Source organism: Achromobacter sp. HNDS-1, from assembly GCF_040084795.1.
Lineage (GTDB): Bacteria > Pseudomonadota > Gammaproteobacteria > Burkholderiales > Burkholderiaceae_B > Achromobacter > Achromobacter ruhlandii.
Map to the genome: position 1 here is coordinate 2,819,864 of NZ_CP157584.1, position 54,920 is coordinate 2,874,783.

Sequence of the window (54,920 nt, forward strand, 5' to 3'; positions counted from 1 at the left end):
TTCATGTCGGCCTTCCTGCCGCAGTTCATCAACACCCAGGCGCCCCTGCTGCCCCAATACGCCACCGTGGCCGGCGTGCTGGCGTTGATGAACATCCTGACCATGCTGGCCTACGCCACCCTGGGCGCGCAGTTGGTGCGCGCCTTCCAGAGCTCGGGACTGCGCTGGCTGAACCGGGTCTGCGGCTCGCTCATGATCGGGCTGGCTGGCACCCTGGCGCTGTACCGCCGCAGCGGCGGCTGATAACCGGCGCTTTCCTGACGAATATTGGGGACGCATATCAGCGGAATGGGATTGCGGCAACCCGCTAAAATAACGGCCCCCCGCCCTGCCGCGCTAAAATTGCGCAATATTTGATCATTGGCGCCGGCTCGCGCCCACCGAGGTATTCCATGTCTTCCCCCAAAGTCGGCTTTGTCAGCCTGGGCTGTCCCAAAGCCCTGGTCGACTCCGAACGCATCCTGACCCAATTGCGCACCGAAGGGTACCAAGTCACGCCCGAGTACAACGACGCGGACGTCGTGGTGGTCAACACCTGTGGTTTCATCGACAGCGCCAAGGCCGAGTCGCTGGAAGCCATCGGCGAGGCGCTGGCCGAGAACGGCAAGGTCATCGTCACCGGCTGCATGGGCGTCGAGGAATCGGTGATCCGCAACGTGCACCCCAGCGTGCTGGCCGTGACCGGCCCGCAGCAATACGAGGAAGTGGTGCGCGCCGTGCACGACGCCGCGCCACCCAAGAAGGACCACAATCCCTACCTCGACCTGGTGCCGCCGCAGGGCGTCAAGTTGACCCCGCGCCACTACGCCTACCTGAAGATCTCGGAAGGCTGCAATCACCGCTGCAGCTTCTGCATCATCCCGTCGATGCGCGGCGACCTGGTCAGCCGCCCGGTGGGCGACGTGCTCAGCGAAGCCGAGCGCCTGGTCAAGGCCGGCGTCAAGGAACTGCTGGTGATCTCGCAGGACACCAGCGCCTACGGCGTCGACGTCAAGTACCGCAGCGGCTTCTGGAACGGCCGCCCGGTGCGCACCCGCATGACCGAACTCTGTACGGCCTTGTCCGAAATGGGCGTCTGGACGCGCCTGCACTACGTGTATCCGTATCCGCACGTGGACGAAGTGATTCCGCTGATGGCCGAGGGCAAGATCCTGCCCTACCTGGACATCCCGTTCCAGCACGCCAGCCCGCGCATCCTCAAGGCCATGAAGCGTCCGGCATTCGAGGACAAGACGCTGGCGCGCATCAAGCAGTGGCGCGAGATCTGCCCCGACCTGACCATCCGCTCGACCTTCATCGTCGGCTTCCCCGGCGAAACCGAGGAAGACTTCCAGTACCTGCTGGACTGGATGCAGGAAGCCCAGCTCGACCGCGTCGGCTGTTTCCAGTATTCGCCGGTGGAAGGCGCGCCCGCCAACCTGCTCGACAATCCGGTGCCGGACGAGGTCAAGCAGGAACGCTGGGAACGCTTCATGGAACTGCAGCAATCGATTTCCACCGCGCGCCTGGCGCGCAAGGTCGGCCGCGAGATCGATGTGCTGATCGACGAGGTGGATGAAGACGGCGCCGTGGGCCGCAGCGCCGGCGATGCGCCGGAAATCGACGGTTGCGTCTACGTCAGTTCGGACCGCGTCCTCAAGGCCGGCGACATGGTGCGCGTGCGCGTCACCGACTCCGACGAATACGACCTCTGGGCCGACACGATCTAAGCATCCTGCCTGCCGGCGGCGACCGCCGCCGGCTGCCTTCAGGCTTCCAGCAGTTTCAGCCCCGCCACGCCGCCCACGATCAGCGCGATGCACGCCAGGCGCGCGGCGGACGGCGAATCCCCGAACAGCACGATCCCCAGCACCGTGATGCCCACGGAACCGATGCCGGTCCACACCGCGTAGGCAGTGCCAGCGGGCAAGTGCCGCATCGCCAGCGTCAGCAGGAAGATGCTGCCCAGGGCCGCGGCGATGCCGATGGCGCTGGGCCAGAACCGCGTCCAGCCGTCCGCGTACTTCAACGCCAGCGCCATCACGATTTCCACGCCGCTCGCGGCCAACAGGATCCACCAGGCCATCGCGGCCTCCTTCGATTATGGGAACGCGGCCAGCTTAGGGCCTATAGTTACCCCGACACAAGTACGCACCTTTTGGTAACTATGAAGGACTCACCATGGCTGTCGCTTCCTCCGCTGCCGCCGACGTATTCGACGCCGCCTGCCCGTCGCGCCGCGCGCTCGAGCTGATCTCGGGCAAGTGGGTGCCGCTGGTGCTGCCCGCGCTGGCGCGCGGTCCGCTGCGCAACAATGAGCTGCTGCGCAGGCTGGACGGCATCTCGCAGAAGATGATGACGCAGACCCTGCGCGAGCTGGAGCGCCACGGGCTGGTGCGGCGCGAAGACATGCGCACGGTGCCGCCGCACGTGCGCTATCACCTGACAGAACTGGGGGAATCGTTGAATGTGGCGCTGGTGGCGCTGGATCGCTGGGCCGAGACGCACCATGCGCAACTGGACGCGGCGGCGCGCCGCCACGATGCGGCTGCCGCGCGCCGCGCGTGACCGCCGCCGGCCGGCATGCCACGGCAAGCCGGCCCGGCGACAGGCTGGCGCCACCCGCGCCCGTGCCCCGCAACGGGCGGCGCGGGCCGGCAACGCTTCAGTGCTTGGCCAGGAAATCCGACATGTCGTCGGCGTGCTCTTCCTCGACCGCCAGGATCTCTTCCAGCAGGCGGCGCGTGGTGGAGTCCTGTTCGCCGATGTACTCGATCATCTGCCGGTAGCTGTCGATGGCGATGCGCTCGGCGATCAGGTTTTCCTTGATCATCTCCTCGAGCGTGGCGCCCTCGATGTACTCGGAGTGGCTGCGCTCGAGCAGGCCCTTGGGCGACAGGTTCGGCTCGCCGCCCAGTTGCACGATGCGTTCGGCCAGCTTGTCGGCGTGATCCTGCTCCTGGGCCGCGTGCTCGGCGAATTCCGCGGCCACCGGCTCGGCATTCAGGCCGCGGGCCATGAAGAAGTGGCGCTTGTAGCGCAGCACACAGACGATCTCGGTGGCCAACGCCTCGTTCAGCAGCTTGAGCACGGTCTTGCGGTCGGCGCGATAAGTATCGGTGACGGCGCCGGACTCGATGTCCTGGCGCGCCTTGGCGCGGATCGCCTTCACATCCATGTCGAAGGGGCGGCTTGCCTGTTCGCGGTTACGGGTCGTGTTTTCCATATCGTTAGCTCCTTTTGGGTTGGCAATACGACGCTGGACTTCCAGTCGTTCCGAACAACCCAGTCTACCGGCCACGCAAAAAGATGCTGTGTCCAAACATTGCCCATGGCGCCGGATCTGACCTTCCCGCGACGCGCCAGAAACCCGCCCGGCGCTTCTCGTAAACTATCGGCTTCCCGGACGGTCCGTGACGCAATCTGTAACGGGCCCGACAATAAGTAGCTTCATATGACCCTGAAGAACATCTGCGTTTATTGCGGCTCCAATCCCGGCGCGCGCCCCGAATACCTGGAACAGGCCCGCGTGCTGGCCCGTGAACTGGTCAAGCGCGACCTCGGCCTGGTCTATGGCGGCTCGGTCGTCGGCATCATGGGCGTCATCGCCAACGAGGTGCTGGCCGGCGGCGGCCGCGTGATCGGCGTGATCCCGGAACTGCTGCAGAAAAAGGAACAGGCCCATCGCGGCCTGACCGAACTGCACCTGGTGCAGAACATGCACGAGCGCAAGGCCATGATGATGGAAAAGGCCGACGGCTTCATCGCGCTGCCAGGCGGCGCCGGCACGCTCGAGGAATTCTTCGAGGTCTGGACCTGGGCCCAGCTCAGCATGCACAGCAAACCCTGCGGCCTGCTCAATATCGCCGGCTACTACGATGCGCTGATGCAGTTCGTCGACCACGCCGTCGAGGAAGCCTTCATGCGCCCCCAGCACCGCGACATGCTGGTGGTGGAAAGCGATCCCGCCACGCTGCTGGACCGCTACGCCATCTATGAGCCGCCCAACGTCTCCAAGTGGTTCGAGCCGGTCAAACCCGAGCATCGCGCCCCCTAACCGCCCCCAAGGAAAGCCCGCAATGTCCACCGGTTCGTCGTTTCCCGCCAGCACCGAGTCCGTATTGCGCGATTACTTTCACGCCAAGGACGAAAACCGCCCGCATTACATGGCGCGCGCCTTCGCGCCGCAGGCCGTCCTGAAGATGGCGCTGCGCACGCAGGCCATCGCGTTTCCGCCCGAGTCACACGGTCTGGCCGCGATCACCGACACGCTGGTGCGCAAGTTCGGCCAGACCTACGAAAACGTCTACACCTTCTACCTGGCGCGGCCCGAGGCAGATACGCATCTGTCTGATTATTCCTGTGACTGGATCGTCGGCATGACCGAAAAGGCCACGGGCAACGTGCGCGTGGGCTGCGGCCGCTACGCTTGGACCTTCCAGCCGGAACCGTATCGCGCCACCCAGCTGACCATCACCATCGAGACCATGGTGACGCTGCCGCCCTCGGACACCGACGCCGTCTTCGGCTGGTTGCTGGCGCTGGATTACCCCTGGACCAACGCGCGGCGCGTGGTCGCCGGCGCCCCGCCGCTTGAAGACCTGGCGCCGGTGGTGCAGTATCTGCTTCACCCCTTGTAGCCCGGCATCGGATTGTTTACTTGAAATACGACATAGCAGCTTTCGACTTCGACGGAACCCTGGCGGACACCATGCCCTGGTTCAACTCCATCCTGAACACGGTGGCCGACAAGTACGGCTTTCGCAAGATCGATGCCGCCGAGCGCGATCAACTGCGCCATCGCGACGCCGGCGAGATCCTCAAATTCCTCGGCATTCCGCTGTGGAAGCTGCCTGCGATCATGGCGCACGTGCGCACGCTGATGCAGGAAATCGATCCCAGCGTGCACCTGTTCGACGGCATTCCCGACGCGCTGGCCCGCTTGAAGGCCGCCGGCATGCGGCTGGCGGTGGTCAGCTCGAACTCCCTTGAAAACGTGCAACGCGTGCTGGGGCCCGACACCACGGCCCTGTTCGATGACTACGAATGCGGCACCGACCTGTTCGGCAAGGCCGCCAAGATCGACCGGCTGCTGCAGCGCCACGGCACCCCGCCCGAGCGCTTCGTGCTGGTGGGCGATGAAATGCGCGACATCGACGCGGCCCGCAAGGCCGGCGTGCGCGTGGGCTCGGTGGCCTGGGGCTACAACCACGTGGATGCGCTGCGCGAGCGCGGCCCCGACGAACTGATCCTGCAGGTCGCCGACCTACCCGCCGCGCTCGCCTGAGCGGCCCCACCAAGGAAGCGAGATGGCACGCAATGTCGAGATCAAGGCGCGCGTCGCCAGTCTGGCCGCCCTGGAACCCCTGGCGGCGGCGTTGTCGGGCGCCGCGCCCGTGAGCATCGCCCAGGACGACACCTTCTTCGCCTGCGCCAGCGGCCGCCTCAAGCTGCGCGACTTCGGCGACGGCTCCGGTGAACTGATCTTCTACCGCCGCGCCGACGCTACCGGGCCCAAGGAGAGCTTCTACGTCATCTCGCCGACCGCATCGCCCGACACCTTGCGCGAAGCGCTGGCGCTGGCCCACGGCGTGATTGGCCGCGTGCGCAAGCAGCGCCTGCTATTCATGGCGGGGCGCACCCGCATCCATCTGGACAGGGTCGAGGGGCTGGGGGAATTCCTGGAACTGGAAGTGGTGCTGCGCGACGGCGAAAGCGTCGACGCCGGCATGGCCGAAGCCCACGAACTGCTGGCCAGCCTGCAAGTCGCGCCGGATCAGCTGCTTTCGGGCGCCTACCTGGACCTGCTGGCCCAACGCCCCTGAGAACGGGCCGGCCGCCATCACGGCGGGGCCCGTTGCCGCGACGCGGCGGCAGCCGACCTCAGGCCGGCTGCCAGCCCCGCACGAACACGTCCACCGGCTGGCGCTTGCCACCAGCTTTCTGCAACTCCAGCAAGCGCAGCGCGCCGTCGCCGGTAGCGATGTCGATGCCTTCGGCATCCGCGCGCAGCACGCTGCCGGGCGCCGCCGCGGCTGGCTGCGGCAAGGCCTGCGCGCGCCACACCTTCACGGGATCGGCCAGCCCGGGCAGACGGATGCTGGCGCCCGGCACCGGATTGAAGGCGCGCACGCGGCGCGCCAGCAGTTCGGCCGGTTGGCTGCAGTCGAGCGCGGCCTCGGCCTTGTCCAGCTTGGCGGCGTAGGTCACGCCGTCCTGCGGCTGGGGGGTCGGCGCCAGGCCGCCCTGGGCCAACGCGGCCAGGGCCGCCACGATAGCCTCGCCGCCCGCCTGCGCCAACGCATCGTGCAATTGCGCGGCATTGGTATCGGCGCCGATCGGCACGATGCGTTCCAGCAGCATGTCGCCGGTGTCCAGGCCCGCATCCATCTGCATGATGGTGACCCCGGTACGCGCATCGCCCGCCTCGATGGCGCGCTGGATCGGCGCGGCGCCGCGCCAGCGCGGCAGCAGGCTCGCATGGATGTTCAGGCAACCCAGCCGCGGCAGGTCGAGCACCCACTGCGGCAGAATCAGGCCATAGGCGGCCACCACCATGACATCGGGCGCCACACGTTCGAGCAGGGCCCGCGCCTCGGCGGCTTCATCGGGATACCGGCCGTCCAGCCGCAGGCTGCGCGGCTGGGCCACCTGGATACCGGCGTCCAGCGCCGCCTGCTTGACCGGGCTGGGCGTCAACTTGAGCCCGCGTCCGGCCGGACGGTCGGGCTGGGTCATGACCAGGGGAATGTCGTGCCCCGCCGCCCGCAGGGCGTCGAAGGCAATACGGGCGAATTCCGGCGTGCCGGCAAAGACTAGGCGCATGGGGTCGGACCGGGAGAAAGGAAACGGGCTCAGGCGCGCAGCGCTTCGCGCTCGGCCTTTTTCAGCTTGGTCTTGATGCGATTCTGCTTCAGGTTGGACAGGTATTCGACGAACACCTTGCCTTCCAGATGGTCGAGCTCGTGCTGCACGCACACGGCCAGCAGGCCGTCGGCGTCGAACTCGAAGGGCTTGCCATCGATGTCCAGCGCCTTGCAGCGGATGCGCGAGGCGCGCTCGACTTCGTCGTAGATGCCGGGAACCGACAGGCAGCCTTCCTCGTAGATCTTGTAATCGTCGCTGCGCCAGGTGATCTCGGGATTGATCAGCACCAGCAGTTGGTTGCTTTCTTCGGACACGTCGATGACGACCACGCGCTCGTGCACGTCGACCTGCGTCGCGGCCAGGCCCACGCCCGGCGCGTCGTACATGGTTTCGGCCATGTCGCGCACCAGTTGGCGGATGCGGTCATCGACCTCGGCGACCGGCTTGGCCTTTTTGTGCAAGCGCGGATCCGGGTAGCGAAGAATAGGAAGTAAAGCCATTGAAAAGGGATCGTCGGTAATTGGTGTCTGACCAACAGTTTAATTCATTAGATTCTTGATTTCTAATAGTTTTCGGCTAAGCCAGGGATTATCGGCGGCCGTCCCGGCCCCGATTTTGGCCGCTGCCGGCCGGGACGATTCGATCCGCTCCGCGCGGCCGCGCCCGGTCGCCGTGCGACACTCTCGGACGTCCGGCACGCCCACGCGCGCCCCGCCCCATGCTTTTGCCGCGCCGGCCCGCCCGGCGCCCCTTGCCCATGCCGCTCACCCACACCGCCGCTGAATTGTCCGCCTGGCTGCGCCTGTCCCTGGAACCGGGCATCGGTTCCGCCACCGCCTGCACGCTCCTGGGCGCCCTGGGGCTGCCCGAACAGATCTACGCCCAGCGCGCCACCGCCCTGGCGCGCCAACTGCCGGAGCCGCTGGCACGCCAGCTGGCCGCGCCCATGCCGGCCGACATGGCGGCCCAGGTCGACAGCGCCCTGCAATGGGTCGAGGCGCCCGGCCACCACATCCTGACGCTGTCCGACCCGGAGTACCCGCAAAGCCTGCTCACCATTGCCGACCCGCCCATCCTGCTCTATGTGAACGGCGATCCGGCCTATCTGCAAGGCCCCGCTCTGGCGGTGGTGGGCGCGCGCAATGCCACGCCCGGCGGCCAGGAAAACGCCCGCGCCTTCGCTCGCCACCTGGCCGCCAACGGCTGGCGCGTGGTCAGCGGACTGGCGCTGGGCATCGACGCCGCGGCCCACGAAGGCGCCCTGGACGCCGGCCCCGACAGCGCCGGCACCGTCGCCGTAATGGGCACCGGCATCGACCGCATCTATCCGGCCCGGCACCGCGACCTGGCTCACCGCATCGCGGCGCGCGGCGCGCTGGTGTCGGAACTGCCGCTGGGCACCGGCGCCCTGCCGCACCACTTTCCCAAGCGCAACCGCATCGTGGCCGGGCTGGCGCGCGGCGTGCTGGTGGTCGAGGCGGCCAGGCAGAGCGGATCGTTGATCACCGCGCGGCTGGCCGGTGAAAGCGGGCGCGAGGTATTCGCCATTCCCGGCTCGATCCATTCGCCACTGTCGCGAGGCTGCCATGCGCTGATCCGCCAGGGCGCCAAGCTGGTGGAAACCGCCGCCGACATCACCGACGAACTCGGCGGCGCGCCGCAGCCGGGGGCCCGTCAATCGGCCGCCCCGGCCGAAGAGGCGGCGCCGGACCATCCGGTACTCGAAGCCCTGGGGTTCGACCCTCTGCATCTGGATGCGCTGCAGGCGCGCTGCGGCCTGGACACCGCCACGCTGCAAGCGCAATTGCTCGAACTCGAACTGGCCGCGCGCGTCGCGCGCCTGGACGATGGCCGCTTCCAGCGCCTGAAATAACGGCGCCGCCCGAGGCCAGATGGCGCCATGACCGGCGCACGGACGCGCGCTAGTCGGGCCGCGCCCGGGGCCGGATGCGATGGCGCTAATATTGTCCCTGGCACCGGGCCGCCACCGCGGCCGCCCCCGATACCGATACAGGAAGAGACATGGCATTGCCCACACGCGTCAAGATCGTCGAGGTTTCGCCCCGCGACGGCCTGCAGAATGAAAAGGAATTCGTGCCCACCGACATCAAGGTGGAACTGATCGACCGCCTCGCGGCCGCCGGCTTTCCCAACGTCGAGGCGGCCTCGTTCGTGTCGCCCAAATGGGTGCCGCAGATGGCCGATGGCGCCGACGTCATGGCGCGTATCCAGCGCCGGCCGGGCACGATCTACTCGGTGCTGACGCCCAACATGAAGGGCTTCGAGGGGGCGCTGGCGGCCCGCGCGGACGAGATCGTCATCTTCGGCGCGGCCAGCGAGGCCTTCTCGCAGAAAAACATCAATTGCTCGATCGCCGAATCCATCGCGCGCTTCGAACCCGTGGTGCAGGCCGCCCGCGAGGCCGGCATCCGCGTGCGCGGCAGCATCAGCTGCGCGCTGGGCTGTCCCTACCAGGGCGAAGTGCCGATCGAATCCGTGGTGGACGTGGCCCAGCGCTATCTGGCCATGCAGGTCGACGAGATCGACGTGGCCGACACCATCGGCGTGGGCACGCCGCGGCGCGTGCGCGACGTGATGGCCGCGGTCACCCGCGTGGTGGACCCGGCGCGCGTCTCGGGCCATTTCCATGACACCTACGGCCAGGCGCTGGCCAACATCCTGGCGTCGCTGGAAACCGGCATCTCGATCTTCCACGCCTCGGTGGCCGGCCTGGGCGGCTGCCCCTACGCCAAGGGCGCGACCGGCAACGTCGCCACGGAAGACGTGCTGTACATGCTGCGCGGCCTGGACATCGATACCGGCGTGGATTTCGACGCGGTGGTCGATATCGGCCAATGGATGTCGGCCAACCTGAACCGCAAGGGTTCCAGCCGTGCCGGCAATGCGATTGCCGCCAAGCGGGCCGCCTGAAGCGAAAACCCGTAGAATGGCTGCGCGCGTTTCGCGTGAGCGTCGGGGCCACCCGGCGCACGTCTTCTCGCAACGCTATCGGAATTCCGCAGCCGCATGACTTCCCCCGCCCAGCCGCCCTCGCCCGAGGAACACGCCGCCCTGCTGCGCGCCATCGGCCCGCTGCCCCTGTCCGGGCAGGCCTGGCCCGATTGGGTGCGCATTCTCACCTGGGTCATCCTGGCCGTGCTGGGCGTGCAGGTGGTCACCACCGCCATCCGCGCCCCGGGACAGGCGCTGGACGGCATGATGGCCATCGTGGTGGGCCTGTGCTTCATCGGCCTGCTGTTCGTGTCCTGGCACATGCAGACATCCATCACCACCATCGACGAACGCGGCCTGCGCCAGACCTGGTTCGCGCGCCGCGAGGTCGCCTGGGAAGACGTGCGCGAAGTCCGCTTCGTGCCGATGATCTTTTCCAAGCGGCTGGTGGTGTTCACCCACCGCGGCCGACCCGTGATTTTCCAGGGCGGCACGCGCGAACTGCGCGCGGCGTTCACCCGGATCGCGCAGGTGTACCGGCGCCGCTGACGCGCCGCGCAACGCGCCGCAGGCGCCACTGCCCCTCAAAGAAAAACCGATGCCGCGGCATCGGTTTTTCTTTGACCGAAACCGGCGCGCGGGCCGGTCCAAGCCACGCTCAGCGAATCGGCAGCGCGTACATCAGGCCGCCCTGCGTCCATTGCGCATTCAGGCCGCGCTTGATCTTCAGCGGACTACCCTGGCCGACGTTGCGCTCGAAGCTCTCGCCGTAGTTGCCGACCTGCTTGACGATGTTGTAGGCCCACTTCTCGTCCAGCCCCAGGTTGGCGCCGCCGCCGGGCGTCACGCCCAGGATGCGCTTGATGTTGGGGTTGTTGCTCTTGACCTGCTCGTCGACGTTCTTGGAAGTCACGCCGTATTCCTCGGCCTCGATCATGGCCGACAGCGACCACCGCACGATGTTCAGCCAGGCATCATCGCCCTGGCGCACGAACGGGCCCAGCGGCTCCTTCGAGATGATCTCGGGCAGCACCACGTAGTCATCGGGGTTCTGCAGCTTGGAGATGCGGATCGAGGCCAGGCCCGAGGCGTCGGTGGAGAACACGTCGCAGCGGCCCGCGGCAAAGGCGTTGACCACTTCGTTGAAGGTCTCGATCACCACCGGCTTGTAGGTGACGTTGTTGGCGCGCGCCCAGTCGGCCAGCGTGTTCTCGTTGGAGGTGCCGGTCTGCAGGCAGATCGTGGCGCCGTTGATTTCCTTGGCGCTCTTGACGCCAAGCGACTTGGGCACCAGGAAGCCCTGACCGTCGTAGAAGTTGATGCCGGCGTGGATGATGCCCAGCGCCGTATCGCGCTGCTGCGTCACGGTGGTATTGCGGGTCAGCACGTCGACTTCGCCGGACTGCAGCGCGGTAAAGCGCTGCTGCGAATTCAGCGGCACCACCTTGATCTTGTTGGCATCGCCGAACACGGCCGCGGCGATCGCGCGGCACAGGTCCACGTCCAGGCCCTGCCACTTGCCCTGCGCGTCGGGCGCGGAAAAGCCGGCGAAGCCCGTGGTGGTGCCGCAGGCGACCGCCCCGCGCTGGCGCACGACGTCCAGCGTGGCCGCCTGCGCCCCTTGTGCCACGGCGAACAACAACGCCGCGCCTGCCAACCCTTTTGCAATGTTCATGACTTGTTTTCCTGTGGTTCCAGGACGCGCGAGCGCCCCATTGAAGCGGGGCCCGCAAGCGCGCCGAGGCGAGAAGCTTATCGGCATGAAGCGCCCGCGCCAAATAACAAGCGCTTATTTGGGTATATCACGCCGCGAGCGAAATAGACACCGGCAGGTTGGCCTCGCAGGCGTCCAGGGCGCGGCTCAGGCGCTCCATGCCCTGCGCGATCTGGCTTTCGTTCATGGTGGCGAACGACATGCGCATGGCGTGCAGGTCGGCCTGCGCCGGGTCGGCGTAGAACGCCTTGCCCGGCACGTAGACCACTTCGTGCTCGATGGCATAGGGCAGCAGGCGGGTGGCGTCGACCTCGCCGGTCAGGCGGGCCCAGAAGAACATGCCGCCTTCGGGCTTGCTGAAGGTGATGCGGCCGTCCAGCTCGCGCGCCAGGGCCGTGGCCATGGCGTCGCAGCGCTGGCCGTAGGCGGCGCGGATGCGCGGCACGTGTTCTTCGTAGCGGCCGTTGGCCAGGTACTGTGCCACCACTTCCTGGATCCAGGCGGACGAAGCCATGTCGTCGGCAGCTTTGGCGCCGACGCAGCGGCGGCGGATCTCGGCCGGCGCCACCAGCCAGCCGATGCGCAGGGCCGGCGCCATGGTCTTGGACATGCTGGCCAGGTAGACGGCCCAGTTGCGCGCCTCGCCTTCGGCCAGCGCCATGATGGGCGGCACCGCTTCGCCGGCGAAGCGCAGTTCGCTGTAGGGGTCGTCTTCGACGATCAGGAAGCGATGCTTGACCGCCAGTTCCAGCAGGCGCAGGCGGCGCTGGCGTGAAAGGGTGGCGCCGCAGGGGTTGGAAAACGACGCCACCACGCACACGACCTTGGGCTTGACGCGGGTGGCCAGCTCGTCGAGCGCGTCGATGTCGATGCCATCCGGGCCCGACGACACGGTGTGCACGGTGGCGCCGGTGTAGCGCAGCGCCTGCACGGAATTGGGGAAGGCGGGCGATTCGATGATGGCGTGGTCGCCCGGTTGCAGCATCACCCGGCTCAACAGCGCCAGCGCCTGTTGCGAGCCGCCCGTGACGGCCAGTTCCGTATCCGCGTTGCATTGCAGCCCGCGCGCCGCCGAAAGCCGCGCCAGCTCATGGCGCAGGCTGGCCTGGCCATCGATGTTCGAGTACTGCAGGCAGGCGCCCAGACGCGCCAGCACCTGCGTCGAGGCGATCGACAGACCATCCACGTCGAACAGTTCCTGCGCGGGGTAGCCGCCCGCCAGCGAGATCGTGCCGGGACGCAGCGCGTAGGGCATGAGCGATCGGATCGGCGAAGCGGGGGGATTCAGGAAAGGCGTGGCAAATGCGTACTCGGGCGCGGCGCTGGACATGGCGAAGGGAAACGGCGAAAGGGAGGAGGGAATCGCGCGGTCCGCGAGGACCGCGCCGGCGGGTTTAGAACATTGAAATCTAAACAAATATCCTGAAATTCTAAGCCTGCGATTCGGACAGGGTCAACGAAGATAGCGTGGCGCGCGGCCCGGTGTGGCGAAACGGTGCGCGCGCGTCCTACACTATGGGACATTCCGTTCCCAAGAGAACCGCATGACCGATGTAGACACCATGGCCGCCCGCCTGGCCGGGATCCGACAACGCATTGCACAGGCCTGCCAGCGCGCCGGCCGCGCGCCGGACAGCGTGACCCTGCTGCCCGTCAGCAAGACCTTCGAGGTCGACGCCATCCGCGAGGCCATGGCGCTGGGCCTGACCCGCTTCGGCGAGAACAAAACCCAGGAATTGCGCCAGAAGGCCGCCGCCCTGGCCGGCCAGGGCCTGCACTGGGTACTGATCGGGCACCTGCAGACCAACAAGGCCAAGGACGCCGCGCGCGACGCCACCGAGCTGCAATCGCTGGACCGCCTGGACCTGGCCGAAGCACTGCACCGCCGCCTGCTCAACGAGGGCCGGACCCTCGACGTGCTGGTCCAGGTGAAGACCTCGACCGAGCCCAGCAAGTACGGCATGGCGCCAGACCAGGTGGCGGGCTTCCTGCGCCGCATCGTGGCGGACTTCCCCACGCTGCGCGTGCAGGGCCTGATGACGATGGCCGTGAACTCGCCCGAACCGCAGGAAGTTCGCGCCTGCTTCCGCGCCCTGCGCGAACTGCGCGACCAGTTGCGCCAAGCGGACATTGCCGGCGTGTCGCTGGAGCGGCTGTCGATGGGCATGAGCGGCGACTTCGAACTGGCGATCGAGGAAGGCTCGACCGAAGTGCGCATCGGCACCGCCCTCTTCGGCGCCCGCAGCTACCCGGATCCGCAATAAGCCGCTGAATCGGGGCCTCGAAACACACGCATATTGCCGCCGGCCCGGGGCATAATACCCTCGCAAAAAAACGAGGAGACTCCCCATGCACAAGCACGCCCGGCGCCTGTTGGCGCTTGCCGCCCTGTCGCTGGCCGCCACCGCGGCCTCGGCCCAATCCTGGCCCACCCAACCCATTCGCTGGATCGTGCCCTACCCGGCCGGCGGCGGCGCCGACGTGGTCGCGCGCACCGTGGCCAGTGGCATCGAGAAGCCGCTGGGCCAGACCATCGTGGTCGAGAACCGCCCCGGCGCGGCCACCATCATCGGCGCCACCGCGATCTCGCAGGCCGACCCCTCCGGCTACGTCATCGGCACGGCCGACTCCGGCACCCTGGCGTACAACCCGACGCTGTACGCCAAGCTGGCCTACGATCCGTCCAAGTTCACCTACGTCGGCGGCATCGCCAAGTTCCCGCTGCTGCTGGCGGTGAACGTCAATTCGCCCTACAAGACGGTCAACGACGTGATCCAGGCCGCCAAGAAGGAGCCCGGCAAGCTGACCGCCGCCTCCGCTGGCGCCGGTTCTCCGCATCACCTGGCGCTGGAATTGTTCAAGCAGCGCACCGGCGCCAACCTGCTGCACGTGCCCTACAAGGGCGCGGCGCCCGCCATCCAGGACCTGCTGGGCGGACAGGTGGACGTGATGTTCATCGACCTGGCCGCCGGCCTGCCCAACGTCAAGGCCGGCAAGCTGCGCGTGCTGGCCGCGGCCACGCCCGAGCGCGTTGCCGTGCTGCCGGACGCGCCCACCATGGCTGAACAGGGCGTGCCCGACTTCACCGCCTACGCCTGGCAGGGCCTGGTCGCCCCCGCCGGCCTGCCGGAACCGGTGGTCAAGAAGCTGTCCGCCGAACTCGATGCCGCGCTCAAATCGCCGGCCGTGTCGCAGAAGATGCTGGACATGGGCGTCATCCCGATGCCGATGTCGGCGCAGGACTTCAAGGCCTATGCCGACCAGGAACGCGCCACTTGGGCCGAGGTGATCAAGAAGGCCAACATCAAGCTCGAATGAGCCCGCCCCGCCCATGAAAAACGCGGCCCCACGGGGCCGCGTTTTTCTTTGGTGCTCCTGGCGCTGCCGGCAACGGCCCGCTGGCCGGTCACTCGCGCGGCAGCCTGACCGCCAGTCGCAGGGACTCCACGCATTGCCGGCCCTGCTCGATGGCCTGGCCGAACGCCTCCGACATGATGTCGCCATGGCTGAACCAGCTGACCTTGCGGACGCTGCGGTAGCGATACTGGTAGCCCGAGTCGGCAGGCTTGCCATCCAGGTCGACGTCGATCCAGGGCGAGCGCACCTGGCAATGCAGCGCCCGCGCATCGACCTGGCCGCCCGCCAGCGTCACCTCGTACGACGATATCTCCGGCGTGCCGAGGTAGATATCCGCCAGCTGGCCAGTCTGGCGATAGCGGGCGAAGGATTCCCAATCATCGCCCAGGTGCGACTGCGCGTGCACATACTGCCCGCCGACGCGTTCCAACGCCCGCAGGTCCACCAGCGTGGCGTCGATGCGATAGACGGCCGGCACCACGAAGTCACTGGCGGCGCGTTGCAGCCGGCAATCGCGGTTCTCGGCGGCGAAGCTGCGGCATAGCGCCTGGTCCATCGCCGTGGCGCCGTTCTGCAGGTCGCCCACGCTGACTTCCGCCGCCACCATCCGCCCGACCTCGACCGACGCGCGCACCTGTGCTTGCCCGCCTTTGCCGAATTGCTCGTTGCGTGTCACCACGACGCCCGCGGCCGGCGCTTCCAGCGCGATGTCCTCGCGCCGCATATGGCCTTGATCGTCCATGACAAACGCCCAGCGCTGCTGGATGTCGGGCATGGTGAAACCCGGCACGAACACCGGGTTGGTGGGATCCAGCCACCAGGTCGCGCCCTGCACTTGGGCACGCACGATGGCATGGTTGGGCGCCGCCAGCCCCGGCAGCAGGAGGTCGGGCGCCATGGTGCCGCGCGTCACCAGCGCGGGTTCGGCGTCGATGCCGGCCGCGCGCAACATGGCCACCAGCAACACCGCCAGATCCTTGCAGTCGCCATAGCCGCGGCGCTCGATCTCGTCCAGCGCGAACGGGATCTGGCCGCGCTCGCTACTGCGCCAGTCGCCCAGGTAGCGATAGTGTTCGTGCAGATGGCGCATCAGGCCGGCCACGGCCTTGGGCGCGGGCTGGCCGCGCTGCGCCGCGACCGCGGCGGCGGCGTTCGGTGGCAAGGCGGCCGCCAGGATCTCGTTGTAGCGCCTGGCGAACGGGCCGAAATAGTCCTGCAGCGCGTCGGAACTGCCGATCTCCAGGCGCGGCGACTGCCGCAGATAACCCTGGTCCGCCTCATTGACGTAAGCGTAGTAGTAGGGCGTGGCCTTCAGCTCCACCGTGATGTGCCTGGCATCGGGCGTCGCCTCGACGCGATAGGCGTCCATGGACCGGCCCCGCCACACCATCGGGCGGTCGGCGCTGAACTCGGCCCGGAAACGCTCCTGCCGCACGGCGCGCGGTTGCAGGTCCAGCACGTAGTGGAACTGCGTCGCCGACGGAATGCCGGCGAAGCGTTCGCGCAGGGTATAGACGATGGTGCTGCCTACCCGCAGGTTGGGAAAGGCCAGCGAGGTCTGCTTCTCCCGCAGGAACCCCTGGTCCGGATTGGGCGCCATGCGGGTATCGATCTGCGCGTCGGTCAGCGGCACGGGCTTTTCGCCCGGTTGGATCAGTTCGGCGCGCTCGACCTTGAACGTATCGTTCTCGGCGTAGCTGCGGTCGATGCGCGAGACCAGGTCGCGCCCGGCCAGCGTCAGGATGGTATAGCGGTAAGTGCTGACGCACTCGGTGCTGTTGTCCTGATCGAAGTGGCAGTGGAATTCGGTTTCACCGGAAAGGGGCGCCTCGGCAATCGGTTGGCGCGCGGCATGAGCCGGCAGGCTGGCCGTGGCTGCCAGGACGGCGGCCAGGATGGGGGCACGGGGGAAAACAGGCATGGAAAATGCGTCGCCTTAATCTACAACTGAGACGCAATGTTATTTGCAATAAAATAGCAACACAAGCTTTCCGTTGCTACGGGAGGCCACAGCAGTCCACCCAAAGCAAAACGCCCGGCGTCACCGCCGGGCGTTGCGTCCTGACGCCACAACGGCGGCGCTTACACCAGCACGCGCTCGATGCCGCCCGCGTTGGCGCGGCGCACGTAGTCTTCCATCCAGCCTTCGCCGAGAATGTGGCGCGCCATCTCGACCACGATGTAGTCGGCATCCATGCCGGTGTCGCCCTGGTAGCGCGACAGCCCCTGCAGGCACGACGGGCACGAGGTCAGCACCTTGACGTCACCCGTGAAGCCATCGCTGCGCAGCGCGGCATCGCCCTTGAGCAGCTCTTCCTGTTTGCGAAAGCGCACCTGGGTCGAGATGTCCGGCCGGCTGACCGCCAGCGTGCCCGACTCGCCACAGCAGCGGTCGCTCTTGACCGCGCCGTCGCCCACCAGCGACCGCACGGTCTTCATCGGATCCTGCAGCTTCATCGGCGTGTGGCAGGGGTCGTGATACATGTAGCGCACGCCCTTGGCGCCTTCCAGCTTGATGCCCTTTTCCAGCAGGTATTCGTGGATGTCGATCAGGCGGCAGCCCGGGAAGATCTTCTCGAACTCGTAGCCGGCCAGTTGGTCGTAGCAGGTGCCGCAGCTGACCACCACGGTCTTGATGTCCAGGTAGTTCAGCGTGTTGGCGACGCGGTGGAACAGCACCCGGTTGTCGGTGATGATCTGCTCGGCCTTGTCGGTCATGCCGTTGCCGCGCTGCGGATAACCGCAGCACAGGTAGCCCGGCGGCAGGACGGTCTGCACGCCGGCATGCCACAGCATCGCCTGCGTGGCCAGGCCGACCTGCGAGAACAGGCGTTCCGAACCGCAGCCCGGGAAATAGAACACCGCTTCCGTGTCGGCCGTGGTGGCCTTCGGATCGCGGATGATCGGCACGTAGTTCGCGTCTTCGATATCGAGCAGCTTGCGCGCGGCCTGCTTGGGCAGCCCGCCCGGCATCTTCTTGTTGACGAAGTGCACCACCTGCTCGCGCAGCGGCGGCTTGCCCACGGTCGCCGGCGGCGCCGAGGTCTGTTTCTTCACCAGGCCCGACAGCAGGTCGTGGGCGGCGCGCTGCACCTTGTAGCCCACGCCCACCATCGCCTTGCGGGTGGCGTTGATAGTGGCCGGATCCTTGGCGTTCAGGAAGAACATGGCGCTGGCCGTGCCCGGATTGAACGACTTGCGGCCCATGCGCCGCAGCACGGCGCGCATGTTCATCGACACGTCGCCGAAGTCGATGTCGACCGGACAGGGGTTGTAGCACTTGTGGCAGACGGTGCAGTGGTCGGCCACGTCCTCGAACTCTTCCCAGTGCTTCAGGCTGACGCCGCGGCGGGTCTGCTCTTCGTACAGAAAGGCCTCGACCAGCAGCGAGGTCGCCAGGATCTTGTTGCGCGGCGAGTACAGCAGGTTGGCGCGCGGCACATGGGTGGCGCACACCGGCTTGCACTTGCCGCAGCGCAGGCAGTCCTTGATCGAATCCGAGATGGCGCCGATGTCGCTCTGCTGCATGATCAGCGACTCGTGGCCCATCAGGTTGAAGCTGGGCGTCCAGGCGTGGCGCAGGTCGGCGCCCGGCATCAGCTTGCCGGCGTTGAAGTGACCATTGGGGTCGACGCGGCGCTTGTAGTCCTGGAACGGCGCCAGCTCGGCTTCCGTCAGGAACTCGTACTTGGTCAGGCCGATGCCGTGCTCGCCCGAGATCACGCCGTCCAGGTCGCGCGCGATCTGCATGATGCGCTCGACGGCCTGGTGGGCCTCCTGCAGCATGCCGTAGTCGTCCGAGTTGACCGGGATATTGGTGTGGACGTTACCGTCGCCAGCGTGCATGTGCAACGCCACGAACACGCGGCTCTTGAGCACGCGGCCGTGGATCGCCACCAGTTCGTCCAGGATCGGCTTGCGCGCCGCGCCCGAGAACGCGGCCTGCAGGCCGGCCAGCACCTCGGTCTTCCACGACACGCGAATGGTGCGGTCCTGCACCACATCGAACACGCGCGCCTGCGGCTGCGCCGCCAGGCGCTCGGTCAGCGTGGCGTGCAGATGCGACATGCCCAGGTCGTCCAGCTGCGGCATGGCGTCGGCCAACGGCAGGTCCAGATTGTCCAGCAGCCACTGCCAACGCTGGCGCGCGGCGGCCAGCAGCTCGATGGCCTGGCGCGTGCGCTCGGCCAGCACCTCGGCGCGGGTCTCGTCGTCGGCGGCGTCTTCCGCCTTGCCGACCGGCAGCGGCGTACAGAGATAGTCGTCCAGCGCGTCCAGCAGGCGCAGCTTGTTGCGGGTCGACAGCTCGATGTTGATGCGCTCGATATGGTCGGTGTACTCGCCCATGCGCGGCAGCGGGATCACCACGTCTTCGTTGATCTTGAAGGCGTTGGTGTGGCGCGCGATCGCGGCGGTGCGCGAACGGTCAAGCCAGAACTTCTTGCGGGCCTCGGCGCTCACCGCCACGAAGCCTTCGCCGTGGCGGGTGTTGGCCAGGCGCACCACTTCGCTGGCGGCCGCGGCCACGGCGTCCTCGTCGTCGCCGACGATATCGCCGATCAGCACCATCTTGGGCAGCGAGCCGCGCTTGCTCTTGGTGGCGTAGCCGACCGCGCGCAGATAGCGCTCGTCCAGATGCTCCAGGCCGGCCAGGATGGCGCCGCGGGCGCGGCCTTCGCCGTCCAGGTAGCCCTTGACCTCGACGATCGACGGAATCGCGTCCCGCGCCTGGCCGAAGAATTCCATGCAGACCGTGCGCGTATGCTTGGGCATGCGGTGCAGGACCCAGCGCGCCGACGTGATCAGGCCGTCGCAGCCTTCCTTCTGGATGCCCGGCAGGCCGGCCAGGAATTTGTCGGTGACGTCCTTGCCCAGGCCTTCCTTGCGGAACACGCGGCCGGCGATTTCCAGGGTCTCGGTCTTGAGCAGGCGCTCGCCCGGCTTGCCACGGCCGTCGAACCACTTGAGTTCGAAGCGGGCCACCTCCACGTCATGGATCTTGCCCATGTTGTGGTCCAGGCGCGTCACTTCGAGCCAGTTGCCGTCCGGATCGACCATGCGCCACCAGGCCAGGTTGTCGAGCGCGGTGCCCCACAGCACGGCCTTCTTGCCGCCGGCGTTCATGGCGATGTTGCCGCCCACGCACGAGGCCTCGGCCGAGGTCGGGTCCACGGCGAACACGAAGCCGGCCGCCTCGGCCGCTTCCGACACCCGCTTGGTCACCACGCCGGCGCCGGCATGGATGACGGCCACGGGCTCGGTGAGCCCGGGCAGGATACAGGACTCGACCTTGCCCAGCTTGTCGAATTTCTCGGTATTGATGACGGCCGACTTCCAGGTCAGCGGAATCGCGCCGCCGGTATAGCCGGTGCCGCCGCCACGCGGCACGATGGTCAGGCCCAGCTCGATACAGGCGGTGACCAGCGCGGCGATCTCGTCTTCCGAGTCCGGCGTCAGCACCACGAACGGGTATTCCACGCGCCAGTCGGTGGCGTCGGTCACGTGCGACACGCGCGACAGGCCGTCGAACTTGATGTTGTCGCGCGCGGTGATGCGGCCCAGCACCTTCTGCGCCTGCTTGCGCAGCATGGCGGTCTGGTCGAACTCGCCCTCGAAGGCGGCGATGGCCGAACGCGCCCGGCCCAGCAGGCCCAGCACCTTTTCGTCGCGATGCGGATCGTGGCCGGCCTCGGCCGGCGCGCCGGGTTCGCGGCGGCGGTCGATCTCGCCCAGCCGATGGTGCAGTGCGTCGATCAGCTGCTTGCGACGCTTGGGGTTGTCCAGCAGGTCGTCCTGCAGGTACGGATTGCGGCGCACCACCCAGATGTCGCCCAGCACCTCGTACAGCATGCGGGCGGAGCGCCCGGTGCGGCGTTCGCCGCGCAGGTCGGTCAACAGGCTCCAGGCGTCATCGCCCAGCAGCCGGCCGACGATCTCGCGATCGGAGAACGACGTGTAGTTGTAGGGAATTTCGCGCAGTCGCGCGGGTGCTGTGGGCGGCGTCGCCCCGTTCAAGATGTGGCTGGCGAGTGGGGCGTTCATGGCGGCAAGAGGGGGCCCTTAAAAAATTATTTTATGCCATTGGCCGGAACCGCCCCCGAATACCCCCTGGGAAGCGTCCAGAAACGGGACAATGGCATGTTTATGCGTCCCCAATTAAGCGGGGCGTCAGCACCTAGACCTGCCCGGGGAACAGCCACAGCAGGCTCGCCGTCATGGCCAGGTAGCGCAGGAACTTGCCGATGGCCATATAGGCCACGCAGGGCCAGAACGGCAGCCGCAGCCAGCCGGCCACGGCGCACAGCGGATCGCCCACGGCCGGCAGCCAGGACAGCAGCAGCGCCGGCGGCCCCATGCGGTGTATCCAGTCATGGGCGCGCTCGTGCCAGCGCCCGCGCATGCGGGATTGGGCCGGCGCATGGGGGTGACGCTCCTTCCAGCGCTCGACGGCCTTTTCCGCGCCCAGGCCCATGGCGTAACTGATGGCGCCGCCGATGGTGTTGCCGGCGGTCGCCACCAGGATGGCGGGCCAGAACATGTCGGGCGACAGCTTGATATAGCCGAACACCGCCGGCTCCGAGCCAAGCGGCAGCAACGTGGCCGAGATCAGCGACACGGCGAAGATGGCGGACAGGCCCACCGACGGCAGGGCCAACAGGTTCAGCAGCCAGTGGATGGCGGAGAGCAGGCTTTCTTCCATGATGGCGACGAGTGTAGCCGCGCACGGCCCCCGCGCCTGTCCGGTCCATGGCGAAAGCGCCGGAAAACCGTCGGGCATCGCGGCTTTCCCTGCAATAATCGCGCTCACGCCCCGGCGTGCGCGGCCGTCTCCGCGCGCCGACCTTTTTTCGCCCCTACCCACGCGCAGTCCATGTCCACCGATTATCTGAAACGCATCCTGACCTCCAAGGTCTACGACGTCGCGGTCGAATCGCCGCTCGAATCCGCGCCGCTGTTGTCGCAGCGCATGGCGAACACGATCCTGCTCAAGCGCGAGGACACGCAGGCCGTATTCAGCTTCAAGCTGCGCGGGGCGTACAACAAGATGGCCAACCTGACGCCGGCGGCGCGCAACCGCGGCGTGATCGCGGCCTCGGCCGGCAACCACGCCCAGGGCGTGGCGCTGGCCGCCTCCCGGCTCGGCTGCCGCGCGGTCATCGTCATGCCCACCACCAGCCCGCAGGTCAAGATCGACGCGGTGCGCCGCCTGGGCGGCGAAGTGGTGCTGGCCGGCGAAAGCTTCTCCGACGCCTATGCCCACGCGCAAACGCTGGAAAAGAAAGAGAAATTGACCTTCGTGCACCCGTTCGACGATCCCGACGTGATCGCCGGCCAGGGCACGGTCGGCATGGAGATCCTGCGCCAGCACCCCGGCCCGATCGACGCCATCTTCGTGGCCATCGGCGGCGGCGGCCTGATCGCCGGCGTGGCCGCCTACATCAAGCAGCTGCGCCCCGAGATCAAGATCATCGGCGTGCAGACCGAAGATTCCGACGCCATGCTGCGCAGCGTGCGTGCCGGCCGCCGCGTGCAGTTGAACGACGTCGGGTTGTTCTCCGACGGCACGGCCGTCAAGCTGGTGGGCGCAGAGACCTTCAAGCTCACGCGCAAGTACGTCGACGATTTCGTGGTGGTGGACACCGATTCCATCTGCGCCGCCATCAAGGATGTGTTCCAGGACACGCGCAGCGTGCTGGAGCCCGCCGGCGCCATGGCCGTGGCCGGCGCCAAGCAATACGCCGCCGAACACAAGCTCAAGGACAAGACGCTGGTCGCCATCGCCTGCGGCGCCAACATGAACTTCGACCGCCTGCGCTTCGTGGCCGAACGCGCCGAGGTCGGCGAAATGCGCGAGGCGGTCTTCGCCGTCACCATGCCTGAGCAGCGCGGCAGCTTCCGCCGCTTCTGCGAACTGGTCGGCGAACGCAGCGTGACCGAGTTCAACTACCGCATTTCCGATTCGGACCGCGCCCACGTGTTCGTCGGCCTGCAGGTGTCCTCGCCGGCCGAACCCGCGAAGATCGCCAATCACTTCCGCCGCCACGGCTTCGACACGCTCGACCTGACTCACGACGAAATGGCCAAGACCCACTTGCGCCACATGGTCGGCGGGCGCTCCGCGCAGGCGCGCGACGAGCTGCTCTACCGCTTCGAGTTCCCGGAACGCCCGGGCGCGCTGATGCGTTTCCTGAACGCCATGAACCCGGAATGGAACATCAGCCTGTTCCACTATCGCAACCAGGGCGCCGACTACGGCCGCATCCTGATCGGCATCCAGGTGCCGCCGGCCGATAAAAAGCAGTTCCGCAACTTCGTGGCCGACCTCGGCTACCCGCACTGGAACGAGACAGACAACCCGGCCTACAAGCTGTTCCTGTAACTCCGTTCCCCAGAAAGCGAGAGGGCCTCCATACGGAGGCCCTGCCCTTCTTTGCTCAAGACCCGCCCGGCTGCAACCTGGAGGGGGGGGTCGCTGTCACTCGGCGGCTCACGGAGATGTGCCGCGCATTCAGCAAGGTGCAGCCAGGCCGGCGCCCTTGCTTAGAAACGGTGACGCACACCCACCGCGAACGCGGTGTCACGGGCATCGTGCTGGAACGCGTAATTGTCGCCATAGGAGGCGTACGCGTACAGGTTGGTGCGCTTGGTGAAGTCGTACGTGTAGCCCAGGCTGTAGACGTTGAAGGTTGCGTCATCGCCGGTCAGCTTGTCGTTGTTCGGCGTGGCGCGCTGCCAGGAGCCGAACACGGCGTGGCGGCCCAACGGCACGGTGGCGCCGATCATGTAGGAATTGGCGCGGAAGCCGTCGGCCAGCTTGAACGTGCCCAGCTTCTGCATGCCGTCCGGCGTGGTGCCCATGTTCTGGCCGATGAACCAGCCATCACGGGTCTGGCTGAACGCCGCCGCCACCTTCACCACCTCGAAGTCATAGGTGCCGCCGATGATGTATTCCTGGATGCGCGAGCTGGACTTGCCGCCCGTGGTGTCGTTGGACGGGTTGAAGCGGTCATAGGCGGCCGCCAGGTTCAACGGGCCGTTCAGGTATTGCACGCCCGCGGTCAGGACGCGGTTGTTGTTGCCGGTGGCAAAACCCTTCTGCTTGTCGTCGGTGACGCTGTCATCGGCGCTGAACGAGTAGCCCACGCCCACCTTGAAACCGTCCATGCTGGGGGTCTGGTACAGCACCATGTTGTCCAGGCGCATGGTGTTGGCGCTGCTGAACGTGGTGCCCAGGTTGGCGGTGTTGTAGCTGATCGAGAACGGGTCGATCGAGCCGAAGTACTTCGAAGCCAGGTTGGTCTGGCGGCCGAACTCAAGGCGGCCCCACGAATCGCTGTCCAGGCCGACGGTGGCCTGGCGGCCCCACAGGCGGCCGTTCTGCAGCGATTGGCCGTTCATCGGGCCAAAGCCGCCTTCCAGGTTGAACACGGCGCGCAGGCCGTCGCCCAGGTCTTCCGAGCCGCGCAGGCCGAAGCGCGAACCGCTGCTCACGCCCTGCACGCCGGCGATGCGGCTTTGCGAATGACCGTTGAATTTCACTTGTTCGTAACCGATACCGGCATCGATCAGGCCGTACAGCGTCACGGAGTCGGCGGCTTGCGCGGCACCGGCGAAGCCGGCCAGCAACGCGACGGCCAATAGCGTCTTCTTCATAAAAGTCCCCAAAATGGCGAGATAAAGGCATGGACGCATCCGCGCGGCGAAACCCGCCGTGGTCTGCGTGCCGCTGCGAAAAAAAGCGAGCGGCGTCTGCACTGAATCTAGTTTCGGCTCAGGAACAATTTGAAGTAATCCGGATTTCGAAGAACAACTTTCCATGGGTGGGATAATGCCTGCCACCCGCGCTGCCGAGATGCCCGCGAAGGCGCCTTAACGCCTTGATATCAAATGTGAATCCTTGCTCGCAATTGGCGCGTCACGACTTCCGGGGCGCCACCGTTTTCGGCTGTCGAGCGACATCACATGTTGAACTGGCCGCACAGTTTTGCGGCATATACGCCACAGCCCGCGCGTCATGCCGCCTGCGTCCCGAGACGAAAAACCCCTTGGCGAGCAAGGGGTTTCGTGGGGACCGTGCTCCAGCGATCAACGGCCCTTGGGCGGATAGTCCAGTTCGCCGAAGGTGTATTCGCCGCGGGCTTTGGCCTGGGCGAGTTCTTCACGCACCTGCTCGCGAGTCTTGCCGACCGTTTGCGGCGCCGCGGCGCGCGGCGGGTAGTCCAGTTCGCCGCTGGTGACCTGGCCTGCCACCTTGGCGCTTTGCAGCTCCTGCCGCACCTGCTCGCGCGTCATGGTGCCTTGCTGCGCGATGGCGGGCGGATAGTCCTGTTCGCCGAACGTGACCTGGCCGGCAGCCTTGGCGGCCTGGTATTCCTGCTGGACCTGTTCGCGGGTCTTGCCATCGGCATGGGCGGCGGACATGCCCGCCAGCGTTGCGGTAACCATGAGTGCGGTAGCTAGGGCTTTCATTGTGATGACTCCATCCTAAACCTGGCACACCGTCCGCTGCCAGGGCGGCAGCGGCAATGTGACAATTCGATTGCTTGGGGTGAAGTATCTGGCGATCAGCTCCTAGTAAAAACCCTTATTTTGGTGAACATATTTGCATGGACGGGACAATTGCAAAGCGTATCCGTCAAAGCTGCGCATCAATTGCGCAATCTACCGGGCCACTCCGCTGCCGCCGGCGCACCTCGGCATTCAGCTGCGCGCCAGCCAGGCCGTGGAACATGCGTTCACCACGTGGCACGGGATTGCCTTGTCCTGGCTAAATAGACATTTCCACTGTCGGGACAATAATTCCACTTATCATATGAACCTGCCAGAAATGGAATTTTGAATTTGAGGGCCCCATGGATATCCAGCTTAACGACATCGCGCTCTTCGTCGAGGTCGCCAAGCGCAAGAATTTCAGCCACGCCGCGGAAGCGCTGAATATCCCGACATCCACGCTCTCACGCCGGGTCAGCGAACTGGAGCGCAGCGTGGGCATGCGCCTGCTGAACCGCAGCACCCGCAAGATCGACCTGACCGAAGCCGGCGCCATCTACTTCGAGCGCTGCCGCCACATCGTCGAAGAAGCCCGTATCGCCCATGACCAGTTGCTCGACATGGCGGTGCAGCCCAAGGGCCGCCTGCGCATCTCGTTGCCAACCAGTCTGGCGCAGTTGTTCCTGCCCGCCGTCATCCGCGAATTCCGCGAACAGCATCCCGATATCGAATGCGACTTCGATCTCAGCATGCGGCCGATCGACCCCATCAGCAATCCGTTCGACCTGATCCTGCGCTTCGGGCAGCAGCCCGATTCCAGCCTGATCTCGCGCAAGATCGTGCTGATGGCGCATCAGCTATACGCCTCGCCCGACTACCTGGCGCGCCACGGCGAGCCGCGCGTGCCGGCCGACCTGAGCCATCACGAATGCCTGCGTCCGACGATGCGCGACGAATCGTCCTTCTGGATGCTGCATTCGGGTGACAAGGTGGAGCGGGTGCAGGTATCGGGCCGGCTGTCAGCCAACAACGTCGGCATGCTCGGACGCCTGGCAGGACAGGGCCTGGGCATCACGCCCCTGCTGGTGTTCGATGCGATGGAACGGGCGATCCAGCAGGCCGGACTGGTGCGCGTGCTGCCCGACTGGAGCCTGACGCCCCTGCCCTTGTTCGCCCTGCTGCCCTCGCGCATGCTGCCGGCCAAGACCAAGGCGTTCCTGGACTTCATCCAGCCGCGGCTGTCCGACGCCTGACTCCCGCGCGCCCGCCGTTCAGACGGAGGCGCTGTCGTATTGACAGACCGTGTACAGCGGCGTGCCGGTGGCCGCGATCTTGGCCGAGCCACCCAGTTCGGGCAGGTCGATGATGGCGGCGGCCTCGACCACGTTGGCGCCCAGGCGCTGCAACAGCTTGATGGCCGCCAGCATGGTGCCGCCAGTGGCGATGAGGTCATCGACCAACAGGACGCGCTGGCCGGTGCGCACCGAATCGGTGTGCATCTCGACCGCGGCGTTGCCGTATTCGAGCGAATATTCCTCGGCCACGGTTCGGTAGGGCAGCTTGCCCTTCTTGCGCACCGGCACGAAGCCCAGGTTCAGTTCATAGGCGAGCACGCTGCCAATGATGAAGCCGCGCGCGTCCACGCCCGCGACCAGATCCAGGCGCTGGCGCATGTAGCGATAGACGAAAAGGTCAATCAGCACCCGGAACGCGCGCGGATCCTGCAGCACGGGCGTGATGTCACGAAAAATGACACCGGGTTGGGGCCAGTCTGGAACGCTGCGGATGGTGCGCCGGATGTACTCGGCGTTGTCGGTCTGCATGGAAGACGGCCCTGAAGAATTGAAGCAAGGCGAACTATAACCGCGCATCCGCGCTTAAGCCAGGATTGCCTCCGGCGATGACACGTCATGCAATTGTCCGCCGCGCAGCATGCAACAGCGATCGACCGCGCCGGGCGGCAGGGCCGCATGCGTCGCCAGCACCACGGCACGGCCCTGCGCGGCGTGGCCCAAGTCCGCAAGGAACGCCGCCTCGGCCGCCGCGTCCAGTCCGGCCGTCGGTTCGTCCAGCACGATGACCGCCGCCGGTGACAACAGCGCCCGCGCCAGGCACAGGCGCCGCGCCTGCCCGGCCGAGAGCAGCGAACCGGTTTCGCCGGCCCAGGTGTCCAGGCCGTCGGGCAGGCCTCGCACGAACTCGCCCAGGCGGGCGGCATCCAGCGCGCGCCACAGCGCCGCGTCATCGGCCCGCGGATCGCCGATAAGCAGGTTGGTGCGCAAGGTGCCCAGGAAGACCGGCGCGTCCTGCGACAGCAGCGCGATGCGTCGGTGCCAGTCCGCCTGCGCACAGGCGCGGGCGTCGACGCCGGCATAGCGTACCTGGCCGGCCAGCGGATCCTCCAGGCGCAGCAGCAGGTGCAGCAGCGTCGACTTGCCCACGCCGCTCGGCCCCAGGATGGCCACGCGCTCCCCCGCTTCCACGCGCAGATCCAGCTGGCGCAGCAATGGCGCCGGCGACTCCCCGGCGCGCGCGGGATAGGCGAAGTCCACACCGACCAGCTCCAGCGCGCCGCGCTGCGGCAAGGGACTGGGTGTGGCGGGATCACGCATGTCCGGTTCGCGCTGCGCCACATCACGGATGCGCGCGGCGGCGGACAGCGCCGAGCCCATGCGCGAGGCGCCGCGCATGATCGGACCAGCCACCTCGAAGATGCCGATCACGGCCAGCAACAGGCCCACCAGCAACGGCCCCTCCAGCGCGCCCGCCTCGTATTGCGCGAGGCCGAACCACAGCACGGCCAATACCGACACGCCGGCGGCTGCCTGCAGAAACCATTGCCCGCGGGCAGCCACGCGCGCCTGGCTGCCGCGCGCCCTGGCGCTGGCCTCGCACAGGCGCTCGAAATGCGCGAGGGTCTGGGCCTGCGCGTGCAACGCCACCATATCGGCGTGGCCGTCGACCGCGTCCAGCGCGGCCGCTCGCAGGCCGGCCGCGCTTTCCTGCGCAGCCGCGCCGGGCCTGCGCGCCGCGCGCAGCAACCACCATGGCACCAGCGCGCACACCACCAGCAAGGCCAGCGCGAACACCAGTGCCGCCGCCGGCACCCAGTAACCCAGCACCGCCGTCAATACGGCGCCGGCCAGGATGGCGGTGGCAAGGGGCGCCAACACAAATAGAAAGACCGTGTCCAGCGCGTCGACGTCGCCCGTCATGCGCGCCACGAGATCGCCGCTGCGATAGCGTGCCAGTTGACGCGGCGTCAGCCGGATCAGCGCTGTGAAGACCACCGCGCGCAAATCCGCCAGCAACCGCAACGTCGCGGCATGGCCGACCACGCGGTCGGCATAGCGCGACACGATCCGCAGGAACGACAGGCCGCGCACCAGCGCGGACGGCGCGAACAGGTTGAAAGCGCCGCCGGCCCCCGCCAACGCCGCGCCGGTCAGGAACCAGCCGGACACGCCCAGCAGGCCCACGCCGGCCGCCACGGTCGCCAGCGCACAGAACAGGGCGAGCAGCAGCCCGCCCTTGCGGCGCGCGTACAGGGGCAGCAACAACAACAGATTCTTCATGCGTCTTTCACCTTGGCATCAGCCACACGCAGTACCCGGGCGAAACGCGCCGCGACCAAGGGCGAATGCGTCGCCAGCAGCAGTGTGCGGCCATCGGCGAACGCCAGGATCTCGTCCAACACGCGCGCTTGCGTCGCTTCGTCCAGATGGGCGGTCGGCTCATCCAGCAGGATCAGGCCCGGATCGCGCAGGAACAGCCGCGCCAGCGCGACGCGTTGCGCCTGGCCGCCGGACAGGCCATGGCCTCGGCTGCCCAGGGGCGTATCCAACCCTTGCGGCAGGTTTTGCGCAAACTCCAGCACGCAGGCGCGACGCGCGGCCTCTCTGACCGCGTCGTCGGAAGCGTCCGGCCGGCCCAACCGGATGTTGTCGGCGATGGACCCGGCCAGCAATTGCGGCTTCTGCCCGATCAGCGCCACCCGCGCGCGCAGCGCGGCCTCGTCCCATTGCGCCAGCGGCACGCCGTCCAGGCGGATGTCGCCCTGGCTCGGACGCAGGCGCGCAAGGGCTTCGATCAAGGTGGACTTGCCGATTCCGCTGGGACCCATCAGGGCCACCCGCTCACCCGGCGCCAGCGCCAGCGCCGCCTCGGACAGCACCGGTTGCGGTCGGCCGGGCGCGGCCATCGTCAGGCCCGCCACCGCCAGGCGCGCGCCGCCTGTGCCTGACAGCGGCGCCGCCTCGGGCGCACGGGCCGCGGCCTCGCTCCGCACTTGCGGCAAGCCGTCGAACAGGGTGGCGATCTGCGATACCGCGGCCAGTGCCGTGGCGCGGTCATGGTAGTGCGCCGCGAACTGGCGCAACGGCGCGTAGACCTCGGGCGCCATCAGCAGGCAGAACAGGCCGGCCTGCAGCGTGAAGGGCGACCAGCGCAGGTCGAGGAATCCCAGATAGCTCAGGCCGATATAGACGGCTACGCCAGCCACCCCCAGCGCGGCGAAGAATTCCAGCACCGCCGACGACAGGAACGCGATGCGCAGCACGGAAAGGGTACGCTGGCGCAGCGCGTCGCTGGCGGCGGCGACCGACGCCGCCTCGGCCTCGGCGCGTCCATAGAGTTTCAAGGTGGACAGGCCGCGCAGCCGGTCGGCGAAGAAACCCGACAGGCGTGCGAAGGCCCGCAGATGGCGGCGGCTGGCGCCCTGCGCGCCCCAGCCGACCAGGGCCATGAACAACGGAATCAGGGGCGCCGTGATCAGCAGCACCAGCCCCGCGATCACGTCCACCGGCAACAGCAGCACGGAAAAGGCCACGGGCAGCAAAGCCGCCGCGGCCATGGTCGGCAGATACTTGGAAAAGAAGCCGTCTAGCGCCTCGACCTGATCCACCAGGGCGCTGGCGATCTCGCCCGACGCCTGCTTGCGGCTCCAGTCCGGGCCCTGGCGCAGCAGGCGCGCGAACAGCGCCTGGCGCACGTGGCGCTTGATGCGTTCGGCGGCATCGGCCCCGGCGCGCTCGCCCGCCCAGGTGATGCAGGCGCGCGCCAACATCAGCGCGGCGATGGCCAGGATCTGGCCAAGCAGCTCCAGGCGCGGCGCCTGCCGCACGATGGCGGCATCCAGCACGCTGGCCAGCAGCCAGGCCTGGACCACCAGCAACGCGCCCGACGCCAGCGGCGCCGCGCCCGCCAGCATCAGCGGCAGCCGGGCCGCCCCGGCCAGCCCCCTCAGCCAGCGCGATTGCTCGCGCGGCGGCTTGCGCAGGCTGGCGGAGGGGTCATGCTCCAGGCTGCTGGCGCGGCCGCTCACTCGTCGTCACGGCTGGCACGCGGGTCATGCGAGTGACCTTCGCGCAGCTCGAACCACATTGCATTGAGGATGGCGAATGCACACGCCAGTCCCAGGCCGAGTACCCATGAGAAATACCACATGGTGAAGGCTCCTTAGCTCAGTACGAATTGGGCGTGTCGCCCACGGATGCGTGGGTCACCTTGCCGCGCATGACGCGGTACACCCAGGCGGTGTAGAGCGTCACGATCGGCAGGAAGACGACCACGGCGATCACCATGATCCACAGCGTCATGTGGCTGGACGACGCGTCCCACACCGTCAGGCCGGCCTGCGGATTGCTCGACGACGGCATCAGGAACGGGAACAGCGAGAAGCCGACCGTCAGGATGATGCCGGTGATCGAGACCGCCGAAGCCAGGAACGACAGCACGTTGGCGCGCATCGTCAACAGCAGCAGTACCAGCACCGCGCCGGCCACGCCCAGCGCGGGCGCGATCCACATCAGCGGCCACTTGGCATAGTTGGCCATCCACGCGCCGGCCTGCACGGTGACGCTCTTGAGCATGGGATCCGACGGCCCCTGCATGTCGACGGCGCTGGTGATGGCGTGGCCATCCAGGGCCGTCACCCAGAACCCGCCGGCGACGAACAGCACCAGGACCAGCAGCGCGCACAGGCGGCCCCAGTTGCGCGCCCGCGACGACACCGGATCCTCGGTGCGCCAGGCCAGCAGCACCGCGCCGTGCATCGCCAGCATCACCACGCTCAGCACGCCGCACAGCAGCGCGAACGGCGTGAACAGCTGGTAGAAGTGGCCCTGGTACACCATGCGCAGCGCGTTCTCGTCGAAGGTGAACGGCACGCCCAGGATGATGTTGCCCACGGCCACGCCGAACACCAGCGAGGCCACTACGCCCGAGAAGCACAGCACGCCATCCCAGCTATTGCGCCAGCGGGTGCCTTCCATCTTGCTGCGGTACTTGAAGCCGACGGGACGCAGGATCAGCGCGATCAGCGCCAGCATCATCGCCAGGTAGAAGCCCGAGAATGAGGCGGCATACAACAGCGGCCAGGCGGCGAAGATGGCGCCGCCCGCGGTGATCAGCCACACCTGGTTGCCTTCCCACACGGGGCCGACCACGTTGATCACCACGCGGCGTTCGGCATCGGTCTTGGCGACTACCGGCAGCAGCGCCGCCACGCCCAGGTCGAAGCCGTCCATCACGGCGAAGCCGATCAGCAGCGCGCCCAGCAGCACCCACCAGACCACCCGCAGGGTGGCGTAGTCGAAAGGAATAAGGGTATCCATTGTTTCTCTCCCCTTAAGCGCGCACGGCGGCGTGGACGGGATCGGCGGCGGCGCTGGCCGGGACCGGCGCGTCGGATTTCGGGCCCTTGCGCACGGCGTGCAGCATGACCTTCACACCGATGATCAGCAGCACGGTGTACAGCACCAGGAAGATCGTCAGGCTGATGGCCAGGTCGGCGATCGTCAGGCCGGACGCCGCGTAGTACGTCGGCAGCACGCCTTCGATCACCCACGGCTGGCGGCCATACTCGGCCACGAACCAGCCGCTCTCGATGGCGATCCAGGGCATGGGCAGGCTCCACAGCGCCACCTTCAGCAGGCCGCGGCGGCTGTCCAGGCGACCGCGCGAAGCCAGCCAGAATGCCACGCCGAAGAACAGGATCAGGTACATGCCCACGGCCACCATGATGCGGAACGCCCAGAACAGCGGCGCCACGTTCGGCACGGTATCCACCGCGGCCTTCTTGATGTCCTCTTCGGTGACCTTGCTCATGTCGGTCTGGTAGCGCTTGACCAGCAACGCGTAGCCGAGATCGGGCCAGGTGCGGTCGAACACCATGCGGGCGTCCACATCCTTGGGATTGGCGCGGATCTTCTGCAGGGCGTCGTACGCCACCATGCCGTCGCGGATGCGATTCTCGGCGCGCAGGATCAGGTCGTTGATGCCCAGCAGCGGGGTCGTCAGCGAGCGCGTGCCGATGAGGCCCATGACGTAGGGAATCTCGATGGCGAAGTCGTTCTTGCGTTCGGCCTGATTGGGCAGCGCGATCAGGTTGAAGGACGCGGGCGCCGGCTCGGTGTGCCACATGGATTCCATGGCCGCGATCTTCATCTTCTGGTGTTCGGTGGTGAGATAGCCGCTCTCGTCACCCAGCACGACGACCGACAGCGCCGACGCCAGGCCGAAGCTGGCGGCCACCGCCATCGAGCGCTTGGCCAGGTCGGTATGGCGGCCCTTGAGCAGATACCAGGCACTGATCGCCATGACGAACATGGCGCCGGCCACGTAGCCCGCGCTGACCGTGTGCACGAACTTGGCCTGCGCCACCGGATTGAAGATCACCGCGGCGAAGTCGGTCATTTCCATGCGCATGGTGTCGGGGTTGAACACCGCGCCCACCGGGTTCTGCATCCAGCCGTTGGCGATGAGAATCCACAGCGCCGAGAAGTTGGTGCCGAACGCCACCAGCCAGGTCACCACCAGGTGGCTGACCTTGGACATGCGATTCCAGCCGAAGAAGAACAGGCCGACGAAGGTGGCTTCCAGGAAGAAGGCCATCAGCCCTTCGAGCGCCAGCGGCGCGCCGAAGATGTCACCCACGTAGTGGCTGTAGTACGACCAGTTCATGCCGAACTGGAACTCCATGACCACGCCCGTGGCCACGCCCAGCGCGAAGTTGATGCCGAACAGGGTGCCCCAGAACATCGTCATCCGCTTCCAGATGGGGCGGCCAGTCATGACGTACACGCTTTCCATGATGGCCAGGATGAACGACAGGCCGAGCGTGAGGGGGACGAAGAGGAAGTGGTACAGCGCGGTCGCGGCAAACTGGAATCGCGACAGGTTGACGACGTCGAGATCAATCATTGGGGCGCTCCCATGCAGGTGAGTAGCCACAGCAACCGGCATGGTTCCCAGGCCGTCTCTGGCGCCATGATAAGGGCGTTGTATACAGCTTCATAGAGGTTTCCTGAAAAAATCGGGGCGGATCGGCGATCAGCCTTTGCCCCGCAACTTGCCGGCGAAGCCCAGCACTTTCTGCACCTTGGAACCCAGCTTCATCAGGTTCTGCAGTGTCTCCGGCGGCAGACGTTGAACCTCATCGAACCACCCGGTGGACAGTTCGATGAGCTCCAGCATTTCGGTCATGCGTTGCTGCGCATAGGCGCCGTCGGGCCCCGCGGGGGGCTCCAGCAGGGTGTCTCGCAGCAAGGTCAGGGTGGGATCGATTTCGCGCTTGCGCTTCTCTTCCATCAGGATGCGGAAGATCTCCCAGACATCCTTGGGCGTCTCGAAGTAGTCGCGGCGGTCGCCGACCTGGTGCACCAGCTTCACCAGGCGCCAGGACTGCAGCTCTTTCAGGCCCAGGCTGACGTTCGAACGGGAAAAGCCCAGCGTTTCGGCGATGTCGTCGGCATGCAGGGGCTGGGGCGCCAGGAACAGCAAGGCGTAGATCTGGCCGACGGTGCGGTTCACGCCCCAACGGCTGCCCATTTCGCCAAAGTGCAGGACGAAACGTTCGTTTTGAGGGGTAAGCACCATGATCCATCCAGGCCAGCAAATGCAACGACGGCAAACATAAATAAATAGTTACGCCGTTTTCAGAAATTCCTGAAATTATCGAACAAACTGTGCGAAAACACAAACCACACCGGTAGCAGGGGTATAGCCGCAAGGGATGACAATTCTGCCGCGCCGCCCTCGAAATCAGTCGCAATCTGTTGTGGGCGCACGACGAAAAAAGCCACCCGCCGATAGGCGGGTGGCTTGCAAACGACAGGCAGCCCGGGCGTGTGACCCGGAGCGGGCTGGGGCGTCAGCCGGCTTTGACGGTGACGGCGGCCGACACGCGCTTGGCCTTGGCGCGCGCGGCGGCCACGTCCTCGGCGACTGCCAGGCCCACGCCCATGCGACGCTTGACGAAGGACTCGGGCTTGCCGAACAGGCGGATGTCGGTGCCGGGCTCGGCCAGCGCCTGGGCCACGTTGTGGAACGACACGGCCTTGGCCTCGACCCCGCCATAGATGACGCTGCTGGCGCCGGGCTGGCGCAGCGAGGTGTCCACCGGCAGGCCCAGCAGGGCGCGGGCGTGCAGCTCGAATTCGTTCTGAACCTGGGTGATCATGGTGACCATGCCGGTGTCGTGCGGGCGCGGGCTGACTTCCGAGAACCACACCTGGTCGCCGGCCACGAAAAGTTCGACGCCGAAAATTCCAAGGCCGCCCAGCTCGGCCGTCACGGCAAGGGCGATCTCGCGGGCACGCTCCAGCGCCGCGGGCGACATGGGATGGGGCTGCCAGCTCTCGACGTAGTCGCCGTCGACCTGCTTGTGGCCGATCGGCTCGCAGTAGCGGGTCTCGACCTGGCCATCGACGCCCCGGGCGCGCACGGTCAGCAGCGTGATTTCGTAGTCGAAGCGGATGAAACCCTCGACGATGGCGCGGCCGCCGCCCACCCGGCCGCCTTCCTGGGCATAGCGCCAGGCCGCGGCCAGGTCGTCCGCGCCCTTGATGACGGACTGGCCCTTGCCCGACGAGGACATGACCGGCTTGATGACGCAGGGGTAGCCGATGCCGCCATCGATGGCCTGGCGCAGTTCGTCTTCGGTATCGACGAAGGCGTAGGGCGAAGTGGGCAGCCCCAGGGTCTCGGCGGCCAGCCGGCGGATGCCCTCGCGGTTCATGGTCAATTGCGCCGCCCGGGCGGTCGGGGTGACCCGCGCCACGCCGGCCGCTTCCAGGTCCACCAGCAAATTGGTGGCAATGGCCTCGATTTCGGGGACAATAACGTGCGGCTGCTCCTGCCGGATGATCTTTTCCAGGGCCGCCGGGTCCGTCATCGACACCACATGGGCGCGGTGCGCCACCTGGTGACCCGGCGCGTCGGCGTACCGATCCACCGCAATCACTTCCACGCCCAGGCGCTGCAGGGCGATGATGACCTCTTTGCCCAGTTCGCCCGAGCCGAGCAGCATGACGCGGGTGGCCAGGGGAGACAGGGGCGTGCCAAGGACGGGGCTGGGAATGCTGGACATGGAGCGGGCCTGGAAAGGAAAGATTGATAGCCGGATGAAAGAGCCGCCAGGATGCCATACCCCCCAGCCCGGGGCAAACCCGCAACCTGATATTAAAATCCCCTGATGACCGACCATCCCACCACATCGTCCGAGACCGCGCTGGCATCCGCGCGCAGGACGCTGCAAATCGAAAGCCAGGGCATCCTGGACCTGTCCGCGCGGCTGGACGACCGCTTCGCGCAGGTCGTCGCCATGCTGCTCGCCTGCCGTGGGCGCGTGGTCGTCAGCGGCATCGGCAAGACCGGCCACATCGCCCGCAAGATCGCCGCCACCTTCGCTTCCACCGGCACGCCCGCCTTCTTCGTGCACGCGGCCGAAGCGGTGCACGGCGACCTGGGCATGATCACCCGCGACGATGTCCTGATCGCCATTTCGTACTCCGGGTCGGGCCAGGAACTGCTCACCATCCTGCCGGTCGTGCGCCGCATGGGCGCCAGCCTGGTGGCCATTACCGGCAACCCGCAGTCCGAGCTGGCGCGGCTCGCCGACGTCCACCTGGACGCCAGCGTGTCCCAGGAAGCCTGCCCGCTGAACCTGGCGCCCACCGCCAGCACCACCACGGCGCTGGCCCTGGGCGACGCGCTGGCCGTGGCCTGTCTCGAAGCGCGCGGCTTCGGTCCGCAGGATTTTGCCCGCTCGCATCCCGGCGGGGCGCTCGGCCGGCGCCTGCTGACCCACGTGCGCAACGTCATGCGCCAGGGCGACGCCCTGCCCGTGGTGGCGCTGGGCACGCCGGTCTCGCAGGCGCTCGAAGTCATGTCGGCCAAGGGCATGGGCATGACGGTCGTCTGCGACCCGCAACACCGTCCGGTGGGCATCTTCACCGATGGCGACCTGCGCCGCCTGATCGCACGCTACGGCGACATCCGCAGCCTGAACGTCGAAGCCGGCATGACGCGCTCGCCGCGCAGCATCAACCCGGATGCGCTGGCCGTCGAGGCCGCGCGCCAGATGGACGAACTGCGGCTCAATCACATGCTGGTGCTGGACGCCGACGGCGCCCTGCTCGGCGCCTTGCACATGCACGACCTGATGGCCGCCAAAGTGGTATGACTATGACTCTCCCTCCTTCGATCACCCACCCCGCCGAAGCCCTGGTCCTGGCCCGTATTGCGCCGGGCGTGCGCGAACGCGCCGCCGCCGTGCGCCTGATGGTCTTCGACGTCGACGGCGTGCTGACCGACGGCAGCCTGTATTACGGCGAGACCGGCGAAGTCCAGAAGCGCTTCCACTCGCTCGACGGCCACGGGCTGCGCCTGCTGATGGAAGGCGGCCTGAAGGTCGCGCTGATGACCGGCCGTTCCGGCCCCATCGTGGCCCGCCGCGCCGCCGAACTGGGCATTTCGGAGGTCATGCAGGGCGTACGCGACAAGGGCACGGCGCTGGCCGAACTTGCGCAGCGCAGCGCGGTCCAACTGAACCAGACCGGCTATATGGGCGATGACATCATCGACCTGCCGGCGATGCAACGCGCAGGCTTCGCCGCCAGCGTGCCGAACGCGCCGGGCTACGTCAGCCAGGCGGCCCACTGGATCGCCACGCAACCGGGCGGCGGGGGCGCGGTGCGCGAATGCTGCGACCTGCTGTTGGCCTCCCAAGGCCGGCTGGGCGGTTTCCTGGCGGCGCCGGGGCTGCTCGGCCCGGGCGCCATCCAGTAAGTCGGCGCGCCCATCACCCCTTCGCATACCGATGAAAGATCGTTTCCCTTCCCTGATCGCGCTGTTCCTGCTGCTGGTGCTCGTCGCCAGCACGTATTGGGCCGCCGACTACGCGCAGCGCGCGATCCAGACGGATCCGCCGCGCCGCGTCACGCACGAAATGGACGCCTGGTCGCGTAATTTCGTGATGCTGCGCACCGACCCCACCGGCCGTCCCATCAACCGGCTGGAGGGCGAATACGCCGAGCACTTCCCGGACGACGACTCCTATCACATCACCCAGCCGCGGGCCATCGGCCAGCGCGAAGCCAGCCCGATCACCGTGGGCGTGTCCAAGACGGCCGTCATGGAACAAGGCGGCAAGCGCATCGTCATGAACGGCGACGCGCACGTGCACCGCCAGCCCGATGCCAACAACGACGTCCTGGACGTGCGCAGCCAGCAACTGATCCTCCTGCCCGACGACGACGTGGTCTACACCGACCTGCCGGCCGAGGTCATCAAGGGCCGCTCGCGCATGAACGGCAAGGGCATGCACTACAACAACAAGACACGCCAACTGCAGGTATCGGCCTCCACCGACGTGGAAATCGCCGGCACGGAAAACAAATCGCGCCGTCCCGCCGAAACCCCTGCCAACTCCTCTGACCAGAAGAAACCATGACCGACCTCCGGATTCGCATTGCCCCCACCACGCGCCTGCTGGGCGCGGTGCTGCTGATGGCATCGGCGATGGCGCCGGCGCTCGCGGCCGACCCCAAGCCGGCCGCCGCCGGTTCGAGCAAGACCGCGCCCGCCGAGGAGCCCACCACGACGATCCTGTCGGACACGCTGCACTACGACGACGTGAAAAAGCAAAGCGTGTTCACCGGCAACGTCAACATGACGCGCGGGTTGATGACGCTGACCTCCGACACGCTGGAAATGCACGAGGACGCGGCCGGCAACCAGTACGGCACCGCCACCGCCAACAAGGGCAAGGTGGTGACCATCCGCCAGGAACGTCCCGAGACCTACGAACTGATCGAAGGCAAGGGCCTGCGCGCCGAATACGATGGCACCAAGAGCACCTTCGACCTGATCGGCCAGGCCGTGGTGGTGCGCTATGTCTGCGGCAAGCCTTTCGACACCATTCGCGGCGATCGCGTACGCTACAACGAAAAGAGCGGCACCTATGAAGCCCAGGGCGGCCCGAACTCGGCGGCCGCCGGCGGCCGCGTGCGCTCCGTGGCCGAGCCGCGCGCCAAGTCGGACGCCGCGGTGGCCGAATGCCGCAAGCAGCAAGAATCGAAGAAGGGGCGCTGAAAGCGCCTCCCACGTCATCCACACGCAGCCACGATGAACCAACCTTCAGTGCAGACTCCCGTGACCTCCGCCCCTTCGGGCGTCAAGCAGGGCAGCCTGCGCGCAACCGGCTTGCGCAAGACCTACAACGGCCGCACGGTGGTGCAGGACGTGTCCCTGTCCGTGTCCAGCGGCGAAGTGGTCGGCCTGCTCGGCCCCAACGGCGCGGGCAAGACCACCAGCTTCTACATGATCGTGGGCCTGGTGCCGGCCGACGCCGGTCGTATCGAGATCGATGGCTCGGTCATCACCGCGATGCCGATCCACAAGCGCGCCCGCATGGGACTGTCGTACCTGCCCCAGGACGCCTCGGTGTTCCGCCGCCTGACGGTCGAGCAGAACATCCGCGCGGTCCTCGAACTGCAGATCGGGCCGGACGGCCGCACGCTGTCCACGCCCAAGATCAACGAGCAGATGGAACTGCTGCTCGAAGAGCTGCAGATCGGCCACATCCGCAGCAACGCCGCCATTTCGCTGTCGGGCGGCGAGCGCCGCCGCGTCGAAATCGCGCGCGCGCTGGCCACCAGTCCGCGCTTCATCCTTCTGGACGAGCCGTTCGCGGGCGTGGACCCGATCGCCGTGATCGAGATCCAGCGCATCGTGCGCTTCCTGAAGGGGCGCGGCATCGGCGTGCTGATCACCGACCACAACGTGCGCGAAACGCTGGGCATCTGCGACCGCGCCTACATCATCAGCGAAGGCAAGGTGCTGACCGACGGTCACCCCGACGAAATCGTCGGCGATCCGGCCGTTCGCCGCGTCTACCTGGGCGAACACTTCCGCATGTAACACCCCATTGGGGAAAATCCCAGGGTCCCTGACGGCCCCTGGGGCACGCCCCTGGGCGAGCGCCATGAAAATGCCATGAACTTGCGCTAGGTCAGCTTGTTTTATCGGCCCGAGTCTATACACTAGTATCAAACGAACCCCTCGAACAAGGAGAACGCCTAACGACCCCACCGCGCCTTCCGCGCACCATTTTTTCCTCTTTTAGAAGGAGAGCACACTATGAACCTGAGCATCTGCGGTCGTCACCTCGACGTCACCCCGGCCATCCGGGAATATGTCATGAACAAACTGGCGCGAGTGCTGCGGCATTTCGATCACGTCATCGATACCCAGGTCATGCTCTCAGTAGAGCCCCTGCGGCACAGAGCCGAAATCACCATGCGTCTTAGTGGCAAGGACATTCATTGTGAAGCAACCGATGAAAACCTCTACGCCGCGATCGACCTTCTCGCTGACAAAGTCGACCGTCAGGTCATCAAGCACAAGGACAAGGTACGAAGCCACTCGGCAGAGTCCGTGAAGCGGCAAGCGGCGAACCTTTCGCCAACCCAGTAACACCGCGCTTCATGACCCGCTCGCCGTGCGAGCCAGGAAACAGCAACTCTTGAATCCTGCCTAAGTCCCGGTGTCCCGCTAGACTCAGAGTCCAGCCGGGGCATCGGCAAACTCCCTCCCCTGCACGACCTCCTCTTTGTCCCCCGAATCCCCGGCAGTTGGCCGCGGGGCGCCGTTCACTCCCAGAATATCCGACGCCATACCGTCCTGGTATACCTGCCTGCGCACGAAGAATGCCCACAACCCGGCGCTATCGGTCTATGCTGTCGCTCTCGTGCCGGGAGCGGCGGCCTGATCCAGGAGGGTGCGGACCGCCAGGAAAGTGCCTCCCACCGGAGTTTTTTGCAGTGCGTCATATAACCCTATAATGACCCGATGAATCATTTGTCGCGCATCCTTCCCGCCGGCAACGTCGTCCTCGATATGCTCGCCACGAGCAAGAAGCGCGCGTTCGAACAGGCTGGCCTCCTCTTTGAAAACAACCACGGCTTGGCACGCGCGCTCGTGTTCGATAGCCTGTTTGCACGGGAACGCCTGGGCTCGACCGCCCTGGGCCAGGGCGTGGCCGTGCCGCACGGTCGCGTCAAGGGCCTGGAACAGGCGCTCGCCGCCTTCATCCGCCTGGCCCAGCCGATCACGTTCGATGCCCCCGACGGCCAGCCGGTCTCGATGCTGCTGTGTCTGCTGGTGCCCGAAACCGCCACGCAGCAGCACCTGGATATCCTGGCCGAGCTGGCGCAGTTGATGTCCAACAAGGCACTGCGCGAAGCCCTGGCCACCGAGACCGATCCGGCCATCGTGCACAAGATGCTCACCACCGGCCAACTCTGATCCTCGCGGAAACGCTGCCATGCTCACGGTGCAGGAACTCGTCGACGACAACGCCGACAAAATCCCCTTCAACTGGATTTCCGGCCAAGGAGCCGCGGACCGCGCGATTCCCGATGACGGCATGGCGGCCGCCGACCTGGTGGGTCACCTCAACCTGATCCACCCGTCGCGCATCCAGGTGTTCGGCCAGGAAGAGCTGGCGTACTACACCCGCTTCGACCTGCGCCGCCGCATGCACCACATGGACGAGCTGCTGATCGGTGGCGTGCCCGCCATCCTGCTGGCCGACGGCCTGACGCCGCCGCAGGACCTGGTGGACCAGTGCGACCAGCACCAGGTGCCGTTGCTGTCCACCCCGGTGGCGGCCGCGCAGCTGATCGACCTGCTGCGCATCTACCTGGGCAAGAAGCTCGCGCCCACCACGACCGTGCACGGCGTGTTCCTGGATGTGCTGGGCCTGGGCGTGCTCATCACCGGCGAATCCGGCCTGGGCAAGAGCGAACTGGCGCTGGAACTGATCTCGCGCGGCCACGGCCTGGTGGCCGACGACGCGGTCGAGTTCTCGCGCACCGCCCCCAACATGATCGAGGGCCACTGCCCGCAACTGCTGCAGAACCTGCTGGAAGTGCGCGGCCTGGGCCTGCTCGACATCCGCACCATCTTCGGCGAGACCTCGGTGCGCCGCAAGATGCGCCTGAAGCTGATCGTGCACCTGGTGCGCGCCACGGCGCAGGACAAGTTCGAACGCCTGCCGCTGCAGGACATCACCCAGGACATGCTGGGCCTGCCGGTGCGCAAGGTCATGCTGCAGGTGGCCGCCGGCCGCAACCTGGCGGTGCTGGTGGAAGCCGCCGTGCGCAACACCATCCTCAAGCTGCGCGGCATCGACACCCTGGGCGAATTCATGGAACGCCAGGCCATGGCGATCCTGCAAAGCAGCAAGTAAGCGCGCGTCGCCGCGCGGCACCGTGAGCCTGTACGAGAAACTCGCCAACGAGATCGCCAAGTCGATCCGCGACGGCGTGCTGCGCGTGGGCGACAGGCTGCCCTCGGTGCGCGAGGCCTGCGCCAGCCGTGGCGTCAGCCCGTCGACGGTCTTCCAGGCTTATTACCTGCTGGAAGCGCGCGGCCTGATCCGCGCCCGCCCCCGCTCGGGCTACTACGTCAACGCGCGCGGCGACACGCTGCCCCCCGAGCCGGACACATCCTGTCCCGATGGCGAATCGACCGAGCTGGCGATCAGCGAACGCATCTTCGACATCCTCGACTCCGTACGCAACCGCGACGTCACGCCGCTGGGCTCGGCCTTTCCTTCCCCCCTGCTGTTCCCGCTACCGCGGCTGGCCCAGGCCATGTCGACGCATCTCAAGCGCCAGGATCCGCTGGCCACGATGGAAGACCTTTCGCCCGGCAATCCCGGGCTGCGGCGCCAGATCGCGCTGCGCTACCTGATCGCCGGCATCAACGTGCCGGCCAGCGACATCGTGGTCACCAACGGCGCGCTGGAAGCGCTCAACCTGTGCCTGCAGGCCGTGGCCCGGCCAGGCGACACCGTCATCGTGGAAGCGCCGACCTTCTACGGCGCACTGCAGGCGCTGGAGCGCCAGGGCCTGAAAGCGCTGGAAGTGCCCACGCATCCGCGCACCGGCGTCGATCTGGACGCGATGGAAACGGCGATCAAGCGCCATCGGCCCAAGGCCTGTTGGCTGATGACGCAGTTCCAGAATCCGCTGGGCAGCCTGATGCCCGAAGACAAGAAGCGGCACCTGGTCGAACTGCTGGCGCGCCATGAAATCCCGCTGATCGAAGACGACGTCTATGGCGAACTGTATTTCGGCGCGGCCCGGCCGGTGCCGGCCAAGGCCTTCGACCGGCATGGACTGGTGCTGCATTGCTCCTCGTTCTCCAAGTGCCTGGCGCCGGGCTACCGCATCGGCTGGGCCAGCGCCGGCCGCTACACGCAGCGCGTGCAGCGCCTGAAGCTGTCGTCCACCCTGTCGGCCTCCAGCCCGGCCCAGGGCGCGCTGGCCGAATACCTGGAGCAAGGCGGCTACGACCGCCACCTGCGCCGCCTGCGCGAAACACTGCAGGCGCAGCAGGACCTGATGGCCAATGCGATTGCGCGCGAGTTTCCCGCGGGAACCCGCGTGACGCGCCCGCAAGGCGGTTTCTTCCTCTGGCTGGAAATGCCCGCGGCGGTGGATGCGCTGACCCTGCACCGGCAGGCGCTGGCGCGCGGCATCAGCGTGGCGCCGGGGCCGATCTTCTCGGCCAGCGGGCAGTTCGGCAATGCGCTGCGGTTGAACTACGGCCACCCCTGGGATGACGCGCAGGCCGACGCCATCCGCGCCCTGGGCGAGATGGCGCGCGCGGCCTGCCAGCCTGCCGCGCGGCGATCCTGATCAGTTGCGGGTCGAGGCGGCGCGGGCGCGCTTGACCTCAAGGGGCGTCACGCCGCCGGCCTCATTGCCCCAGCTGTTGCGGATGTAGGACACCAGCATCGCCACATCGTTGTCGTTCAGCAACTGGCCGAAAGGCGGCATGCCGTGCGGCCGCGGGTTGGCCGCGGTAGCCGGCGCGAAGCCGCCATCGAGCACCATGCGGATGGCGTTGAGCGGCGATGGCGCCGTCACGGTCGGGTTGCCTGCCAATGCCGGCCACGCGCCCGGGCTGCCCTCGCCTTGCGGCTGGTGGCATTGCACGCACTGCTGGCGATAGATCTTGCCGCCCAGCTCCATCGCGGCCGGCGCGGCCGCCGCGCTCGACCTCGTCGGCGCCGGGGTTGCCGGCAGTGATTTCAGATACACACCCATTGCGAGCGCATCGGCGTCGCTCAGGTGCTGCGTGCTGCCCAGCACCACTTCGGCCATCGGGCCGCTGGCGCTGGAATGCGCCGAGATCCCCGTACGCAGCAGGGCCGCGATGTCTTCGGCCGACCAACGCCCCAGGCCCGTTTGCGGATCGTTGGTCAGGGGCGGCGCGTACCAGTCCAGCATCGGGATGATGCCGCCGGCCAGCCCGTCGGCCGCGCGCGTCGCCCCCAGGCTGTTGCGCGGCGCGTGGCAGGCGGCGCAATGGCCCAGGCCTTCGACCAGATAACGGCCACGGTTCCACTGGGTCGACTGGCCCGGATCGGACTCCTGCACACCGGGGCGGAAATACAGGGCGCGCCAGGCCGCCAGCAGGACACGCTGGTCGTACGGGAAATCGAGGTCCGGCGCGCGGCTGGGCTGGTTGACCGGCGTCACCGTGCGCAGATAGGCGAACAGCGCATCGGCGTCGGCGCGCGTGACGCGGGTGTACTCGGTGTACGGGAAGGCCGGATACAGCAACGTTCCGTCGCGCGACTTACCGTTGTGCAGCGCCTGCCAGAAGTCGTCCGCGCTCCAGGCGCCGATGCCGGTCTTCTCGTCGGGCGTGATGTTGGGGCCGTAGATCGTGCCGAATGGCGTCGGGATGGGCGTGCCGCCCGCGTAGGCCGGGCCGCCGCGCGCGGTATGACAGGCCATGCAATTGCCGGCCAGCGCCAGGTAGCGCCCGCGCTCGATGCGTTGCTGCGGATCGGCTGGCGCCACGGCCGGGCCGATGCTGGCATCGTCGCGCGTGCCGAGCCAATACAGCACGCCCGCCGTGACCACGGCGAGCATCAACAGGGTCCCGAGGAGTCGCTTCATCAGTTTCATCCGAGTCGCCCCTTCAACGCTGCGCCTGACTGCCGCACTCGGCGGGCAGGCGCAAGGCGCCGGCAGGCTCGGGCCCGTAGCTGGCTGCAACCGGCTGCGACGACAGCCAGGCCGCCAGGGCGCCGATATCCTCGGGCGTGAGCTTGCGGGCGATGTCGGCCATGCAATCGGGCGCGGCGGCGCGGCGCAGGCCGTTCTTCCAGCTGCCGATCTGCGAACCGATGTAGTCGCGCGGCAGGCCCAGCAGGCCCGGGATGGCGGGCAGCGCGCCGCCCAGGGCGGCGCCGTGACAGGAAGCACAGGCCGGCAGGCCGCGGGCGGCGTCGCCGGACAGGGCCAGTTGGCGACCGGCCTCGAGCGTGGCGGCGGACACCTCGGCCCGCGCCGGCGGCGGATACGGCACGTGCTGCGCCGCGAAGTACGCCGCCATTTCATGCAGGTAGGCGTCTGGCAGGCCGGTCAGCAGGTGCGCCATGGGGCGGTACTGGCGACGGTCGTCACGGAAATTGAGCAGTTGGTGATAGAGGTATTCCTGCGGCTTGCCGGCCAGCCGCGGGTAATAGCCGTCGGCGCCGGCACGGCCCTGCTCGCCATGGCAGGCCGTACAGGCCGCCACCCGGGCCGCAATGGTGCCGGGCTGCAATACCTGGGGTGCGTCCTGGGCCAGGGCAGACGCTGTCGAAAAGGCAACAACGACCGCCGCCACGAGGTGGATTTTTGCCCTGAACCACGGCAGTGAAACACTACGAAAGGAAATGAGGGCTAACATCTAGGGCCAGTTAACACTAAGTCACTAAGTCGAAGTCCAACCCCCGAAGGCGCATGGCGGCGGGGCGCGTAGATGAATCGGTCGGTGCGGTGCCCAAGCTTACGCCAGGGTCTTCAAAGCGGTACAGGCGCAGATTCGCAGTTTACGGCCATATCAGATGCCAACCCGCCGGCATCCTCCTGCAAAAGCGTGCCACAATCATGTCCATGTTGAAAGTCGTCCTCGTTACCGGCATCTCAGGCTCAGGCAAGTCCGTGGCCCTGCGCATGCTCGAGGACGCCAGCTACACCTGCGTCGACAACCTGCCCGTGCGGTTCCTGACCGAGTTCATCGCCAACGCCCGCGACGACGGTCTGGAGCGCGTGGCGGTCGCCATCGACGTGCGCTCGCCCGGGGAGCTGGCCGAACTGCCCGACGTGGTCACCGCGCTGCGCGCCATGGGCACCAGCCTGCGCGTGGTGTTCCTGGACGCCAGCACCGACACCCTGGTGCAACGCTATTCCGAATCGCGCCGCCGCCATCCGCTGACCGATCGCCTGCAGCGCGGCGGCACCGCGCCGTCCCTGACCGACTGCATCGCGCTCGAACGCGAACTGCTGGCGCCGCTGCGCGAGCAGGAACACGTCATCGATACCTCCGAACTCACGCCGGGCCAACTGCGCGCGTGGATCCGCGACCTGATCCAGGCCGACCGCGCCCCGCTGGTGCTGACCTTCGAATCCTTTGCCTACAAGCGCGGCGTGCCGCGCGACGCCGACCTGGTGTTCGACGTGCGCTGCCTGCCCAATCCCTACTATGACCGCAACCTGCGTCCGCTGACCGGCCGCGACGAACCGGTCGCCACCTGGCTGTCCGGCTACGAACAGGTGGGCCAGATGATCGACGACATCGCCGCCTTCCTGAATCGCTGGCTGCCGCAGTACACGCAAGACACGCGCAATTACCTCACGGTCGCCATCGGCTGCACCGGCGGCCAGCACCGTTCGGTCTACGTGGTCGAACAGCTGGCCAAGCGCTTCGCCGACCACGACCCGCTGCTGGTGCGCCATCGCACCCAACTGCCCGACGAATCCGCATGATCCTGTCCCGCCCGCTCCATATCCTGATGATGCTGTTGCTGGCCATTGCCGTGGCCGGCTGCTCTTCCACCGGGGGGCGCAAGAAGGGGGGCGGGTACTACAAGGACGATGGCCCGGACGCCAATCCGCCCTCCAACCTGGACCAGGTGCCGGACGCGGTGCCGCGCATCGAGCCCTACGCCAGCGGCGCCAATCGTCCATACGTGGTGTTCGGCCAGCGCTATGTGCCGGATACCAGCGGCCAGCCCTACAAGCGCCAGGGCATCGCCTCGTGGTACGGCAAGAAATTCCACGGCAACTCGACCTCGATCGGCGAGCCCTATGACATGTACGCCATGACGGCGGCCCACACCACGCTGCCGATCCCCAGCTACGCGCGCGTCACCAGCCTGGTCAACGGCAAAACCATCATCGTGCGGGTCAACGACCGCGGACCGTTCCACAGCGACCGCATCATGGACCTGTCGTACGTGGCGGCCTACAAGCTGGGCATCATCGGGCCGGGCAGCGGCCAGGTGGTGGTCGAGAGCATTCCGCAGGATGAGATCCGTCGCCTGGCCTCCCAGGGGACGCCGGCGCCGGCGCCCGCCTCGGCCACCGGTTCCACCCCCGTGGCCACGCCTGTCGCCGCCGCGCCGGTGGCGCTGGAGCCCCAGCCGCTGGCGCAGCAGCCCGCGCCCGCGCCAGGGAGCGCGCCGGTGCGCCAGATCGGCGCGGCCGGCAGCGTCTATCTGCAGGTGGGCGCGTTCAGCCAGCCCGCCAATGCGCAATCGCTGGTCAGCCGCATCAACACGCAACTGGGCGCCGATGGGGCGCCCCCGGCCGCGGTGGAACAGGCCAACAACCTGTACCGGGTCAAGATCGGCCCGTATCCGGATCGCCAGAGCGCGCTGAACGCGGTGCAATTGGTGTCCGACCGCATCGGCATCACGCCCAGCATCGCCGCGCAATAGCGCGGCGCCCGCCCGCTACGCCGCCGGCCAGTCGAACGCCGGCTGCTCGAACGGCAACTGCGCCTGGCCGTCACAGACCCGGCGCGCGCGCGCATTGCGGCTCAGGTATTGGCTGCCCTCGTGCTTGAGCAGGGCCTGCTTGCGCGGCAGACCGCCACCGAAGCCGGTCAGCGAGGTATCGGCGCCGATGACGCGGTGGCACGGAATGATGATGATGACGGGATTGCGGCCCACCGCGCCGCCGATGGCCTGCGCGCCCTTGGGCCGCCCCACCGTGCGCGCCAGTTCGCCGTAGCTGGCGAGCTGGCCGAAATCCAGCTTGCACAGCGCGCGCCAGACTTCATGCTGGAACGGCGTGCCCACCGGATCCAGCGCCACCTCGAAATCGCGGCGCTGGCCGGCGAACCACTCATCCAGTTCGCGGCGCGCCTGTTCCAGGATCGGATCGGATTCGCTGCGGGTCCAGCCCTCGGCCGAAGGCAGCAGGGTCTGGTCGGTGAACCAGGCGCCGCGCAGGCCCTTGGCACTGGCGACCAGACGCATTTCGCCCAGCGGCGTGGGGATGTCACGGTAGACGATCGGCTCCGCGGCTTCGCCGGGACGCTTGCGTGTCTCTGCGGTGTAGATCATGGGCTTACGCATTCTTGCGGGCCAGGGCCCGGTTGTACAGGACGTCGCGCGACAGGCCGGTGACCTTGGCGGCGATCTTCGAGGCGTCGCGCACCGACAGGGTTTCGAGCAGCGCGTCCAGCAAGGCGTCGGCGCGCGGATCGGCGTCCTCGTCTTCCTCGCGCCCCGCCTGGGCATGCGCGATCAGCACGAATTCGCCCTGCTCGCGATGCGCGTCGGCCGCCAGCCAGGCGGCCGCCTCGCCCAGCGGGAAAGTGGCGATCTCCTCGAAGCGCTTGGTCAGCTCGCGCGCCACCGTCAGCAGGCGGGCGTCGCCGCAGACTTCCCGCAGATCGGCCAGCGTCGCGGCCAGCCGGTGCGGCGATTCGAACATCACCACCGGCGCCGGCAGCGCGCACCAGGTGCGCAGCCAGCGCTGGCGCGCGGTGGCCTTGGACGGCGGAAAACCGGCGAAGGCGTAGGCGGGGTTCTCGTCGGTGGTGACGCCGCTGCCCATCAGCGCGGCAATCACGGCGCTGGGACCGGGCACCGGCACCACCGCGAAACCGGCCTCGCGCACCGCGCGCACCACGCGCGCGCCGGGATCGCTGACCGCTGGCGCGCCCGCGTCGGAGACCAACGCCACGCGCTGGCCCTGCGCCAGGCGCTCACAGATGGCCTGCGCCGCCGCGGCTTCGTTGTGGCGATGCGCCGCCATCAGCGGCGTGCTGACGCCCCAGGCGTCCAGCAGCGTGCGGCTGGCGCGGGTGTCTTCGGCCGCGATCACGTCGGCGCGTTGCAGCGCATGCCAGGCGCGCAGCCCCAGGTCGCCCAGATTGCCGATCGGTGTGGCCACCACATACAGCGTCGAGGCGGGCCAATGCTGCCCGGCCACGCGTTCAGCGACGCGGGTCCAGGCGTCGCCGGCCACCGGGGGTGAGACATTTTGATTCATTGCTGCCTACTTACGCGGAAAACCATGCCAGTGTAGCCGCCATCGCCTCGCGTTTCGGACCGGCCCCGATGGATGACACCTTTGCTTTCGAACTTGCCCTGGCAGCGCGCCGCCGGGCCGCCAGGCGCCGGCGGCGCGCCTCGCCACGGCCGCGGGGTGACGCGCCCGCCCCCCGGCGCTCGCCGCGCCAGCGCATCGGCGACAGCCACGAAGAGGCCGCGCTACGCCTGCTCCAGGGCGCCGGCCTGGTGTTGCTGGCCCGTAACCTCGCCTGCCCGGCGGGCGAGATCGACCTGGCCATGCGCGACGGCGACGTCCTGGTGTTCGTCGAGGTGCGCGCGCGCCGCAGCGACGCCTATGGCGGCGCCGCCGCCAGCATCGGCCGCGACAAGCAGGCGCGGCTGGCGCGCGCCGCGGCGCACTGGCTGCCGCGACTGGCCCGGCACTACTGGCGGGCCAGCATGCCGGCCGCCCGCTTCGACGCAGTCGTGTTCGACGGCGACCGGGTCCAATGGCTGCGCGCGGCATTCGAGCTGGCTTGATTCCGGTCCGCCCGTGAGATAATCGCGCCCATGGATATGACCTCTCGAATGACGTCGCACTTTCGCGACGCCATGGCCACGTACGAACAAAGCATGAACGTGCTGGCCGAGCCGCTGGCGATCGCGGTGGACGTGCTGTTCGGCGCCCTCGCCAACAATGGCAAGATTCTGGCTTGCGGCAACGGCGGCTCGGCCGCCGACGCGCAACATTTCATCGCCGAGCTGGTGGGCCGCTTCGAGCGCGAACGCCTGCCCCTGGCCGGCATCGCCCTGAATACCGACACCTCGATCCTCACCGCCGTCGGCAACGACTATGGTTTCGACGAGGTCTTCGAACGCCAGGTCAACGCCTTCGGCCAGGCCGGCGACGTGCTGGTGGCCATTTCCACCAGCGGCAATTCGCCCAACGTGGTGCGCGCCATGGAAGCGGCCGCCAGCCGCGAAATGCACGTGCTGGCCCTGACCGGCAAGGGCGGCGGCGTCATGGGGGAACTCATTACGCCGATGGACGTCCATCTATGTGTTCCCAGCGATCGCACGATGCGCATCCAGGAAGTCCATATACTGCTGTTGCATGCGCTTTGCGACGGCATTGACGCTCTTCTGCTTGGAGACACCGAATGATTTCAGACGTCCGACACGCCACCCGCCCCTTGCTGCTCGCCGCGGCCCTGTCCGGCGCCGTGCTGTCGCTGTCGGCCTGCGCCCCCCTGATCGTGGGCGGCGCGGCCGCCACCACTGCGGTGGTGGTGACCGACCGGCGTACCTCGGGCATCCAGCTCGAAGACCAGAACATGGCCTTCAAGGCCCAGAAGCAGATCTCCGACAAGCTGGGCGACGCGGCGCGCGTGAACGCCATGGCCTACGGCGGCCACCTGCTGCTGACCGGCGACGTGCCCACCGAGGAAGCCAAGTCCCAGGCCACCGCCATTGCCCAGAGCGTCGAGAACGTCAAGCAGGTGATCAACCAGCTCACCGTGGGCCCGATCGCGTCCTTCGGCGTGCGCTCGAACGATACCTGGCTCACCTCCAAGGCCAAGACCGCGCTGATCAACACCAAGTACGTGCCTTCCGGCACCATCGCCGTGACCACCGACCATAGCGTCGTCTACCTGATGGGCAAGGTGACGCAGGCCGAAGGCGATTACGCCGCCAACGCGGTGGCCGACCTCGGCGGCGTGGCAAAAGTGGTAAAACTGTTCGAGACCATCAGCCGCGAGGAAGCGATCCGCCTGTCCAGCAGCGGCAGCAAGTCGACCACCACGGAAACCAAGGCCCCCATCGAAAGCGGCGCGGGCGCTGCCGACAGCGGCAGCAGCGCGCCCAGCAGCGGTGGCAGTGCCGTAGAAGCCATGCCCATCAAATGAAAAAAGCCATCGTAGCCCTGGCCGTCCTGGTGGCGGTCGGCGTCGGCGCCTGGTTCACCCTGCGCCCAGCGCAAACCGCCCCGAACGTCACCTTCACCACGCTGGAAGGCAAGACCTTCTCCATGCAGGACCTGCGCGGCAAGGTGGTGCTGGTGAAGTTCTGGGCCACCAGCTGTGTCACCTGCGTCAAGCAGATGCCGGAAACCATCTCCGCCTACAACGAGTATGCGGGCAAGGGCTACCAGGCGATCGCGGTCGCCATGGACTACGATCCGCCCAACTTCGTGCTGAACTTCGCCGAGAGCCGCAAGCTGCCGTTCCCGGTGGCGCTGGACACCAAGGGCGACATCGCCCGCGCGTTCGGCGACATCCGCCTGACGCCCACGGCCTTCCTGATCGACAAGCAGGGACACATCATCAAGCGCTACCTGGGCGAGTATGACGTGGCGGAATTCCACGCCACCGTCGAGAAGGCGCTGGCCGCGGGCTGAACCCGGTCCGCTCGGCCGCCGCCATGAACCGCCCGCCTGCCGGGCGGTTTTCATTTGGCCACGGCCGGCCGGCTGGGCTCGGCCACGCCTCGCGCCAATCCCCGGCCGCCCCCCGCCCCCAATGCCCGAAGCCAGGGCCTGGCCCAAAAAGAAACCGCCCGCATGAGCGGGCGGTTACGGCGGGGGAACAGGTCCGCGTCGCGATCAGAACGCCGGCACCACGGCGCCCTTGTACTTGTCGACGATGAACTTCTTCACCTCGGGCGAGTGCAGCGCGTTGACCAGCTTCTTGATCCCGGGCGCGTCCTTGTTGTCGGCGCGAGTCACCAGGATGTTGGCGTAGGGCGAATCGGAGCCTTCGATGAACAGCGCGTCCTTGGTCGGCACCAGGCCGGCTTCCAGCGCGTAGTTGGTGTTGATCAGGGCCAGATCAACGTCATCCAGCGAGCGCGGCAGCATGGCGGCCTCGAGTTCGCGGAACTTCAGCTTCTTGGGGTTCTCGACCACATCGGCGGCGGTCGCCAGGATGTTGGACGGATCCTTCAGCTTGATGATGCCCTGTTTCTGCAGCAGCACCAGGGCGCGGCCGCCATTGGACGGGTCGTTCGGGATGGCGACAGTGGCGCCGTCCTTCAGCTCGGCCAGGGTCTTGATTTTCTTGGAGTAGCCGCCGAAAGGTTCGACGTGAACCAGGGCGACCGGCACCAGCGTGGCCTTGCGGTCCTTGTTGAAGGTGTCCAGATACGGCTTGTGCTGGAAGAAATTGGCGTCGAGCTGCTTGTCGGCCAGTTGCAGGTTGGGCTGGACGTAGTCGTTGAAGACCTTGATGTCGAGTTCCACGCCTTCCTTGGCCAGCTGCGGCTTGACCACTTCCAGGATCTCGGCGTGCGGCACCTGGGTGGCGCCGACGACGATCTTTTCGGCGTGGGCGGCAGTGGCCGCCACCAGCAGGGCCGATGCCACCAGGGCGGAACGGACGAAATTCAAACGCATGAGTTGCCTCTTTTATAGGTAGGAATTGGGGGCAAATGCCCAGCCGGTGTGGAGAATCCCCCTTTTGAGGGGCGCTCCGTTGCGAAAACGCCCCCAATTTACCCCAATGCCGGTTATTTGTCGGGCATATCAACATGGGTTTAAAGCATAAGAAACCTGTGGGGACTACAATCCGTCGTATGCTTGCGCTACCGCGTTGCCAACGCGTTCCTGTGCAGGCATTTTTTTACTGCGGGACCTCTCGCCCCCACTGGGGGCAACGCCTTCGCGCCATCATCGGCACAAGGCTTTCAACCTCTAACTTTCATACCCTACTTATTGCCGACTTAGCTGCCATGACCGACACCCCCGACCCTGCTGCCGTCTCGTCTCCCGCTGTCAAAGCCGCGGTGCTCTCCGAAGCGCTGCCTTACATCCGACGATTCCACGGCAAAACCATCGTGGTCAAGTACGGCGGCAACGCCATGACGGAAGAGCGATTGCAGCGCAGCTTCGCGCATGACGTGGTGCTGCTCAAGCTGGTGGGGCTGAATCCGGTGGTGGTGCACGGCGGCGGTCCGCAGATCGACGACGCGTTGCGCCGCATCGGCAAGCAGGGCACCTTCATCCAGGGTATGCGCGTCACCGATGCCGAGACCATGGAAGTGGTCGAATGGGTGCTGGGCGGCCAGGTCCAGCAGGACATCGTCATGATGATCAACGAAGTCGGCGGCAAGGCCGTGGGCCTGACCGGCAAGGACGGCGGACTGATCCAGGCCCAGAAGAAGCTGATGGCCAACAAGGAGAATCCCGCCGAACCGATCGACATCGGCTTCGTCGGCGACATCACCCTGGTCGAGCCGGCGGTGGTCAAGGCCTTGCAGGACGACCAGTTCATTCCGGTCATCTCGCCCATCGGCTACGGTGAAGACGGCACCGCCTACAACATCAACGCCGACGTCGTCGCCGGCAAGATGGCCGAAGTGCTGGGCGCCGAAAAACTGCTGATGCTGACCAACACCCCGGGCGTGCTGGACAAGGGCGGCAAGCTGCTGCGCAGCCTGTCGGCCCAGACCATCGACGAACTGTTCGCCGACGGCACCATCTCGGGCGGCATGCTGCCCAAGATCTCGTCGGCGCTGGATGCCGCCAAGAACGGCGTCAACTCGGTGCACATCGTCGACGGCCGCGTGCCGCACTGCCTGCTGCTGGAAATCCTGACCGACCAGGGCGTTGGCACGATGATCAGCTCGCACTGATGCGAGCGCTGCGCACCCTGCTGCGGCCGGCGGTGCGCCAGCGCCGCTCGCGCCGCACCGCCACAGGCGCCCCCGGGCGCCTGTGGTTGTTTGACCTGGACAACACGCTGCACGACACGTCGCACGCCATCTTTCCGCGGATCGACCACGGCATGACGATGGCCGTGGCCGAGGCGCTGGACGTGGACATCGACACCGCCAACGCGGTGCGCAAGCAGTACTGGCAGCGCTACGGCGCAACAATGATCGGCATGGTGCGCAACCATGGCATCGACCCGCACGCCTTCCTGCACCGCAGCCACGATTTCGACGTCAACCCACTGGTGCGCGCCGAGAAGGCACTGGCCTACAAGCTGCGGCAACTGCCGGGCCGCAAGGTGCTGCTGACCAACGCGCCGCTGCATTACGCGCGCGCGGTGATGCGCCGGCTGGGCATCCTGCGACAGTTCGACAGCCTGTGGGCCATCGAGCACATGCGCCTGCATGGTGAATTCCGCCCCAAGCCGTCGCCAGCGCTGCTGCGCTATGTGCTGGCTCGCGAGGGCGTGCCGGCGCGTCAGGCGGTGCTGGTCGAGGACACCCTGGCCAACCTGCGCGGCGCGCGCCGCGCCGGCCTGCGCACGGTGCATGTGTTCCATCCCGGGACCCCGTTTGCGCGCGGCCGCGCGCAACGGCCGTCGTATGTCGACTTGCGGGTAAACTCCGTCAGTGATTTGCTGCTGCGCCGACGCCCTTTGCGGGGTTGATCGCCGGCGCGCCCTCCCTCCTTCACCGTCAGCCTGCGTAACACCAGACCCGTCCATGGCGACCAAACCCGGCGAGCGCAAGACCCAGATTCTGCAGACCCTGGCCGAGATGCTGGAGCAGCCGCACGCCTCGCGCATCACCACGGCGGCGTTGGCCGCGCGCCTGGAGGTCTCGGAAGCCGCGCTCTACCGGCATTTCGCCAGCAAGGCGCAGATGTTCGAGGGGTTGATCGAATTCATCGAAACCAGCATTTTCACGCTGGTGAACCAGATCGCCATCGCCGAGCCCTACGGGCTGTCGCAGGCCCACCAGACGGTGTCGATGCTGCTGACGTTCTCGGAACGCAACAAGGGCATGACGCGCGTGCTGACTGGCGACGCCCTGGTCACGGAAGACAACCGCCTGCAGGAACGGATCAATCACATCAACGACCGCATCGAGGCATCGTTGAAGCAATCGCTGCGCATCGCCGTCACCGATGGCGGCCTGCCCCCCGAAGCCAACGTGGCCGCGCACGCCAGCCTGCTGACGCACCTGGTGCTGGGG

General features: G+C 67.2%; 56 protein-coding genes (2 of these 56 running past the window's edge). 32 read left to right on the forward strand and 24 right to left on the reverse strand.

The window, feature by feature from the left end; genetic code table 11:
* Window positions 1–243, forward strand: partial view of a LysE family translocator gene (locus ABFG95_RS13080; RefSeq protein ID WP_348996011.1) — the 3' portion only. The gene continues 390 nt to the left of window position 1, outside the view; 243 of the gene's 633 nt are visible here — the last part of the coding sequence; its start codon lies off the left edge, out of view; its stop codon occupies window positions 241–243.
* Window positions 244–392: 149 nt separating this feature from the next.
* Window positions 393–1,709 (forward strand): 30S ribosomal protein S12 methylthiotransferase RimO, encoded by a 1,317-nt coding sequence (gene rimO / locus ABFG95_RS13085; RefSeq protein ID WP_049076800.1) that lies wholly within the window; start codon window positions 393–395, stop codon window positions 1,707–1,709.
* A 38-nt stretch (window positions 1,710–1,747) separates the two neighbouring features.
* Here the strand turns inward: rimO and ABFG95_RS13090 are convergent, their stop codons facing one another.
* The gene (locus ABFG95_RS13090) at window positions 1,748–2,065 is read right to left on the reverse strand and encodes a multidrug efflux SMR transporter (protein ID WP_049076802.1); all 318 of its coding nucleotides are present in this window, start codon (window positions 2,063–2,065) and stop codon (window positions 1,748–1,750) included.
* A 95-nt stretch (window positions 2,066–2,160) separates the two neighbouring features.
* On the opposite strand from ABFG95_RS13090, the gene ABFG95_RS13095 reads away from it, so the two are divergent.
* Window positions 2,161–2,547, forward strand: a complete 387-nt coding sequence (locus tag ABFG95_RS13095) for a helix-turn-helix domain-containing protein (RefSeq protein WP_049076803.1) — start codon at window positions 2,161–2,163, stop codon at window positions 2,545–2,547.
* A 97-nt stretch (window positions 2,548–2,644) separates the two neighbouring features.
* On the opposite strand, the gene ABFG95_RS13100 is transcribed toward ABFG95_RS13095, so the two are convergent.
* On the reverse strand, window positions 2,645–3,205 hold the full coding sequence (locus ABFG95_RS13100; protein ID WP_049076804.1) for a ferritin-like domain-containing protein: 561 nt from the start codon (window positions 3,203–3,205) through the stop codon (window positions 2,645–2,647).
* Window positions 3,206–3,433: 228 nt separating this feature from the next.
* Here ABFG95_RS13100 and ABFG95_RS13105 point away from each other — a divergent pair, with 228 nt between their 5' ends.
* The 4 genes from ABFG95_RS13105 to ABFG95_RS13120 are packed head-to-tail and all read left to right on the forward strand — an operon-like array spanning window position 3,434 to window position 5,804.
* Window positions 3,434–4,036 (forward strand): TIGR00730 family Rossman fold protein, encoded by a 603-nt coding sequence (locus tag ABFG95_RS13105; RefSeq protein WP_049076806.1) that lies wholly within the window; start codon window positions 3,434–3,436, stop codon window positions 4,034–4,036.
* Between the two features lie 22 nt (window positions 4,037–4,058).
* Window positions 4,059–4,619 (forward strand): hypothetical protein, encoded by a 561-nt coding sequence (locus tag ABFG95_RS13110; protein WP_278990782.1) that lies wholly within the window; start codon window positions 4,059–4,061, stop codon window positions 4,617–4,619.
* Window positions 4,620–4,639: 20 nt separating this feature from the next.
* Entirely contained in the window at window positions 4,640–5,266 is a 627-nt protein-coding gene (locus ABFG95_RS13115; protein WP_049076813.1) for an HAD hydrolase-like protein, read from the forward strand.
* A 22-nt stretch (window positions 5,267–5,288) separates the two neighbouring features.
* Window positions 5,289–5,804 (forward strand): class IV adenylate cyclase, encoded by a 516-nt coding sequence (locus ABFG95_RS13120; RefSeq protein ID WP_054417863.1) that lies wholly within the window; start codon window positions 5,289–5,291, stop codon window positions 5,802–5,804.
* A gap of 58 nt (window positions 5,805–5,862) precedes the next feature.
* On the opposite strand, the gene fmt is transcribed toward ABFG95_RS13120, so the two are convergent.
* Window positions 5,863–6,804 carry a methionyl-tRNA formyltransferase gene (gene fmt / locus ABFG95_RS13125; RefSeq protein ID WP_049076816.1) on the reverse strand — a complete coding sequence of 314 codons (942 nt, stop codon included), beginning with the start codon at window positions 6,802–6,804 and terminating at the stop codon, window positions 5,863–5,865.
* 29 nt (window positions 6,805–6,833) lie between these two features.
* Window positions 6,834–7,346, reverse strand: a complete 513-nt coding sequence (def, locus tag ABFG95_RS13130) for a peptide deformylase (protein ID WP_006389914.1) — start codon at window positions 7,344–7,346, stop codon at window positions 6,834–6,836.
* 257 nt (window positions 7,347–7,603) lie between these two features.
* Between def and dprA the strand changes: the two genes are divergently transcribed.
* From dprA to ABFG95_RS13145, 3 genes are all read left to right on the forward strand, one after another.
* Window positions 7,604–8,719: a DNA-processing protein DprA gene (gene dprA, locus ABFG95_RS13135; RefSeq protein WP_348996012.1), complete on the forward strand. Its 1,116-nt coding sequence runs from the start codon at window positions 7,604–7,606 to the stop codon at window positions 8,717–8,719.
* Window positions 8,720–8,868: 149 nt separating this feature from the next.
* Window positions 8,869–9,777 (forward strand): hydroxymethylglutaryl-CoA lyase, encoded by a 909-nt coding sequence (locus tag ABFG95_RS13140; RefSeq protein WP_049076821.1) that lies wholly within the window; start codon window positions 8,869–8,871, stop codon window positions 9,775–9,777.
* A 96-nt stretch (window positions 9,778–9,873) separates the two neighbouring features.
* A complete protein-coding gene (locus ABFG95_RS13145) occupies window positions 9,874–10,347 on the forward strand; it encodes a membrane protein (RefSeq protein ID WP_049076822.1) in 474 nt (157 codons plus the stop codon).
* A 109-nt stretch (window positions 10,348–10,456) separates the two neighbouring features.
* Here the strand turns inward: ABFG95_RS13145 and ABFG95_RS13150 are convergent, their stop codons facing one another.
* Together ABFG95_RS13150 and ABFG95_RS13155 are read right to left on the reverse strand one after the other, a co-directional pair.
* Window positions 10,457–11,473 (reverse strand): amino acid ABC transporter substrate-binding protein, encoded by a 1,017-nt coding sequence (locus ABFG95_RS13150; protein WP_054417858.1) that lies wholly within the window; start codon window positions 11,471–11,473, stop codon window positions 10,457–10,459.
* Between the two features lie 127 nt (window positions 11,474–11,600).
* The gene (locus tag ABFG95_RS13155; RefSeq protein WP_100507629.1) at window positions 11,601–12,842 is read right to left on the reverse strand and encodes a PLP-dependent aminotransferase family protein; all 1,242 of its coding nucleotides are present in this window, start codon (window positions 12,840–12,842) and stop codon (window positions 11,601–11,603) included.
* A 214-nt stretch (window positions 12,843–13,056) separates the two neighbouring features.
* Between ABFG95_RS13155 and ABFG95_RS13160 the strand changes: the two genes are divergently transcribed.
* Window positions 13,057–13,776, forward strand: a complete 720-nt coding sequence (locus ABFG95_RS13160) for a YggS family pyridoxal phosphate-dependent enzyme (protein ID WP_238923598.1) — start codon at window positions 13,057–13,059, stop codon at window positions 13,774–13,776.
* Between the two features lie 85 nt (window positions 13,777–13,861).
* Window positions 13,862–14,830 carry a tripartite tricarboxylate transporter substrate binding protein gene (locus ABFG95_RS13165; protein ID WP_175144674.1) on the forward strand — a complete coding sequence of 323 codons (969 nt, stop codon included), beginning with the start codon at window positions 13,862–13,864 and terminating at the stop codon, window positions 14,828–14,830.
* A gap of 88 nt (window positions 14,831–14,918) precedes the next feature.
* Here the strand turns inward: ABFG95_RS13165 and ABFG95_RS13170 are convergent, their stop codons facing one another.
* From ABFG95_RS13170 to ABFG95_RS13180, 3 genes are all read right to left on the reverse strand, one after another.
* Window positions 14,919–16,790 (reverse strand): DUF3857 domain-containing transglutaminase family protein, encoded by a 1,872-nt coding sequence (locus tag ABFG95_RS13170; protein ID WP_348996013.1) that lies wholly within the window; start codon window positions 16,788–16,790, stop codon window positions 14,919–14,921.
* A 161-nt stretch (window positions 16,791–16,951) separates the two neighbouring features.
* Window positions 16,952–20,911 carry an FAD/FMN-binding oxidoreductase gene (locus ABFG95_RS13175; protein ID WP_348996014.1) on the reverse strand — a complete coding sequence of 1,320 codons (3,960 nt, stop codon included), beginning with the start codon at window positions 20,909–20,911 and terminating at the stop codon, window positions 16,952–16,954.
* Between the two features lie 133 nt (window positions 20,912–21,044).
* Window positions 21,045–21,569: a YqaA family protein gene (locus ABFG95_RS13180; protein WP_049076839.1), complete on the reverse strand. Its 525-nt coding sequence runs from the start codon at window positions 21,567–21,569 to the stop codon at window positions 21,045–21,047.
* Here ABFG95_RS13180 and ilvA point away from each other — a divergent pair.
* Window positions 21,540–23,249, forward strand: a complete 1,710-nt coding sequence (gene ilvA, locus ABFG95_RS13185; protein WP_263900020.1) for a threonine ammonia-lyase, biosynthetic — start codon at window positions 21,540–21,542, stop codon at window positions 23,247–23,249. The two genes, ABFG95_RS13180 and ilvA, sit on opposite strands and share 30 nt — an antisense overlap.
* A 161-nt stretch (window positions 23,250–23,410) precedes the next feature.
* Here ilvA and ABFG95_RS13190 read toward each other — a convergent pair whose 3' ends face one another.
* Together ABFG95_RS13190 and ABFG95_RS13195 are read right to left on the reverse strand one after the other, a co-directional pair.
* Window positions 23,411–24,523 carry a porin gene (locus tag ABFG95_RS13190; RefSeq protein WP_054417847.1) on the reverse strand — a complete coding sequence of 371 codons (1,113 nt, stop codon included), beginning with the start codon at window positions 24,521–24,523 and terminating at the stop codon, window positions 23,411–23,413.
* Window positions 24,524–24,955: 432 nt separating this feature from the next.
* Window positions 24,956–25,339, reverse strand: a complete 384-nt coding sequence (locus ABFG95_RS13195; RefSeq protein ID WP_049076847.1) for a DUF4148 domain-containing protein — start codon at window positions 25,337–25,339, stop codon at window positions 24,956–24,958.
* Between the two features lie 383 nt (window positions 25,340–25,722).
* Here ABFG95_RS13195 and ABFG95_RS13200 point away from each other — a divergent pair, with 383 nt between their 5' ends.
* Entirely contained in the window at window positions 25,723–26,613 is an 891-nt protein-coding gene (locus ABFG95_RS13200; RefSeq protein WP_049076849.1) for a LysR family transcriptional regulator, read from the forward strand.
* An 18-nt stretch (window positions 26,614–26,631) separates the two neighbouring features.
* On the opposite strand, the gene ABFG95_RS13205 is transcribed toward ABFG95_RS13200, so the two are convergent.
* The 8 genes from ABFG95_RS13205 to purT all read right to left on the reverse strand — a co-directional run bounded on the left by ABFG95_RS13205 (window position 26,632) and on the right by purT (window position 35,729).
* On the reverse strand, window positions 26,632–27,183 hold the full coding sequence (locus ABFG95_RS13205; protein ID WP_006391794.1) for an adenine phosphoribosyltransferase: 552 nt from the start codon (window positions 27,181–27,183) through the stop codon (window positions 26,632–26,634).
* Between the two features lie 54 nt (window positions 27,184–27,237).
* The gene (gene cydC, locus ABFG95_RS13210) at window positions 27,238–28,935 is read right to left on the reverse strand and encodes a thiol reductant ABC exporter subunit CydC (protein WP_059272783.1); all 1,698 of its coding nucleotides are present in this window, start codon (window positions 28,933–28,935) and stop codon (window positions 27,238–27,240) included.
* On the reverse strand, window positions 28,932–30,683 hold the full coding sequence (cydD, locus tag ABFG95_RS13215; protein ID WP_336728637.1) for a thiol reductant ABC exporter subunit CydD: 1,752 nt from the start codon (window positions 30,681–30,683) through the stop codon (window positions 28,932–28,934). The genes cydC and cydD overlap by 4 nt, the downstream gene beginning before the upstream one ends.
* Complete coding sequence (cydX, locus tag ABFG95_RS13220) at window positions 30,680–30,805, reverse strand: cytochrome bd-I oxidase subunit CydX (RefSeq protein ID WP_006389893.1); 126 nt, start codon at window positions 30,803–30,805, stop codon at window positions 30,680–30,682. The genes cydD and cydX overlap by 4 nt, the downstream gene beginning before the upstream one ends.
* Window positions 30,806–30,822: 17 nt before the next feature.
* Window positions 30,823–31,974 carry a cytochrome d ubiquinol oxidase subunit II gene (gene cydB, locus ABFG95_RS13225; RefSeq protein ID WP_059272785.1) on the reverse strand — a complete coding sequence of 384 codons (1,152 nt, stop codon included), beginning with the start codon at window positions 31,972–31,974 and terminating at the stop codon, window positions 30,823–30,825.
* 13 nt (window positions 31,975–31,987) lie between these two features.
* On the reverse strand, window positions 31,988–33,562 hold the full coding sequence (locus ABFG95_RS13230) for a cytochrome ubiquinol oxidase subunit I (protein WP_049076857.1): 1,575 nt from the start codon (window positions 33,560–33,562) through the stop codon (window positions 31,988–31,990).
* A 129-nt stretch (window positions 33,563–33,691) separates the two neighbouring features.
* On the reverse strand, window positions 33,692–34,237 hold the full coding sequence (locus ABFG95_RS13235; RefSeq protein ID WP_175144671.1) for a GbsR/MarR family transcriptional regulator: 546 nt from the start codon (window positions 34,235–34,237) through the stop codon (window positions 33,692–33,694).
* Between the two features lie 274 nt (window positions 34,238–34,511).
* On the reverse strand, window positions 34,512–35,729 hold the full coding sequence (gene purT / locus ABFG95_RS13240) for a formate-dependent phosphoribosylglycinamide formyltransferase (protein WP_175144670.1): 1,218 nt from the start codon (window positions 35,727–35,729) through the stop codon (window positions 34,512–34,514).
* A 105-nt stretch (window positions 35,730–35,834) separates the two neighbouring features.
* Between purT and ABFG95_RS13245 the strand changes: the two genes are divergently transcribed.
* The 9 genes from ABFG95_RS13245 to ABFG95_RS13285 all read left to right on the forward strand — a co-directional run bounded on the left by ABFG95_RS13245 (window position 35,835) and on the right by ABFG95_RS13285 (window position 43,350).
* Window positions 35,835–36,824, forward strand: coding sequence for a KpsF/GutQ family sugar-phosphate isomerase (locus ABFG95_RS13245; protein WP_049076864.1), 990 nt, complete (start codon window positions 35,835–35,837; stop codon window positions 36,822–36,824).
* Window positions 36,821–37,429: an HAD hydrolase family protein gene (locus tag ABFG95_RS13250; protein ID WP_278990796.1), complete on the forward strand. Its 609-nt coding sequence runs from the start codon at window positions 36,821–36,823 to the stop codon at window positions 37,427–37,429. The genes ABFG95_RS13245 and ABFG95_RS13250 overlap by 4 nt, the downstream gene beginning before the upstream one ends.
* A gap of 31 nt (window positions 37,430–37,460) precedes the next feature.
* A complete protein-coding gene (gene lptC, locus ABFG95_RS13255) occupies window positions 37,461–38,093 on the forward strand; it encodes an LPS export ABC transporter periplasmic protein LptC (RefSeq protein ID WP_054419996.1) in 633 nt (210 codons plus the stop codon).
* Entirely contained in the window at window positions 38,090–38,734 is a 645-nt protein-coding gene (gene lptA, locus ABFG95_RS13260) for a lipopolysaccharide transport periplasmic protein LptA (RefSeq protein ID WP_049076870.1), read from the forward strand. Before lptC ends, lptA begins: the two co-directional genes overlap by 4 nt.
* A 33-nt stretch (window positions 38,735–38,767) precedes the next feature.
* A complete protein-coding gene (gene lptB, locus ABFG95_RS13265) occupies window positions 38,768–39,562 on the forward strand; it encodes an LPS export ABC transporter ATP-binding protein (protein WP_049076872.1) in 795 nt (264 codons plus the stop codon).
* 219 nt (window positions 39,563–39,781) lie between these two features.
* Window positions 39,782–40,117 (forward strand): ribosome-associated translation inhibitor RaiA, encoded by a 336-nt coding sequence (gene raiA / locus ABFG95_RS13270; RefSeq protein WP_049076874.1) that lies wholly within the window; start codon window positions 39,782–39,784, stop codon window positions 40,115–40,117.
* 375 nt (window positions 40,118–40,492) lie between these two features.
* The gene (locus tag ABFG95_RS13275; RefSeq protein ID WP_049076876.1) at window positions 40,493–40,948 is read left to right on the forward strand and encodes a PTS sugar transporter subunit IIA; all 456 of its coding nucleotides are present in this window, start codon (window positions 40,493–40,495) and stop codon (window positions 40,946–40,948) included.
* Between the two features lie 19 nt (window positions 40,949–40,967).
* A complete protein-coding gene (hprK, locus tag ABFG95_RS13280; protein WP_006216298.1) occupies window positions 40,968–41,894 on the forward strand; it encodes an HPr(Ser) kinase/phosphatase in 927 nt (308 codons plus the stop codon).
* Window positions 41,895–41,916: 22 nt separating this feature from the next.
* Complete coding sequence (locus ABFG95_RS13285; protein ID WP_059272787.1) at window positions 41,917–43,350, forward strand: PLP-dependent aminotransferase family protein; 1,434 nt, start codon at window positions 41,917–41,919, stop codon at window positions 43,348–43,350.
* On the opposite strand, the gene ABFG95_RS13290 is transcribed toward ABFG95_RS13285, so the two are convergent.
* Together ABFG95_RS13290 and ABFG95_RS13295 are read right to left on the reverse strand one after the other, a co-directional pair.
* The gene (locus ABFG95_RS13290) at window positions 43,351–44,631 is read right to left on the reverse strand and encodes a cytochrome c (RefSeq protein ID WP_348996015.1); all 1,281 of its coding nucleotides are present in this window, start codon (window positions 44,629–44,631) and stop codon (window positions 43,351–43,353) included.
* Window positions 44,632–44,644: 13 nt separating this feature from the next.
* Window positions 44,645–45,400, reverse strand: coding sequence for a c-type cytochrome (locus ABFG95_RS13295; protein WP_348996016.1), 756 nt, complete (start codon window positions 45,398–45,400; stop codon window positions 44,645–44,647).
* A 206-nt stretch (window positions 45,401–45,606) separates the two neighbouring features.
* Here ABFG95_RS13295 and rapZ point away from each other — a divergent pair, with 206 nt between their 5' ends.
* Together rapZ and ABFG95_RS13305 are read left to right on the forward strand one after the other, a co-directional pair.
* The gene (rapZ, locus tag ABFG95_RS13300; protein WP_049078186.1) at window positions 45,607–46,479 is read left to right on the forward strand and encodes an RNase adapter RapZ; all 873 of its coding nucleotides are present in this window, start codon (window positions 45,607–45,609) and stop codon (window positions 46,477–46,479) included.
* Window positions 46,476–47,432, forward strand: a complete 957-nt coding sequence (locus ABFG95_RS13305; RefSeq protein ID WP_049076883.1) for a septal ring lytic transglycosylase RlpA family protein — start codon at window positions 46,476–46,478, stop codon at window positions 47,430–47,432. Before rapZ ends, ABFG95_RS13305 begins: the two co-directional genes overlap by 4 nt.
* A gap of 15 nt (window positions 47,433–47,447) precedes the next feature.
* Here the strand turns inward: ABFG95_RS13305 and ABFG95_RS13310 are convergent, their stop codons facing one another.
* Window positions 47,448–48,062, reverse strand: a complete 615-nt coding sequence (locus ABFG95_RS13310; RefSeq protein WP_054419855.1) for a methylated-DNA--[protein]-cysteine S-methyltransferase — start codon at window positions 48,060–48,062, stop codon at window positions 47,448–47,450.
* A 4-nt stretch (window positions 48,063–48,066) separates the two neighbouring features.
* Window positions 48,067–48,996 (reverse strand): 16S rRNA (cytidine(1402)-2'-O)-methyltransferase, encoded by a 930-nt coding sequence (rsmI, locus tag ABFG95_RS13315; RefSeq protein WP_049076886.1) that lies wholly within the window; start codon window positions 48,994–48,996, stop codon window positions 48,067–48,069.
* 68 nt (window positions 48,997–49,064) lie between these two features.
* Between rsmI and ABFG95_RS13320 the strand changes: the two genes are divergently transcribed.
* The 4 genes from ABFG95_RS13320 to ABFG95_RS13335 are packed head-to-tail and all read left to right on the forward strand — an operon-like array spanning window position 49,065 to window position 51,396.
* Window positions 49,065–49,538, forward strand: a complete 474-nt coding sequence (locus ABFG95_RS13320; RefSeq protein WP_049076889.1) for a YraN family protein — start codon at window positions 49,065–49,067, stop codon at window positions 49,536–49,538.
* 30 nt (window positions 49,539–49,568) lie between these two features.
* On the forward strand, window positions 49,569–50,162 hold the full coding sequence (locus ABFG95_RS13325; RefSeq protein WP_006389868.1) for a phosphoheptose isomerase: 594 nt from the start codon (window positions 49,569–49,571) through the stop codon (window positions 50,160–50,162).
* Window positions 50,159–50,905 carry a BON domain-containing protein gene (locus tag ABFG95_RS13330; RefSeq protein WP_049076891.1) on the forward strand — a complete coding sequence of 249 codons (747 nt, stop codon included), beginning with the start codon at window positions 50,159–50,161 and terminating at the stop codon, window positions 50,903–50,905. Before ABFG95_RS13325 ends, ABFG95_RS13330 begins: the two co-directional genes overlap by 4 nt.
* The gene (locus ABFG95_RS13335) at window positions 50,902–51,396 is read left to right on the forward strand and encodes a TlpA disulfide reductase family protein (RefSeq protein WP_049076901.1); all 495 of its coding nucleotides are present in this window, start codon (window positions 50,902–50,904) and stop codon (window positions 51,394–51,396) included. Before ABFG95_RS13330 ends, ABFG95_RS13335 begins: the two co-directional genes overlap by 4 nt.
* A gap of 204 nt (window positions 51,397–51,600) precedes the next feature.
* Here the strand turns inward: ABFG95_RS13335 and ABFG95_RS13340 are convergent, their stop codons facing one another.
* Window positions 51,601–52,389: a MetQ/NlpA family ABC transporter substrate-binding protein gene (locus ABFG95_RS13340; protein ID WP_049076905.1), complete on the reverse strand. Its 789-nt coding sequence runs from the start codon at window positions 52,387–52,389 to the stop codon at window positions 51,601–51,603.
* Between the two features lie 335 nt (window positions 52,390–52,724).
* On the opposite strand from ABFG95_RS13340, the gene argB reads away from it, so the two are divergent.
* The 3 genes in view from argB to slmA are tightly spaced (at most 55 nt apart) and all read left to right on the forward strand, a layout consistent with a single transcriptional unit that may run on beyond the window.
* Window positions 52,725–53,627 carry an acetylglutamate kinase gene (gene argB, locus ABFG95_RS13345; protein WP_026382124.1) on the forward strand — a complete coding sequence of 301 codons (903 nt, stop codon included), beginning with the start codon at window positions 52,725–52,727 and terminating at the stop codon, window positions 53,625–53,627.
* A complete protein-coding gene (locus tag ABFG95_RS13350; protein WP_068950395.1) occupies window positions 53,627–54,373 on the forward strand; it encodes a pyrimidine 5'-nucleotidase in 747 nt (248 codons plus the stop codon). The genes argB and ABFG95_RS13350 overlap by 1 nt, the downstream gene beginning before the upstream one ends.
* Window positions 54,374–54,428: 55 nt before the next feature.
* On the forward strand, window positions 54,429–54,920 hold the 5' portion of the coding sequence (gene slmA, locus ABFG95_RS13355) for a nucleoid occlusion factor SlmA (protein WP_049076910.1). 84 nt of this gene lie beyond the right edge of the window; the window shows 492 of its 576 coding nt (coding positions 1–492); it begins with the start codon at window positions 54,429–54,431; its stop codon lies off the right edge, out of view.

Coding starts and splice junctions, on each gene's coding strand:
- rimO (WP_049076800.1), top strand. CDS start 393: ATGTCTTCCCCCAAAGTCGGCTTTGTCAGCCTGGGCTGTCCCAAAGCC.
- ABFG95_RS13090 (WP_049076802.1), bottom strand. CDS start 2,065: ATGGCCTGGTGGATCCTGTTGGCCGCGAGCGGCGTGGAAATCGTGATG.
- ABFG95_RS13095 (WP_049076803.1), top strand. CDS start 2,161: ATGGCTGTCGCTTCCTCCGCTGCCGCCGACGTATTCGACGCCGCCTGC.
- ABFG95_RS13100 (WP_049076804.1), bottom strand. CDS start 3,205: ATGGAAAACACGACCCGTAACCGCGAACAGGCAAGCCGCCCCTTCGAC.
- ABFG95_RS13105 (WP_049076806.1), top strand. CDS start 3,434: ATGACCCTGAAGAACATCTGCGTTTATTGCGGCTCCAATCCCGGCGCG.
- ABFG95_RS13110 (WP_278990782.1), top strand. CDS start 4,059: ATGTCCACCGGTTCGTCGTTTCCCGCCAGCACCGAGTCCGTATTGCGC.
- ABFG95_RS13120 (WP_054417863.1), top strand. CDS start 5,289: ATGGCACGCAATGTCGAGATCAAGGCGCGCGTCGCCAGTCTGGCCGCC.
- fmt (WP_049076816.1), bottom strand. CDS start 6,804: ATGCGCCTAGTCTTTGCCGGCACGCCGGAATTCGCCCGTATTGCCTTC.
- def (WP_006389914.1), bottom strand. CDS start 7,346: ATGGCTTTACTTCCTATTCTTCGCTACCCGGATCCGCGCTTGCACAAA.
- dprA (WP_348996012.1), top strand. CDS start 7,604: ATGCCGCTCACCCACACCGCCGCTGAATTGTCCGCCTGGCTGCGCCTG.
- ABFG95_RS13140 (WP_049076821.1), top strand. CDS start 8,869: ATGGCATTGCCCACACGCGTCAAGATCGTCGAGGTTTCGCCCCGCGAC.
- ABFG95_RS13145 (WP_049076822.1), top strand. CDS start 9,874: ATGACTTCCCCCGCCCAGCCGCCCTCGCCCGAGGAACACGCCGCCCTG.
- ABFG95_RS13150 (WP_054417858.1), bottom strand. CDS start 11,473: ATGAACATTGCAAAAGGGTTGGCAGGCGCGGCGTTGTTGTTCGCCGTG.
- ABFG95_RS13155 (WP_100507629.1), bottom strand. CDS start 12,842: ATGTCCAGCGCCGCGCCCGAGTACGCATTTGCCACGCCTTTCCTGAAT.
- ABFG95_RS13160 (WP_238923598.1), top strand. CDS start 13,057: ATGACCGATGTAGACACCATGGCCGCCCGCCTGGCCGGGATCCGACAA.
- ABFG95_RS13165 (WP_175144674.1), top strand. CDS start 13,862: ATGCACAAGCACGCCCGGCGCCTGTTGGCGCTTGCCGCCCTGTCGCTG.
- ABFG95_RS13170 (WP_348996013.1), bottom strand. CDS start 16,790: ATGCCTGTTTTCCCCCGTGCCCCCATCCTGGCCGCCGTCCTGGCAGCC.
- ABFG95_RS13175 (WP_348996014.1), bottom strand. CDS start 20,911: ATGAACGCCCCACTCGCCAGCCACATCTTGAACGGGGCGACGCCGCCC.
- ABFG95_RS13180 (WP_049076839.1), bottom strand. CDS start 21,569: ATGGAAGAAAGCCTGCTCTCCGCCATCCACTGGCTGCTGAACCTGTTG.
- ABFG95_RS13190 (WP_054417847.1), bottom strand. CDS start 24,523: ATGAAGAAGACGCTATTGGCCGTCGCGTTGCTGGCCGGCTTCGCCGGT.
- ABFG95_RS13195 (WP_049076847.1), bottom strand. CDS start 25,339: ATGAAAGCCCTAGCTACCGCACTCATGGTTACCGCAACGCTGGCGGGC.
- ABFG95_RS13200 (WP_049076849.1), top strand. CDS start 25,723: ATGGATATCCAGCTTAACGACATCGCGCTCTTCGTCGAGGTCGCCAAG.
- ABFG95_RS13205 (WP_006391794.1), bottom strand. CDS start 27,183: ATGCAGACCGACAACGCCGAGTACATCCGGCGCACCATCCGCAGCGTT.
- cydC (WP_059272783.1), bottom strand. CDS start 28,935: ATGAAGAATCTGTTGTTGTTGCTGCCCCTGTACGCGCGCCGCAAGGGC.
- cydX (WP_006389893.1), bottom strand. CDS start 30,805: ATGTGGTATTTCTCATGGGTACTCGGCCTGGGACTGGCGTGTGCATTC.
- cydB (WP_059272785.1), bottom strand. CDS start 31,974: ATGGATACCCTTATTCCTTTCGACTACGCCACCCTGCGGGTGGTCTGG.
- ABFG95_RS13230 (WP_049076857.1), bottom strand. CDS start 33,562: ATGATTGATCTCGACGTCGTCAACCTGTCGCGATTCCAGTTTGCCGCG.
- ABFG95_RS13235 (WP_175144671.1), bottom strand. CDS start 34,237: ATGGTGCTTACCCCTCAAAACGAACGTTTCGTCCTGCACTTTGGCGAA.
- purT (WP_175144670.1), bottom strand. CDS start 35,729: ATGTCCAGCATTCCCAGCCCCGTCCTTGGCACGCCCCTGTCTCCCCTG.
- ABFG95_RS13245 (WP_049076864.1), top strand. CDS start 35,835: ATGACCGACCATCCCACCACATCGTCCGAGACCGCGCTGGCATCCGCG.
- ABFG95_RS13250 (WP_278990796.1), top strand. CDS start 36,821: ATGACTATGACTCTCCCTCCTTCGATCACCCACCCCGCCGAAGCCCTG.
- lptC (WP_054419996.1), top strand. CDS start 37,461: ATGAAAGATCGTTTCCCTTCCCTGATCGCGCTGTTCCTGCTGCTGGTG.
- lptA (WP_049076870.1), top strand. CDS start 38,090: ATGACCGACCTCCGGATTCGCATTGCCCCCACCACGCGCCTGCTGGGC.
- lptB (WP_049076872.1), top strand. CDS start 38,768: ATGAACCAACCTTCAGTGCAGACTCCCGTGACCTCCGCCCCTTCGGGC.
- raiA (WP_049076874.1), top strand. CDS start 39,782: ATGAACCTGAGCATCTGCGGTCGTCACCTCGACGTCACCCCGGCCATC.
- ABFG95_RS13275 (WP_049076876.1), top strand. CDS start 40,493: ATGAATCATTTGTCGCGCATCCTTCCCGCCGGCAACGTCGTCCTCGAT.
- hprK (WP_006216298.1), top strand. CDS start 40,968: ATGCTCACGGTGCAGGAACTCGTCGACGACAACGCCGACAAAATCCCC.
- ABFG95_RS13290 (WP_348996015.1), bottom strand. CDS start 44,631: ATGAAACTGATGAAGCGACTCCTCGGGACCCTGTTGATGCTCGCCGTG.
- ABFG95_RS13295 (WP_348996016.1), bottom strand. CDS start 45,400: ATGTTAGCCCTCATTTCCTTTCGTAGTGTTTCACTGCCGTGGTTCAGG.
- rapZ (WP_049078186.1), top strand. CDS start 45,607: ATGTTGAAAGTCGTCCTCGTTACCGGCATCTCAGGCTCAGGCAAGTCC.
- ABFG95_RS13305 (WP_049076883.1), top strand. CDS start 46,476: ATGATCCTGTCCCGCCCGCTCCATATCCTGATGATGCTGTTGCTGGCC.
- ABFG95_RS13310 (WP_054419855.1), bottom strand. CDS start 48,062: ATGATCTACACCGCAGAGACACGCAAGCGTCCCGGCGAAGCCGCGGAG.
- rsmI (WP_049076886.1), bottom strand. CDS start 48,996: ATGAATCAAAATGTCTCACCCCCGGTGGCCGGCGACGCCTGGACCCGC.
- ABFG95_RS13320 (WP_049076889.1), top strand. CDS start 49,065: ATGGATGACACCTTTGCTTTCGAACTTGCCCTGGCAGCGCGCCGCCGG.
- ABFG95_RS13325 (WP_006389868.1), top strand. CDS start 49,569: ATGGATATGACCTCTCGAATGACGTCGCACTTTCGCGACGCCATGGCC.
- ABFG95_RS13330 (WP_049076891.1), top strand. CDS start 50,159: ATGATTTCAGACGTCCGACACGCCACCCGCCCCTTGCTGCTCGCCGCG.
- ABFG95_RS13335 (WP_049076901.1), top strand. CDS start 50,902: ATGAAAAAAGCCATCGTAGCCCTGGCCGTCCTGGTGGCGGTCGGCGTC.
- ABFG95_RS13340 (WP_049076905.1), bottom strand. CDS start 52,389: ATGCGTTTGAATTTCGTCCGTTCCGCCCTGGTGGCATCGGCCCTGCTG.
- argB (WP_026382124.1), top strand. CDS start 52,725: ATGACCGACACCCCCGACCCTGCTGCCGTCTCGTCTCCCGCTGTCAAA.
- ABFG95_RS13350 (WP_068950395.1), top strand. CDS start 53,627: ATGCGAGCGCTGCGCACCCTGCTGCGGCCGGCGGTGCGCCAGCGCCGC.